The 55,814-nt window shown below is 72.4% G+C and carries 52 protein-coding genes (1 of these 52 running past the window's edge); 26 read left to right on the top strand and 26 right to left on the bottom strand.

Annotated elements, in window-relative coordinates:
* On the bottom strand, positions 1–93 hold the start of the coding sequence (locus ACIRQF_RS20020) for a peptidoglycan-binding protein (protein WP_404093723.1). Its footprint begins 786 nt before the window's first position; only the first 93 of its 879 coding nucleotides appear in the window; it begins with the start codon at positions 91–93; the stop codon falls past the left edge of the window.
* A 198-nt stretch (positions 94–291) separates the two neighbouring features.
* Here ACIRQF_RS20020 and ACIRQF_RS20015 point away from each other — a divergent pair, with 198 nt between their 5' ends.
* The 3 genes from ACIRQF_RS20015 to ACIRQF_RS20005 all read left to right on the top strand — a co-directional run bounded on the left by ACIRQF_RS20015 (position 292) and on the right by ACIRQF_RS20005 (position 3,613).
* Positions 292–1,872, top strand: a complete 1,581-nt coding sequence (locus tag ACIRQF_RS20015; RefSeq protein WP_376635640.1) for a methylmalonyl-CoA mutase — start codon at positions 292–294, stop codon at positions 1,870–1,872.
* 214 nt (positions 1,873–2,086) lie between these two features.
* Positions 2,087–2,746, top strand: a complete 660-nt coding sequence (leuE, locus tag ACIRQF_RS20010) for a leucine efflux protein LeuE (RefSeq protein ID WP_376635642.1) — start codon at positions 2,087–2,089, stop codon at positions 2,744–2,746.
* Positions 2,747–2,791: 45 nt separating this feature from the next.
* Positions 2,792–3,613 (top strand): MerR family transcriptional regulator, encoded by an 822-nt coding sequence (locus ACIRQF_RS20005; protein ID WP_404093718.1) that lies wholly within the window; start codon positions 2,792–2,794, stop codon positions 3,611–3,613.
* Between the two features lie 18 nt (positions 3,614–3,631).
* Here ACIRQF_RS20005 and ACIRQF_RS20000 read toward each other — a convergent pair whose 3' ends face one another.
* Positions 3,632–4,954 (bottom strand): alpha-2,8-polysialyltransferase family protein, encoded by a 1,323-nt coding sequence (locus ACIRQF_RS20000; RefSeq protein ID WP_404093715.1) that lies wholly within the window; start codon positions 4,952–4,954, stop codon positions 3,632–3,634.
* Complete coding sequence (locus ACIRQF_RS19995) at positions 4,951–6,009, bottom strand: glycosyltransferase family 2 protein (RefSeq protein WP_404093712.1); 1,059 nt, start codon at positions 6,007–6,009, stop codon at positions 4,951–4,953. Before ACIRQF_RS19995 ends, ACIRQF_RS20000 begins: the two co-directional genes overlap by 4 nt.
* A 199-nt stretch (positions 6,010–6,208) precedes the next feature.
* Here ACIRQF_RS19995 and ACIRQF_RS19990 point away from each other — a divergent pair, with 199 nt between their 5' ends.
* From ACIRQF_RS19990 to ACIRQF_RS19935, 12 genes are all read left to right on the top strand, one after another.
* Positions 6,209–7,507 carry a DUF6716 putative glycosyltransferase gene (locus ACIRQF_RS19990; protein ID WP_404093710.1) on the top strand — a complete coding sequence of 433 codons (1,299 nt, stop codon included), beginning with the start codon at positions 6,209–6,211 and terminating at the stop codon, positions 7,505–7,507.
* Positions 7,507–8,706: a cytidylyltransferase domain-containing protein gene (locus ACIRQF_RS19985; protein WP_404093707.1), complete on the top strand. Its 1,200-nt coding sequence runs from the start codon at positions 7,507–7,509 to the stop codon at positions 8,704–8,706. Before ACIRQF_RS19990 ends, ACIRQF_RS19985 begins: the two co-directional genes overlap by 1 nt.
* A gap of 12 nt (positions 8,707–8,718) precedes the next feature.
* Positions 8,719–9,612, top strand: a complete 894-nt coding sequence (locus ACIRQF_RS19980) for an N-acetylneuraminate synthase family protein (protein WP_376635653.1) — start codon at positions 8,719–8,721, stop codon at positions 9,610–9,612.
* Positions 9,609–10,712, top strand: coding sequence for a hypothetical protein (locus ACIRQF_RS19975; RefSeq protein ID WP_404093704.1), 1,104 nt, complete (start codon positions 9,609–9,611; stop codon positions 10,710–10,712). Before ACIRQF_RS19980 ends, ACIRQF_RS19975 begins: the two co-directional genes overlap by 4 nt.
* Before the next feature lie 116 nt (positions 10,713–10,828).
* Positions 10,829–12,061 (top strand): amidohydrolase, encoded by a 1,233-nt coding sequence (locus tag ACIRQF_RS19970; RefSeq protein ID WP_404093701.1) that lies wholly within the window; start codon positions 10,829–10,831, stop codon positions 12,059–12,061.
* Positions 12,062–12,396: 335 nt separating this feature from the next.
* Entirely contained in the window at positions 12,397–13,458 is a 1,062-nt protein-coding gene (locus ACIRQF_RS19965) for a BMP family protein (protein WP_389759069.1), read from the top strand.
* A gap of 117 nt (positions 13,459–13,575) precedes the next feature.
* Complete coding sequence (locus tag ACIRQF_RS19960) at positions 13,576–15,288, top strand: ABC transporter ATP-binding protein (RefSeq protein ID WP_376635661.1); 1,713 nt, start codon at positions 13,576–13,578, stop codon at positions 15,286–15,288.
* A complete protein-coding gene (locus tag ACIRQF_RS19955) occupies positions 15,285–16,403 on the top strand; it encodes an ABC transporter permease (protein ID WP_376635663.1) in 1,119 nt (372 codons plus the stop codon). Before ACIRQF_RS19960 ends, ACIRQF_RS19955 begins: the two co-directional genes overlap by 4 nt.
* Entirely contained in the window at positions 16,400–17,665 is a 1,266-nt protein-coding gene (locus ACIRQF_RS19950) for an ABC transporter permease (protein ID WP_376635664.1), read from the top strand. The genes ACIRQF_RS19955 and ACIRQF_RS19950 overlap by 4 nt, the downstream gene beginning before the upstream one ends.
* Complete coding sequence (locus ACIRQF_RS19945; protein WP_403520200.1) at positions 17,662–18,066, top strand: cytidine deaminase; 405 nt, start codon at positions 17,662–17,664, stop codon at positions 18,064–18,066. Before ACIRQF_RS19950 ends, ACIRQF_RS19945 begins: the two co-directional genes overlap by 4 nt.
* 94 nt (positions 18,067–18,160) lie before the next feature.
* Positions 18,161–19,438 carry a thymidine phosphorylase gene (locus tag ACIRQF_RS19940; protein WP_376635668.1) on the top strand — a complete coding sequence of 426 codons (1,278 nt, stop codon included), beginning with the start codon at positions 18,161–18,163 and terminating at the stop codon, positions 19,436–19,438.
* Between the two features lie 116 nt (positions 19,439–19,554).
* On the top strand, positions 19,555–20,133 hold the full coding sequence (locus tag ACIRQF_RS19935; protein ID WP_404093696.1) for a Uma2 family endonuclease: 579 nt from the start codon (positions 19,555–19,557) through the stop codon (positions 20,131–20,133).
* Here ACIRQF_RS19935 and ACIRQF_RS19930 read toward each other — a convergent pair.
* The gene (locus ACIRQF_RS19930; protein WP_404093693.1) at positions 20,126–20,788 is read right to left on the bottom strand and encodes an HAD family hydrolase; all 663 of its coding nucleotides are present in this window, start codon (positions 20,786–20,788) and stop codon (positions 20,126–20,128) included. The two genes, ACIRQF_RS19935 and ACIRQF_RS19930, sit on opposite strands and share 8 nt — an antisense overlap.
* A 53-nt stretch (positions 20,789–20,841) precedes the next feature.
* On the opposite strand from ACIRQF_RS19930, the gene ACIRQF_RS19925 reads away from it, so the two are divergent.
* On the top strand, positions 20,842–21,111 hold the full coding sequence (locus ACIRQF_RS19925; RefSeq protein ID WP_376635674.1) for an STAS domain-containing protein: 270 nt from the start codon (positions 20,842–20,844) through the stop codon (positions 21,109–21,111).
* Between the two features lie 3 nt (positions 21,112–21,114).
* Here ACIRQF_RS19925 and ACIRQF_RS19920 read toward each other — a convergent pair whose 3' ends face one another.
* The 3 genes from ACIRQF_RS19920 to ACIRQF_RS19910 all read right to left on the bottom strand — a co-directional run bounded on the left by ACIRQF_RS19920 (position 21,115) and on the right by ACIRQF_RS19910 (position 24,207).
* Positions 21,115–22,065, bottom strand: a complete 951-nt coding sequence (locus ACIRQF_RS19920; protein WP_376635753.1) for a sigma-70 family RNA polymerase sigma factor — start codon at positions 22,063–22,065, stop codon at positions 21,115–21,117.
* Positions 22,066–22,167: 102 nt separating this feature from the next.
* Positions 22,168–22,863, bottom strand: coding sequence for a L,D-transpeptidase (locus tag ACIRQF_RS19915; RefSeq protein ID WP_376635676.1), 696 nt, complete (start codon positions 22,861–22,863; stop codon positions 22,168–22,170).
* 66 nt (positions 22,864–22,929) lie between these two features.
* Complete coding sequence (locus ACIRQF_RS19910) at positions 22,930–24,207, bottom strand: MFS transporter (protein ID WP_403520213.1); 1,278 nt, start codon at positions 24,205–24,207, stop codon at positions 22,930–22,932.
* A 62-nt stretch (positions 24,208–24,269) separates the two neighbouring features.
* Here ACIRQF_RS19910 and ACIRQF_RS19905 point away from each other — a divergent pair, with 62 nt between their 5' ends.
* The gene (locus ACIRQF_RS19905) at positions 24,270–25,223 is read left to right on the top strand and encodes a LysR family transcriptional regulator (RefSeq protein WP_376635680.1); all 954 of its coding nucleotides are present in this window, start codon (positions 24,270–24,272) and stop codon (positions 25,221–25,223) included.
* A gap of 42 nt (positions 25,224–25,265) precedes the next feature.
* Here ACIRQF_RS19905 and ACIRQF_RS19900 read toward each other — a convergent pair whose 3' ends face one another.
* Both ACIRQF_RS19900 and ACIRQF_RS19895 read right to left on the bottom strand, forming a co-directional pair.
* Entirely contained in the window at positions 25,266–26,039 is a 774-nt protein-coding gene (locus ACIRQF_RS19900) for an alpha/beta hydrolase (RefSeq protein ID WP_404093688.1), read from the bottom strand.
* A gap of 122 nt (positions 26,040–26,161) precedes the next feature.
* A complete protein-coding gene (locus ACIRQF_RS19895) occupies positions 26,162–26,947 on the bottom strand; it encodes a GNAT family N-acetyltransferase (RefSeq protein ID WP_404093685.1) in 786 nt (261 codons plus the stop codon).
* 105 nt (positions 26,948–27,052) lie between these two features.
* Here ACIRQF_RS19895 and ACIRQF_RS19890 point away from each other — a divergent pair, with 105 nt between their 5' ends.
* Together ACIRQF_RS19890 and ACIRQF_RS19885 are read left to right on the top strand one after the other, a co-directional pair.
* Positions 27,053–28,207 (top strand): adenosine deaminase, encoded by a 1,155-nt coding sequence (locus ACIRQF_RS19890; RefSeq protein WP_403520221.1) that lies wholly within the window; start codon positions 27,053–27,055, stop codon positions 28,205–28,207.
* A 185-nt stretch (positions 28,208–28,392) separates the two neighbouring features.
* Positions 28,393–28,812: a hypothetical protein gene (locus ACIRQF_RS19885; protein ID WP_404093682.1), complete on the top strand. Its 420-nt coding sequence runs from the start codon at positions 28,393–28,395 to the stop codon at positions 28,810–28,812.
* Between the two features lie 199 nt (positions 28,813–29,011).
* Here ACIRQF_RS19885 and ACIRQF_RS19880 read toward each other — a convergent pair whose 3' ends face one another.
* From ACIRQF_RS19880 to afsQ1, 5 genes are all read right to left on the bottom strand, one after another.
* On the bottom strand, positions 29,012–29,212 hold the full coding sequence (locus ACIRQF_RS19880; protein ID WP_376635690.1) for a PspC domain-containing protein: 201 nt from the start codon (positions 29,210–29,212) through the stop codon (positions 29,012–29,014).
* A gap of 89 nt (positions 29,213–29,301) precedes the next feature.
* Positions 29,302–30,000, bottom strand: coding sequence for a VanZ family protein (locus ACIRQF_RS19875; protein WP_404093679.1), 699 nt, complete (start codon positions 29,998–30,000; stop codon positions 29,302–29,304).
* 140 nt (positions 30,001–30,140) lie between these two features.
* Positions 30,141–30,758, bottom strand: coding sequence for a hypothetical protein (locus ACIRQF_RS19870; RefSeq protein ID WP_382485387.1), 618 nt, complete (start codon positions 30,756–30,758; stop codon positions 30,141–30,143).
* The gene (locus ACIRQF_RS19865; protein WP_382485389.1) at positions 30,755–32,314 is read right to left on the bottom strand and encodes an ATP-binding protein; all 1,560 of its coding nucleotides are present in this window, start codon (positions 32,312–32,314) and stop codon (positions 30,755–30,757) included. The genes ACIRQF_RS19870 and ACIRQF_RS19865 overlap by 4 nt, the downstream gene beginning before the upstream one ends.
* A complete protein-coding gene (gene afsQ1, locus ACIRQF_RS19860; RefSeq protein ID WP_181019089.1) occupies positions 32,311–32,988 on the bottom strand; it encodes a two-component system response regulator AfsQ1 in 678 nt (225 codons plus the stop codon). Before afsQ1 ends, ACIRQF_RS19865 begins: the two co-directional genes overlap by 4 nt.
* 194 nt (positions 32,989–33,182) lie before the next feature.
* On the opposite strand from afsQ1, the gene ACIRQF_RS19855 reads away from it, so the two are divergent.
* Positions 33,183–33,902 (top strand): SigE family RNA polymerase sigma factor, encoded by a 720-nt coding sequence (locus tag ACIRQF_RS19855; protein WP_376635698.1) that lies wholly within the window; start codon positions 33,183–33,185, stop codon positions 33,900–33,902.
* Between the two features lie 216 nt (positions 33,903–34,118).
* On the opposite strand, the gene ACIRQF_RS19850 is transcribed toward ACIRQF_RS19855, so the two are convergent.
* Positions 34,119–34,814, bottom strand: coding sequence for a uridine kinase (locus tag ACIRQF_RS19850; RefSeq protein WP_376635700.1), 696 nt, complete (start codon positions 34,812–34,814; stop codon positions 34,119–34,121).
* A 61-nt stretch (positions 34,815–34,875) separates the two neighbouring features.
* On the opposite strand from ACIRQF_RS19850, the gene ACIRQF_RS19845 reads away from it, so the two are divergent.
* Positions 34,876–35,268 carry a hypothetical protein gene (locus tag ACIRQF_RS19845; RefSeq protein WP_376635701.1) on the top strand — a complete coding sequence of 131 codons (393 nt, stop codon included), beginning with the start codon at positions 34,876–34,878 and terminating at the stop codon, positions 35,266–35,268.
* A 77-nt stretch (positions 35,269–35,345) separates the two neighbouring features.
* On the opposite strand, the gene ACIRQF_RS19840 is transcribed toward ACIRQF_RS19845, so the two are convergent.
* The 4 genes from ACIRQF_RS19840 to deoC all read right to left on the bottom strand — a co-directional run bounded on the left by ACIRQF_RS19840 (position 35,346) and on the right by deoC (position 40,142).
* Positions 35,346–36,536, bottom strand: coding sequence for a TerD family protein (locus ACIRQF_RS19840; protein ID WP_404093674.1), 1,191 nt, complete (start codon positions 36,534–36,536; stop codon positions 35,346–35,348).
* Positions 36,537–36,854: 318 nt separating this feature from the next.
* Positions 36,855–37,748: an aldehyde dehydrogenase family protein gene (locus ACIRQF_RS19835; protein ID WP_376635705.1), complete on the bottom strand. Its 894-nt coding sequence runs from the start codon at positions 37,746–37,748 to the stop codon at positions 36,855–36,857.
* The gene (locus ACIRQF_RS19830) at positions 37,741–39,177 is read right to left on the bottom strand and encodes an aldehyde dehydrogenase family protein (RefSeq protein WP_376635707.1); all 1,437 of its coding nucleotides are present in this window, start codon (positions 39,175–39,177) and stop codon (positions 37,741–37,743) included. Before ACIRQF_RS19830 ends, ACIRQF_RS19835 begins: the two co-directional genes overlap by 8 nt.
* 5 nt (positions 39,178–39,182) lie before the next feature.
* A complete protein-coding gene (deoC, locus tag ACIRQF_RS19825) occupies positions 39,183–40,142 on the bottom strand; it encodes a deoxyribose-phosphate aldolase (RefSeq protein ID WP_404093671.1) in 960 nt (319 codons plus the stop codon).
* 263 nt (positions 40,143–40,405) lie between these two features.
* Between deoC and ACIRQF_RS19820 the strand changes: the two genes are divergently transcribed.
* From ACIRQF_RS19820 to ACIRQF_RS19810, 3 genes are all read left to right on the top strand, one after another.
* Positions 40,406–41,587 (top strand): hypothetical protein, encoded by a 1,182-nt coding sequence (locus ACIRQF_RS19820; RefSeq protein WP_404093668.1) that lies wholly within the window; start codon positions 40,406–40,408, stop codon positions 41,585–41,587.
* Between the two features lie 140 nt (positions 41,588–41,727).
* Positions 41,728–42,366, top strand: a complete 639-nt coding sequence (locus tag ACIRQF_RS19815; RefSeq protein ID WP_404093665.1) for a class F sortase — start codon at positions 41,728–41,730, stop codon at positions 42,364–42,366.
* An 83-nt stretch (positions 42,367–42,449) separates the two neighbouring features.
* On the top strand, positions 42,450–43,097 hold the full coding sequence (locus tag ACIRQF_RS19810; RefSeq protein WP_376635715.1) for a PH domain-containing protein: 648 nt from the start codon (positions 42,450–42,452) through the stop codon (positions 43,095–43,097).
* An 80-nt stretch (positions 43,098–43,177) separates the two neighbouring features.
* On the opposite strand, the gene ACIRQF_RS19805 is transcribed toward ACIRQF_RS19810, so the two are convergent.
* The 5 genes from ACIRQF_RS19805 to ACIRQF_RS19785 form a co-directional block, all read right to left on the bottom strand.
* Positions 43,178–46,600 (bottom strand): FlgD immunoglobulin-like domain containing protein, encoded by a 3,423-nt coding sequence (locus ACIRQF_RS19805; RefSeq protein WP_404093662.1) that lies wholly within the window; start codon positions 46,598–46,600, stop codon positions 43,178–43,180.
* Between the two features lie 130 nt (positions 46,601–46,730).
* Positions 46,731–47,894 (bottom strand): mannosyltransferase family protein, encoded by a 1,164-nt coding sequence (locus ACIRQF_RS19800; protein ID WP_376635755.1) that lies wholly within the window; start codon positions 47,892–47,894, stop codon positions 46,731–46,733.
* A gap of 260 nt (positions 47,895–48,154) precedes the next feature.
* Complete coding sequence (locus tag ACIRQF_RS19795) at positions 48,155–49,807, bottom strand: phospho-sugar mutase (RefSeq protein ID WP_382485402.1); 1,653 nt, start codon at positions 49,805–49,807, stop codon at positions 48,155–48,157.
* Positions 49,808–50,486: 679 nt separating this feature from the next.
* The gene (locus ACIRQF_RS19790; RefSeq protein ID WP_376635720.1) at positions 50,487–51,290 is read right to left on the bottom strand and encodes a purine-nucleoside phosphorylase; all 804 of its coding nucleotides are present in this window, start codon (positions 51,288–51,290) and stop codon (positions 50,487–50,489) included.
* 205 nt (positions 51,291–51,495) lie between these two features.
* Positions 51,496–51,933, bottom strand: coding sequence for a gamma-glutamylcyclotransferase (locus ACIRQF_RS19785; protein ID WP_376635722.1), 438 nt, complete (start codon positions 51,931–51,933; stop codon positions 51,496–51,498).
* Between the two features lie 239 nt (positions 51,934–52,172).
* On the opposite strand from ACIRQF_RS19785, the gene ACIRQF_RS19780 reads away from it, so the two are divergent.
* Both ACIRQF_RS19780 and ACIRQF_RS19775 read left to right on the top strand, forming a co-directional pair.
* Positions 52,173–53,612 carry an NAD(P)H-quinone dehydrogenase gene (locus tag ACIRQF_RS19780; protein ID WP_376635724.1) on the top strand — a complete coding sequence of 480 codons (1,440 nt, stop codon included), beginning with the start codon at positions 52,173–52,175 and terminating at the stop codon, positions 53,610–53,612.
* A 236-nt stretch (positions 53,613–53,848) separates the two neighbouring features.
* On the top strand, positions 53,849–54,778 hold the full coding sequence (locus tag ACIRQF_RS19775; RefSeq protein ID WP_404094519.1) for a DeoR/GlpR family DNA-binding transcription regulator: 930 nt from the start codon (positions 53,849–53,851) through the stop codon (positions 54,776–54,778).
* A 66-nt stretch (positions 54,779–54,844) separates the two neighbouring features.
* Here the strand turns inward: ACIRQF_RS19775 and ACIRQF_RS19770 are convergent, their stop codons facing one another.
* Positions 54,845–55,390 (bottom strand): TetR/AcrR family transcriptional regulator, encoded by a 546-nt coding sequence (locus tag ACIRQF_RS19770; protein WP_376635726.1) that lies wholly within the window; start codon positions 55,388–55,390, stop codon positions 54,845–54,847.
* Positions 55,391–55,490: 100 nt separating this feature from the next.
* Positions 55,491–55,814 (bottom strand): acetyl-CoA carboxylase biotin carboxyl carrier protein subunit (locus tag ACIRQF_RS19765; RefSeq protein WP_404093658.1); only part of this gene is annotated, 324 nt, incomplete at its 5' end.

Below are 55,814 nucleotides of genomic sequence, written 5' to 3'. Positions count from 1 at the left end.
CTGGGCCGTACAGCCGGCGGCCAGGGCCACGGCCGTGGCGACCAGAACGGCCCTGCGTACGACGGCTCTGCGTATGACGGACGAACTCTTCATCGGTGCCCCCCGGGAACGACGTGTGTACCCATGGGATGTCCGCGCGTGCCCGGGTGGTTGCGCACGTGACCGAAAAGAGACGTGCATGCTGTGAGGAAGGTCCCAGCGGGCTGCCCTCCTCCGCGTCGTACGGGCGCCACTACAGTCCGTCGCGGGGGTCGCTACCGCTCAAGAGCAGGTCTTCACGGGAGGCACACCATGGCGCGCGAGTCGGAGTCCGGACTGCCCATCGAGCCCGTCTACGGGCCGGCGGCCCTGGAGGGCTGGGATCCGGCGGAGAAGCTGGGCGAGCCGGGTGCGTACCCCTTCACGCGCGGTGTGTACCCGTCGATGTACACCGGACGCCCGTGGACCATGCGGCAGTACGCCGGTTTCGGCACCGCCGTGGAGTCCAACGCCCGCTACAAGCAGCTGATCGACAACGGCACCATGGGCCTGTCGGTGGCCTTCGACCTGCCGACCCAGATGGGCCACGACTCCGACGCGCCGATCGCGCACGGCGAGGTCGGCAAGGTCGGTGTCGCCATCGACTCCCTCGACGACATGCGGGTCCTCTTCGACGGCATCCCGCTGGACAAGGTCTCCACGTCGATGACGATCAACGCCCCCGCGGCGCTGCTGCTGGTGCTCTACCAGCTCGTCGGCGAGGAGCAGGGCGTCCCGGCGGACAAGCTGACCGGCACGATCCAGAACGACGTGCTGAAGGAGTACATCGCCCGCGGCACGTACATCTTCCCGCCCAAGCCCTCGCTGCGGCTGATCGCCGACATCTTCAAGTACTGCAAGGCCGAGATCCCGAAGTGGAACACGATCTCGATCTCCGGCTACCACATGGCCGAGGCCGGCGCCTCGCCCGCGCAGGAGATCGCGTTCACCCTGGCCGACGGCATCGAGTACGTCCGCACCGCCGTCGCCGCGGGCATGGACGTGGACGACTTCGCGCCGCGCCTCTCCTTCTTCTTCGTGGCCCGGACGACGATCCTGGAGGAGGTCGCCAAGTTCCGCGCCGCGCGCCGGATCTGGGCGCGGGTGATGAAGGAGGAGTTCGGGGCCAGGAACCCGAAGTCGCTGATGCTCCGCTTCCACACCCAGACCGCCGGCGTGCAGCTGACGGCGCAGCAGCCCGAGGTCAACCTGGTCCGCGTGGCCGTCCAGGGGCTCGCCGCCGTCCTCGGCGGCACGCAGTCGCTGCACACCAACTCCTTCGACGAGGCCATCGCGCTGCCGACGGACAAGTCCGCCCGCCTGGCCTTGCGCACCCAGCAGGTCCTCGCCTACGAGACCGACGTCACCGCCACCGTCGACCCCTTCGCGGGCTCCTACGTCGTCGAGAAGATGACCGACGACGTCGAGGCCGCCGCCCTGGAGCTCATGACGAAGGTCGAGGAGCTGGGCGGTGCGGTCAACGCGATCGAGCGCGGCTTCCAGAAGGGCGAGATCGAGCGCTCCGCCTACCGGATCGCGCAGGAGACCGACTCCGGCGAGCGGGTCGTCGTCGGCGTCAACCGCTACACGATCGACGTCGAGGAGCCGTACGAGCCGCTGCGCGTCGACCCGGCCATCGAGGCCCAGCAGGCCGACCGCCTCGCCAAGCTGCGCGCCGAGCGGGACTCGGCGGCCGTCGAGGCGGCGCTCGCGGAGCTGAAGAAGGCCGCCGAGGGCACCGACAACGTCCTCTACCCGATGAAGGCCGCGCTGAAGGCGCGCGCCACGGTCGGCGAGGTCTGCAACGCGCTGCGCGAGGTCTGGGGCACGTACGTCCCCACCGACGCGTTCTGACGCCGCCCGACGCCTGGGGCACGTACGTCCCCACCGACGCGTTCTGACGCCGCCCGACGTTTTCTGACGCCGCCCGACGCTCGGAGGCCGCCCGACGCCGCCCCATGCCGTACGACGCCGGTCGGCGGCTTTCCGGCGGCGGCCCGCGCGGCCGGTCCTCCGCGATGCGAAACACCGGAGCGGAGTGTCGTACCCACGTGCGACACTCCGCTCCATGCTGGGTGTCATCGATCTGCCGACCTATCTCGCGGGCCTCGTCCTCATCATTCTGCTGCCGGGACCGAACTCGCTGTACGTGCTGTCCGTCGCCGCCCGCAAGGGCACACGCACGGGCTACAAGGCCGCGGCCGGGGTGTTCACCGGCGACACGGTCCTCATGACCCTCGCCGCGCTCGGCGCGGCCTCGCTGCTGCAGACCACCCCGGTGCTCTTCATGATCGTGAAGTACGCCGGCGCGGGCTACCTGGCCTGGATGGCCTACGGGATGCTGCGCGCGGCCCTGGGCATGTGGCGCTCTCGCGGACAGGCCGTGCTCGACGGGCCCGCGGCCGCCGAGGAGACCGGGCCGGTGGAGCGTCCGTACCGCCGGGCGCTGATCATCAGCCTCTTCAACCCCAAGGCGATCCTCTTCCTGATCTCCTTCTTCGTGCAGTTCGTGGACCCGTCCTACGCCTACCCGGCGCTGTCCTTCCTGGTCCTCGGCGCCCTGCTGCAGTTCGGCAGCTTCCTCTACCTGACGACCCTCATATTCGGCGGCACCCGCCTGGCCGCCGCCTTCCGCCGCCGCAAGCGCCTCTCGGCGGGCGCCACCTCGGCCGCCGGCGCGCTCTTCCTCGGCTTCGCGGTGAAGCTCTCGCTGAGCAGCGCCGCCTGACCGGTTGACCCTCACACCGTGTGAGGCCGTTGCGTAGGGGGCGTCATGTTCACCATCGGAGACTTCGCCCGGCACGGGCGGGTGTCGGTCCGCATGCTGCGTCATTACGACGCCATCGGACTGCTGCGCCCGGCCCACGTCGACCCGCACAGCGGCTACCGCTTCTACTCCGCGGACCAGCTCGCCCGGCTCAACCGCGTCATCGCGCTCAAGGACCTCGGCTTCACCCTCGAACAGGTGGGGTCGATCCTCGACGAGCAGGTGGGCCCGGAGCAGCTGCGCGGGATGCTGCGGCTGCGGCAGGCCGAGCTGGAGACGGCCGCCGCGGAGGCGGCGGCCCGGCTCGCCCGGGTCGGTGCGCGGCTCCGAGCCATCGAGAGCGAGGGACGCATGTCCACCCAGGACGTCGTCGTCAAGAAGATCCCCGCCGTCCGGATCGCCGAGCTGAGCGGTGTCGCGGCGAGTTTCGGACCGGCCGACATCACCCCGGTCATCAGCCCGCTGTACGACGAGCTGTGCGCCCGCCTGGAGGGCGCCGGGCTCAGGGAGTTCGGGCCCGGCATCGCCTACTACGAGGACGCCGGTCGCGGCGACGGCTCGGTCGTCGTGCACGCCGGCATGACCGTTCCCGAGGGGACGCGGGTCGAAGGCGTCGACGTCCTCGTGCTGCCCGGCGTCGAGGAGGCGGCCACCGTCGTCCACCGCGGGTCGATGGACGAGATCCTGCCGACCGCCCAGACCCTGGCGAGCTGGATCGACGCCAACGGCTACACCTCCGCCGGGTACGCCCGTGAGCTGTACCTGGAGGTGCCGGAGGACCGCGCCGGCTGGGTGACCGAGCTCCAGGAGCCGGTCACCCGCGGCTGACCGGAGCCGTCCGCGCGGTCACCTGCCGCCCAGTGCCCGCCGCTTCAGCTTCAGCGCGCGGCGGGCCAGGCGGCGCAGACCCGGGTGCCGGGGGACCGGCAGGCCGCCCGGCAGGCCGAGCGAGGTGAGCCGGCGGCGCGTGAAGTGGTGCCGGGTGGGAGCCGCGAGCGGGCCGGACAGATGCCGTACGGCCGCGTCCCGAAGGTCCGGACGGATCTTCGGCTGCATCGCGAAGCCGACCGCGGTGACCAGGCTCTCCAGCTGCGGCAGCGCCATCGGCCCCTGGCCGGGCTCCTCCAGGTCGGGGACCAGCGCGTCCACGAGAACCACCGGCAGCCGGTTGCTGTTCTGGTACGGCGAGAGCCGGGTGAGCAGCGGCCGGGTGCCGACCCGGGCCACCTCGATCCCGTAGAAGGTGCTCGCGGTGAACAGGGCGGTGGAGAAGCAGCCCACCACGAGCGCGGGCCGCAGCTCCCGGTAGAGCACCTCGGCGAGCACCGGCCGGTCGAGCACGGTCAGTTCGGCGCCGAGCGCCTCGGCCTCCCGGACCAGGGCCTTCGACCAGGCGTCGGGGGCCGTCGGATGGGGCTTGAAGACGAGCCGGCGGTGGCCGCGGGCGACCGCGCCGCGGACCATGCGCAGATGCAGTTCGCCCTCCTCCTCGGGGGTGAGGAGGGCGAGCGCCGCCAGATACTGGCCGAGCAGCAGGGCGGGGCCCGGCTCGGCAGCGGGCTCGGCGGCCGTCGGACCGGCGAGCTCCTCGACGACCTTGGTGAAGGACTCCGTCGGCACGGTCTCGGCGACCGCCCCGAACTCGGCCAGCAGCAGCGGCGCGAGCCCCGGCACCAGGTCCAGGTGCAGCAGCCGGCGCACCCGCTCGCCGACCAGCGGGTCGATCTTGTTGCGGGTGGGGCCGTAGCTCATCAGCCCGTCCGCGTACACGTCGATCGGCGCGTCCGGGAAGAGCTGGGCGATCGTGAGGGCGGGCGCCACCTGCAGGGATTCCACGACGAGTTCGACCCGGTCGGTGCCGAGCGCCCAGAGCCGCCGGAGGTGCCGCTGGAGCAGCGGCAGGTCGTCCGGGCGGGGCGTCCAGCCGCCGGGGTGGAGCGGCTCGATGGTCTCGTTCCAGTCCAGCACCTCGTCGAAGCGGCCGCGCAGCCGCTCGAAACCGGGCATCCGGTCCAGCGGGGTGGTCGTCTCGGGCACGGCCGCGTTGGTGGAGACGAGCAGCACGCGCCGGTCTGCCGGGCGGAAGCAGCCGCTGTCGATCGCGGCGGCCAGGGTGGTCGCCCCGTAGAGAGTGGAGGCGTAGAAGATCTGCGTGGTGCCGCCGTTCATGCCGCCGTCACCCCCGAGGAGCCGGTGGCCGCGGCCGCAGCGGTGTCCGGGGCGGCGGCCGGCGCCGGCCGCACGTCCGGGGCGACCGGCGGCGGTGCCGGGCGGCGGCGCTTCAGCCGGCGCAGCGGGGCGGCGCGGTCCTGGCCCATCGCCGTCAGTGCCTCCGCGAGGACGTCCTGCGGCATCCGCCGCAGCGCCCCCGCGCTCATCGCCCGCAATTTCCGGCCCACTTCCGGTTCGAATTTCGCCATGTTCCCGATGTGGTGGGAAATCACCGCGCAATACGTGCGCACGGCCTTGGGCAGCAATCGGTCCGCATCCGGATCCTTCTTCGTTTCCTCGATCACCTGGTCGAAAGCCCGAATGAAATCGAGCTGCCGTACGTCCCTGATCTGGGTGAGCGAGGTGGCGACCCCGCGCCGGTAGAAGATTCCGAGATCACCGGTGACCGCGAAGGATTCCGCCTCGCGGTGCAGCCGCCAGATCCACGGCCGGTCCTCGGCCGTGCGCAGGCCGTGCGGGAAGTGCAGCAGGCCCCGGTCGAGCAGCCGCCGGTGGTACATCCCGGCCCAGGCGTACGGATAGTCCACCGAGGTGGTCCGGTCGGCCGGCAGGATCGCGTCCCGCGGTCGCAGCAGCTCGTTCCGGCGTCCGACCGGCGCCCGCCGCACCGACCTGTTCCGGCCGGTCACCCGGACGTGGTCGGTGCGCAGGAAGTCGCAGCCCAGCTCGTCCATGGTCGCGACCAGGCCCGCGTAGAAACCGGGGGAGAGCCAGTCGTCCCCGTCGAGAAAGGCCAGGTAGCTGCCGCGGGCCGCGTCGAGACCGGTGTTGCGGGCAGTGGCGAGTCCCTCGTTGCGCGGGTGCCGGATCAGCCTGGCTCCCGGGAGCTCGCGCTCCGCCCGTGCCAGGAGCTCCGGGGTCCCGTCCGTCGAACAGTCGTCGACCAGCAGGAACTCGAAGTCCTCACGGGCGTTCGCACGCAGGCTTCTGAGGGCGTCGGGGGCGTATGTCTGCACGTTGTAGAACGGCACGACGACGGAGAGCTTGACCACGCGACCGACGCTAGGCGCCGCCCCGGCATTCGTCCTGACCGACAAGGGGATGCCCGGTGAACACGAAGCGGCGGGCCCCTTAACCACCCCGGATCGGCACCCCTTTCTGTCCGTTTCCCGCAATGCGTCATGGTGCTGTTAACCATTTGTTGTGGCCCAGTTGGGCCGCGAATCCCCCGGTCCTCCTAGCGTCCTCGACGTGCCATCACGTACCGAACGAGCGGCGCGAGTCGCCGTACTCGCCGATTCCGACACCCGGTGGAAATGGGGTGTGCTCACCGCACGCAGAATCACCGCGGAATCCGCCGCGAACGAAGATCCCCGGGGATTCGTGCTGCGCGGCCGCGCCACCCCCACCACCCGCCAGCTCGCCGAGACCGCGGTGTCCGACACCGCCCCGTGCGAGGTGACGGGAACGGAGTTCCTGCGCGAGGTCCGGGACGCGGCGACGCGCGGCGAGGGATACGACGTCATCGTCCTCGCCCTGGTCGGCGGCACGGTCCGCGCCATGCTCCACGGACTCGCCGAACTCTCCCTGGAGCGGCGCCCGGTGCTGGTCACCGGCTACGTCGGCGTCGTCTACGAGAAGCTCGCCGACGGACTCCTGCTGCGCCACGGCGCCGACGTGGTGCTCGCCAACTCCCGCCACGACGCCGAGCGTTTCCGCGCCGTGTACGAGGGCGTCGGCGCCGACCCGGACGCCGTCGTCGAGGCCGCGCTGCCCTTCCTGGGCGGCGCCCCGTACGCCCCCGAGCCCGGCCGCGACACCCTCGTCTTCGCCGCCCAGCCCTCCGTGCCCGGCACCAAGGCCGAGCGCTCCTACGTGCTGCGCCGGCTGGTCGAGCACGCCCGGGCCCACCCGGACCGCGAGGTGCTGCTCAAGCTGCGCTCCCGGCCCGGCGAGCACACCACGCACCTGGAGGAGTTCCCGTACCAGAAGCTGGTGCGCGACCTCTCCGTCCCGCCCAACTTCCGTCTCGTGTACGGGCACATGGGCGAGGTTCTGGACCGCACCGACCTGCTGGTCACCGTCTCCTCCACGGCCGCCCTCGAAGCCCTGCACCGGCGGATTCCCACCGCGATCCTCACCGACCTGGGCGTCCGCGAGGCACTCGGCAACCACCACTTCATCGGCTCCGGCCTCCTCACCTCCTTCGACCGGATCGACCGGGGCGCCGTACCGGTGCCGGACGAGGAGTGGCTCGCCCGCCAGGGCGTCGGTGCCGACGGCGGGTACGAGAAGGCCTTCGACGCCGCCCGCGAGCGCGTCGCCGCACTCCTCGCGGGTCCCGCGCTGCCGCCGATCGCCCCGTACTACACGGCCGAGACCGCCGGGGGCTACCTGCCCGGCATCCTCGCCCGCCACCGCCTCGACGTCACGGCGCCCGAGCCCCGCGAGAGCGGGGTGCGTCGGGTCGTCCGCGAGGCCGCGCGCGGCGCCTACCGCCACGGAGTGCAGCGCGTCGCCCCCGTCATCCGCCGCCTGGGAGAACTGTGATGACCACCCCGACCGTGCTCGCCGTGATCCCCGCGCGGGGCGGCTCCAAGGGCGTCCCCGCCAAGAACACCGCCCCCGTGGCCGGCATCCCGCTGGTGGGCCGCGCCGTGCGCGCCTGCCTCGGGGCCCTACAGGTCACCGACGTCGTCGTCTCCACGGACGACCCGGGCATCGCGGCGGCCGCCCGCGCCTTCGGCGCGGAGGCGGTCCAGCGCCCCGCCGAGCTCTCCGGCGACACCGCCACCAGCGAGGCGGCCGTGCTGCACGCGATGGACGCCTTCGAGGCCACCCACGGCCGCGCCGTCGACGTGGTCCTCCTCGTCCAGTGCACCAGTCCCTTCCTGACTCCGGGCGAGGTCGGCGAGACCGCCGCGAAGGTCGTCTCGGACGAGGCCGACACGGCCTTCACCGCCGCGCCCAGCCACGGCTTCCTGTGGAAGGACACGGCGCAGGGCGCCACCGGGGTCAACCACGACAAGGCCCACCGGCCGCGCCGCCAGGACCGCGAGGCCGAGTACCTGGAGACCGGCGCCGTGTACGCGATGGCCGCCGAGGGCTTCCGCACGAGCCGGCACCGCTTCTTCGGCCGCACCGCGCTCGTCGTCACCGACCCGGCCCGCGTCCTGGAGATCGACGACCCGCACGACCTCGCCCGCGCCCGCGCCCTGGCGCCGCTGCTCGACACCCCGGCCACGCCGGCGCTCGCCGACGTCGACGCCGTGGTCCTCGACTTCGACGGCACGCAGACCGACGACCGCGTCCACATCGACGCCGACGGACGCGAGTTCGTCTCCGTGCACCGCGGCGACGGCCTCGGCATCGCCGCCCTGCGCAGGGCCGGCGTCCCGCTGCTGATCCTCTCCACCGAGCAGAACCCCGTCGTCGCCGCCCGCGCCCGCAAGCTCCGGATCCCGGTGCTGCACGGCGTGGACCGCAAGGACCTCGCCCTCAAGCAGTGGTGCGACGAGCAGGGCGTCGACCCGCAGCGGGTGCTCTACGCCGGCAACGACGTCAACGACCTGCCCTGCTTCCACCTCGTCGGCTGGCCCGTCGCGGTGGGCAGCGCCCACGACTCCGTACGGGCCGCCGCCCGCGCGGTCACCCGCACTCCCGGCGGCTCCGGAGCGATCCGCGAGATCGCCGCCTGGCTCCTCGGACCCGAGCTCGCCATCCCTGAGCCCCACACCCCCGACGCGTAAGGAACCACCATCATGAGCAACCGTCTTCGCGCCCTCGGCAGCAAGACCGCCGGCCCGGGCCGGCCCGTCTACATCACGGGTGAGATCGGCATCAACCACAACGGCGACCTGGACAACGCCTTCGCGCTCATCGACGTGGCCGCCGAGGCGGGCTGTGACGCCGTCAAGTTCCAGAAGCGCACCCCGGAGATCTGCACCCCGCGCGACCAGTGGGACATCGAGCGGGACACCCCCTGGGGCCGGATGACGTACATCGACTACCGCCACCGCGTCGAGTTCGGCGAGGACGACTACCGCGCCATCGACGAGCACTGCAAGAAGCGCGGCATCGACTGGTTCGCCTCCCCGTGGGACACCGAGGCCGTCGCCTTCCTGGAGAAGTTCGACCTCCCGGCCCACAAGGTGGCCTCCGCCTCCCTCACCGACGACGAGCTGCTGCGGGAGCTGCGTGCGACCGGCCGCACGGTGATCCTCTCCACCGGCATGTCCACCCCGAAGCAGATCCGCCACGCGGTCGAGGTCCTGGGCAGCGACAACATCCTGCTCTGCCACGCCACCTCCACCTACCCGGCGAAGGCCGAGGAGCTCAACCTGCGCGTGATCCAGACGCTGCAGGAGGAGTACCCGAACGTCCCGATCGGCTACTCCGGCCACGAGACCGGCCTGCAGACCACCCTCGCCGCCGTCGCCCTCGGCGCCGCCTTCGTCGAGCGCCACATCACCCTCGACCGCGCCATGTGGGGCTCCGACCAGGCCGCCTCCGTCGAGCCGCAGGGCCTGCAGCGCCTGGTCCGCGACATCCGCACGATCGAGGCGGCGCTCGGCGACGGCGTCAAGAAGGTCTACGAGTCGGAGCTCGGCCCGATGAAGAAGCTCCGCCGGGTCCCGGGACTCGTCGCCGCATGACCGGCCGGCTGGCGTTCGTCGAGAGTCCGGTCCAGCTCCTGAACGTCCTGGAATGGGCCCACGCCACGGCCCTGCGGGGCGCCCCGGCCCGCCTCGGCGCGGTCCCGCCCCAGCCGGACCGGCGCCACGACGCGGCCGCGCCCCCGCTCGCGCACTCCGGCCTCACCGTGGTCGTCCTCGCGCCGACCGACCCCATGTCCCGCGGCCAGCTGCGCCGGATGGCGCAGCTGGCCAGGGACGAGGGGATCACGGTGCGGTGGCAGGACGCGCGGCAGGGCAGGGGAGCCCTGGCGAAGACGCTCAGAGAGCTCTCGGGGCCGCTGCGGGCCGCCGAGCGCGTGATCGTCGGGGACCCCTTCTCGCGCTACGTCCAGCTGCTGCTCACCCTCTTCGGCCCCCGCCGGGTCACCGTCGTCGACGACGGCACGGCCACCATGGAGTTCGCCGCCCAACTGGCGCGCGGCGAACGCCTGGTGCGCTGGCACCGGCGGGGCGGCGGAGGCCCGCGCGAGCTGGTCCTCGCCCCGGTGACCTCGCTCGCCCGCCGCAAGCTCGCGCCCGGCCGGCACCGGACCGTGGAGATCTTCACCTCGCTGCCGGTCGAGCCGCCGCCGGGCACGACCGTCACGGCCAACGACTTCGCCTGGACCCGGTCCCGCTTCGGCCCGCCCCGGCTCACCCGCGGCGCCGACCTGGTCGGCACCTCCCTCGTGGAGACCGGGGTCGTGGACCCCGACGAGTACCTGCGGGCCGTCACCGTCCTCGCCCGCACCCACGGCGCCACCCGCTACTTCGCCCACCGCCGCGAGAGCGCGGAGAAGCTGCACCGCATCGCCGTCGAGACCGGGCTGGAGGTGGTCCGCCCCGATCTGCCGCTGGAGCTCATCGCCCGCCGCGGGCCCGTCGGGCGCACGATCGTGAGCTTCCCCTCGACGGTCGTGCACACCCTGCCCCTGGCCCTCGTCGGCACGGGCGTGAAGGTCGCCGTCTGCGAGATCGCCCCCGAGTGGCTCCGTGACAACGCCTCCCCGCGGGCGCAGGGCTTCCTGGCGGGGGTCGCGGGCACCGCGACTCTCACGGAAAGGCTCGAATTCGGGTAACCATACCCACAGAGGGTGACCATCATGCCCAGGGAACGAGATTTCTTTCCCCTATCGGGTTGAACTTTTCGTGATCAACGGGCAGTTGATCTCCCTGGGGGCCTACCCTTCAAAAGGTGAACCACTTGAAGTCCCGAGAGCCCGGCCCCGAGGCGGCGCCCGCAGCGCTGCCCGGAACGCTGTCCGAACCCCTGCGCGCCGAACTGATCGCGTTCCGCAGGGACTTGCACATGCATCCCGAGCTCGGCAACCAGGAGTTCCGTACCACCGCCGCGCTCAAGGCCCGTCTGGAGGCGGCCGGGCTGCACCCGAAGGTGCTCCCGGGGGGTACCGGGCTCATCTGTGACATCGGGACCTGGGACGGCGGGCGGCCGATGCTGGCGATCCGCGCCGACCTGGACGCGCTGCCCATCCCCGACGTCAAGACCGTCTCGTACCGGTCCACCGAGCAGAACCGCGCCCACGCCTGCGGCCACGACGTCCACACCACGGCCGTCCTGGGGGCCGGACTGGTGCTCGCCGACCTGGACCGCCAGGGCCGGCTGCCCGCGGCCGTACGACTGGTGTTCCAGCCCGCGGAGGAGGTACTTCCGGGCGGCGCCGCCGATGCCGTCGCGGCGGGCGTCCTGGACGGCGTCGGACGCATCATCGCGGTGCACTGCGACCCGAGGGTCGACGCAGGGAAGATCGGCCTGCGGGTCGGGCCCATCACCTCCGCCTGCGACCGCCTGGAGATCACGCTCGACGGCCCCGGCGGGCACACCGCCCGCCCGCACCTGACCACCGACCTGGTGACGGCCGCCGCCCGGGTCGCCGTCGACGTCCCCGCCGTGCTGGCCCGCCGGGTGGACGCCCGGTCCGGCCTCTCGGTCACGTGGGGCCGTATCGAGGCCGGTCACGCCCCGAACGTCATCCCGCAGCACGCCGAGCTCTCCGGCACCGTCCGCTGCCTCGACCTGCCCTCCTGGCGCGAGGCCCCCGACATGGTGCACGCGGCGATCGACGAGGTCGCCGCCCTCCACCGGGCCAAGTCGACCGTCGACTACGTCCGTGGCGTGCCGCCGGTCGTCAACGACCCGGTCATCGTGGAGCTGCTGCGCGACGCGATGACCGCCCGGCGCGGGCCGTACGCGATCGAGGACACCGAGCAGTCCCTGGGCGGCGAGGACTTCTCCTGGTACCTGGAGCACGTCCCCGGCGCGATGGCCCGGCTCGGCGTCCGTGCCCCCGGCGACACCCGGGTCCGCGACCTGCACGCGGGCGACTTCGACGTCGACGAGCGGTCCATCGGGGTGGCGGTCGAGCTCTTCACCGCGGCGGCGCTCATCGACGCCGAGCCGAAGCACTGACCCGGAAGAAGGTCCCCCTGGTCCGACGCGCCGATCCCGTGTTGGAGCAACCGCCAAAATCCGGACGTTAAGTACGACTTATAGGGTGGCCGGACTGCGTTCCTCCGTCCGGCCCACCCGTCGGCGTGTCGATTCGGGGCCCGGCCCGCGGGCCCGCACCAGCGTGTATGACGGGCCGTATCGGGCCGGACGCCGGGGGTGGCCCCCTGGCTGGTTCGCGTCGATCCGATAACGACTCATGAACGGGTCTTTAACTGACATCTACGCGCGTTACGATCGCCGCGAAACCAGCGCCGGAAGAGGCGCTTTCGGTCAGTCTTGAAGGGACCCTCCTCTTGCGCCGGATCACCAGGATCGCCACCGTGGGCATCGCCTCCGCGGCGCTCGCCCTGTCCGCCACCGCGTGTGGCAAGTCGTCGTCGGACGCCGGTTCGAGCTCCAGCAGCTCCAGCGCCGGTGCCACCAAGGCCGCCATCGCCTACGACATCGGCGGCCGCGGCGACCAGTCCTTCAACGATGCCGCCTACGAGGGCCTGAAGAAGGCCGAGGACGAGCTCGACGTCAAGGGCGCCGAGGCCGAGCCGTCCGCCGGAGAGGGCGACGCCGACAAGGTGCAGCGCCTCACCGCGCTGGCCCGCGCCGGCAACAACCCCGTCATCGGTGTCGGCTTCGCCTACGCCCCGGCCATCGAGAAGGTCGCCAAGGCCTACCCGAAGACCACCTTCGGCCTCATCGACGACACGTCGAAGACCGGCAAGAACATCGCCAACCTGGTCTTCAACGAGGAGCAGGGCTCCTACCTCGCCGGCGTCGCCGCCGCCAAGGCCACCAAGAGCAACAAGGTCGGCTTCATCGGCGGTGTCGAGGTTCCGCTGATCAAGAAGTTCGAGGCGGGCTTCACCCAGGGCGTCAAGGACACCAACCCCAAGGTCGAGGTGCTCACCCAGTACCTGACCCAGCCGCCGAACTTCGACGGCTTCTCGAAGCCCGACCTCGGCAAGGCCGCTGCGCAGGGCCAGCTCGACCAGGGCGCCGACGTGATCTACGCGGCCGCCGGTCTCGCCGGTTCCGGTGCGATCGAGGCCACCGCCAAGGCCGGCAAGTGGGCCATCGGCGTGGACTCGGACCAGTACAACCAGAAGGGTCTGGCCGCCTACAAGGACCACATCCTGACCTCGGTCACCAAGGACGTCTCGGACTCCGTCTACAACCTGATCAAGTCGGTCAAGGACGGCAAGCCGCAGACCGGTGAGATCCGCTACGGCCTCGCCACGGACGGCGTCGGCCTCGCCACGTCGAACCCGGCGTACTCCAGCATGACCGACATGGTCGCCGCCGTGGAGAAGGCGAAGCAGGCGATCGTCGACGGCAAGATCACCGTCAAGACCGCGCCGTAACGGCACCAGGTCAGATCCGAACCGAGGGCCCGGCGACGGTGGGACGCCCCCACCGGAACCGGGCCCCGGCCCCATTCCCGTACGGGTTTTCAATTTTCGGCAGTGCTACGCGTGTAGATGTCCCAGCGGCACGATAACTTCGCCCCGCCCTGCCCGTCCGCTCCCGCTCCTTCCGGCCAAGGAGAGTGCGCCATCAACGCGTCCAGCCCCCCTGCCGTAGAACTTCACGGCATCACCAAGCGATTCCCCGGCGTCGTCGCCAACAAGGACATCGCCATCACCGTCCGCAAGGGCACCGTGCATGCCCTCATCGGCGAGAACGGTGCCGGCAAGTCGACCCTGATGAAGATCCTCTACGGCATGCAGAAGCCGGACGAGGGCACCATCGCCATCGACGGGGAGCAGGTCACCTTCTCCAGCCCCGGCGACGCCATCGCGCGCGGCATCGGCATGGTGCACCAGCACTTCATGCTCGCCGACAACCTCACCGTCCTGGAGAACGTCGTCCTCGGCGGCGAGAAGCTCTACGGCATCGGTGCCAAGGCCCGCAGGAAGATCAAGGAGATCTCCGACGCGTACGGCCTGGGCGTCCGCCCCGACGCGCTGGTCGAGGACCTCGGCGTCGCCGACCGGCAGCGCGTGGAGATCCTCAAGGTCCTCTACCGCGGTGCCAAGATCCTCATCCTCGACGAGCCGACCGCCGTGCTCGTCCCGCAGGAGGTCGACGCGCTCTTCGACAACCTGCGCGAGCTCAAGGCCGAAGGCCTGACCGTCATCTTCATCTCGCACAAGCTGGGCGAGGTCCTGAAGGTCGCCGACGACATCACCGTCATCCGCCGCGGCACCACCGTCGGCACCGCCGACCCGAAGACGGCCACCACCAAGCAGCTCGCCGAGCTGATGGTCGGCACCGAGCTGCCGTCGCCGGAGACCCGCGAGTCGACCGTCACCGACGTGCCGATGCTCCAGGTCGAGAAGCTGACGCTCACCGAGGCCGGCGCCGCGTCCGCCGCCCCGCTCACCACCGCCGCCCCGCCGGACCCGTCCGGCGCGGTCGGCCTCCAGGAGGTCGGCGAGAGCCGCAAGCTCCTGGACGGCATCTCCCTGACCATCCACAAGGGCGAGATCCTGGGCATCGCCGGCGTCGAGGGCAACGGCCAGACCGAGCTCATCGAGGCCCTGATGGGCATGAACAGCCCCGACGCGGGCGTCATCACGCTCGACGGCGAGGACATCTCCACCGTCTCGGTGCGCAAGCGCCGCGAGGGCGGCATCGGCTACATCCCCGAGGACCGCCACCGCCACGGCCTGCTCCTCGAAGCCCCGCTCTGGGAGAACCGCATCCTCGGCCACGTGACCGAGGCGCCCAACTCCAAGCGCGGCATCCTCGACCCGAAGGCCGCCCGCAAGGACACCGAGCGGATCGTCCGCGAGTACGACGTGCGCACCCCGGGCATCGACGTCACCGCGGCCTCGCTGTCCGGCGGCAACCAGCAGAAGCTGATCGTCGGCCGCGAGATGAGCCACGGCCCGAAGTTCCTGATCGCCGCCCACCCCACCCGTGGTGTGGACGTCGGCGCGCAGGCGCAGATCTGGGACGCGATCCGCGACGCCCGCCGCGAGGGTCTGGCCGTGCTGCTGATCTCCGCCGACCTCGACGAGCTCATCGGCCTGTCCGACACCCTCAAGGTCATGTACCGCGGCAAGCTCGTCGCGGACGCCGACCCCGCCACCATCACGCCCGAGCAGCTGGGCTCCGCCATGACCGGCGCCGCCAGCGGCCAGCTCGAAGGCGCCGAAGAGCAGTCCGAAGACGGTGACGCCCGATGATGAAATTCGACAAGGACAAGCTGATCATCGGGGCCGCTGGCCCCGTGCTCGCCCTGGTCACCTCGTTCGTGCTCACCGTGCTGGTGCTGCTCGCGACCGGTCTCGACCCCATCGAGCCGATCCGGCTGATGGTCGAGAACGCCGGGTACTCGGACATCCAGGTCCTGATCGTCAACTACACCGGAATCCTCTACCTGGCGGCGCTCGCCGTCGCCATCGGCTTCCGGATGAACCTCTTCAACATCGGCGTCGACGGCCAGTACCGGCTCGCGGCGATGGTCTCCGCGCTGGTCGGTGCCTCGATCGAGCTGCCCGGTCCGCTGCACATCCTCGTGATCGTGCTGACCGCCATGCTCACCGGTGCCTTCTGGGCCGGCATCGCCGGCATCCTGAAGACCACCCGCGGTGTCTCCGAGGTCGTCTCGACGATCATGCTCAACGCCATCGCCACCTCACTGGTGGCCTGGCTGATCCTGCCGAAGAACTTCGGCGTCCAGCCCGAGGGCTCCAACAACCTCACCACCGGTGAGATCGCCGAGTCCGGCTGGTTCCCCGGCATCGACATGGGCGAGGGCAACGGCGAGATCTACGGCTTCACCTTCGTCGCGCTCGCACTCGGCGTCGTCTACTGGTTCGTGCTCAACCGCACCAAGTTCGGCTTCGACCTGCGCGCCACCGGCGCCAGCGAGTCCGCAGCCCAGGCGAGCGGTGTCGACGCCAAGAAGATGGTCCTCACCTCGATGCTGCTCTCCGGTGCCCTGGCCGGCCTGTCCGGCATGCCGACCCTGCTCGGCGAGACGCACACGTACAGCCTCGACTTCCCCGTCGGTGTCGGCTTCACCGCCATCACCGTCGCCCTGCTCGGCCGCAACAACCCGGTCGGCATCCTCTTCGCGGCTCTCCTCTTCGCCTTCCTGGAGAAGGCGTCCTCGTCGCTCGACGTCGAGGGCTATCCGAAGGAGATCACGCAGATCATGCAGGGCATCATCGTGATCGCCGTGGTCGTCTCCTACGAGCTCGTCCGCCGTTACGGCCTCCGCCGCCAGCAGCAGAAGGTCGGCGAGGAACTCGCCGCCGGCGGCGCCATCAAGACCGACAAGGAGGTTGCGGCATGAGCACCGGCACCGCCACCAAGCCGAGCGCCGCGCCCAAGAAGGCGGGCGGCCGCCGCAAGCTGACCTGGCCCTGGATCCTGCTGATCGTCGCGGCCGGTCTCGTCCTCTTCTCGCTGGTCCGGGTCATCTCCGGGGCCAACGACCTCACCTCGGTCGGCCAGGTCTCCGGCGCGCTCCAGCTCGCCGTGCCGATCGGCCTCGCCGGTCTCGGCGGTCTGTGGTCCGAGCGCGCGGGCGTCGTCAACATCGGTCTCGAGGGCATGATGGTCCTCGGCACCTGGTTCGGCGCCTGGGCCGGCTACCAGTGGGGCCCGTGGACCGGTGTCGTCGTCGGCATGCTCGGCGGCGCGCTGGGCGGCCTGCTCCACGCGATCATCACCGTCACGTTCAACGTGAACCACATCGTCTCCGGTGTCGCGATCAACATCCTCGCGGTGGGCTTCACCCAGTACCTGTCGAACTTCACGTTCGCCGAGGCCGAGGGCGGCTCCTCCAAGCAGTCCCCGCGCATCGACCAGATCACCGAGATCACCATCCCGGGGCTCTCCAGCGGTCTCGAGGACCTTCAGGGCAAGCACTGGTTCCTGATCTCCGACCTGGCCGGCATCCTCGGCGGCCTGGTGACCAACCTGTCGCTGCTCACCATCGTCGCGATCCTGCTGATCCCGGCCACCTGGTGGGTGCTGTGGCGGACCGCCTTCGGCCTGCGCCTGCGCTCCTGCGGTGAGAACCCGGTGGCCGCCGAGTCCCTCGGCGTCAACGTCTACAAGTACAAGTACATCGCCGTCGCGATCTCCGGCGCCCTCGCGGGCCTCGGCGGCGCCTTCCTGGCGATCGTGTCCACGGGCATCTACCAGGAGGGCCAGACCGGCGGCCGCGGTTACATCGGTCTCGCCGCGATGATCTTCGGCAACTGGATGCCGGGCGGCATGGCGATGGGCGCCGGCCTGTTCGGCTTCACCGACAGCCTCAAGCTGCGCGGTGGCGCCGAGAACGTCCACGCGCTGCTGCTGCTCGTCGCGCTGCTGCTGGTGATCGCCGCGCTGTGGCAGATGTACCGGAAGAAGTGGGTGGTCGCCGCGATCGGCGCCGTCTTCGCCGTCGGCTTCTTCTTCTGGTACGTGCTCACGGACGAGGTCCCGAGCCAGTTCGTCGACGCCGCCCCGTACGTCACCACGCTGCTCGTGCTGGCCCTGTCGGCGCAGCGGCTGCGGATGCCGAAGGCGGACGGTCTGCCGTACCGGAAGGGCCAGGGCAAGTGACCCCGGCCCCCGGCGAGCCGGACTGGGAGCTGCTGCGGAGGACGGCGCGCGAGGCGATGTCCCACGCGTACGCCCCCTACTCCGACTACCCGGTCGGCGCGGCGGCCCTCGTCGACGACGGGCGGGTGGTCTCCGGCTGCAACGTCGAGAACGCCTCGTTCGGACTCGGGCTGTGCGCCGAGTGCGGCCTGGTCTCGGAGCTCCAGGCGACCGGCGGCGGCCGGCTGACGCACTTCGTGTGCGTGGACGGCAGCGGCGGCCCGCTGGTGCCGTGCGGCCGGTGCCGGCAGCTGCTGTACGAGTTCGGGGGACCCGAGCTCGTCCTGGAGACGCCCGCCGGGCTGCTGACCCTGGCCGAGATGCTGCCGCAGGCCTTCGGCCCGGACCACCTGTCGAAGTAGCAGTGAGGAGCGGCCCCTCCGCCACCATGGAGGGGCCGCTCCTGTCTTCCTCCTCCCCGCACCACCCTCTATGCGCGTAGAAAGAGGCACCACCATGGACGTCATCTCCGTCATCCGCACCAAGCGCGACAAGGGCGAGCTGAGCCCGGAGCAGATCGACTGGGTCATCGACGCCTACACCCGCGGCGTGGTCGCCGACGAGCAGATGTCCGCCCTGGCCATGGCCATCCTGCTCAACGGCATGAACCGCGACGAGATCGCCCGCTGGACCGCCGCGATGATCGCGAGCGGCGAGCGCATGAACTTCGACGCGCTCTCCCGCCCCACCGCCGACAAGCACTCCACCGGCGGCGTCGGCGACAAGATCACCCTGCCGCTCGCCCCGCTGGTCGCCGCGTGCGGCGCGGCCGTCCCGCAGCTCTCCGGCCGCGGCCTCGGCCACACCGGCGGCACCCTCGACAAGCTGGAGTCGATCCCCGGCTGGCGCGCGCTGCTCTCCAACGAGGAGATGCTGAACGTCCTCGACACGACCGGCGCGGTCATCTGCGCGGCGGGCGACGGCCTGGCCCCGGCGGACAAGAAGCTCTACGCGCTCCGCGACGTCACGGGCACGGTCGAGGCCATCCCGCTGATCGCCTCGTCCATCATGTCGAAGAAGATCGCCGAGGGCACCGGCTCCCTGGTCCTGGACGTGAAGGTCGGCACCGGCGCCTTCATGAAGAACATCGAGGACGCCCGCGAACTCGCCTCCACCATGGTCGCGCTCGGCACCGACAGCGGCGTCCGGACGGTCGCCCTGCTCACCGACATGTCCACCCCGCTCGGCCTCACCGCCGGCAACGCGCTCGAGGTCCGCGAGTCGGTCGAGGTCCTCGCCGGCGGCGGCCCGGCGGACGTCGTCGAGCTGACCGTCGCCCTCGCCCGCGAGATGCTCGCGGCGGCCGGCATCAAGGACGCCGACCCGGCGAAGGCCCTCGCCGACGGCTCCGCGATGGACGTCTGGCGCCGCATGATCGCCGCGCAGGGCGGCGACCCGGACGCGACCCTCCCGGTGGCCCGCGAGCAGCACGTCGTGACGGCCCCGTCCTCCGGTGTCCTGACCCGCCTCGACGCCTACGACATCGGCATCGCCGCCTGGCGCCTCGGTGCCGGCCGCGCCCGCAAGGAGGACCCGGTGCAGGCCGGCGCGGGCGTCGAGCTCCACGCCAAGCCGGGCGACACGGTCACGGCGGGCCAGCCGCTCCTGACGCTCCACACGGACACCCCGGAGAAGTTCGACTACGCCCTGAAGTCCCTGGACTCGTCCTGGGACATCGCCCCCGCGGGCACGACCTTCACGCCGAACCCGATCGTGCTTGACCGCATCGCGTGACGCGGTGATCGCCTCTGGCATGTGCCGGTGACACCTTCGGGTGAACGGGGCCGATGGACGTCCATCGGCCCCGTTCGGCATGCTGGGATCGGTGACGACCGATTGAGGAGCACGCCATGAGCGCACTCGCCGTCGAGGCCGGACAGGGTTGGGACGATGTCGTCCGCCTCTGGCACGAGATGGAATGGCCCGAGGGCTGCAAGGTGGAGATCATCGAGGGGATCATCACCGTGGCGCCGTCACCCGCCAATCAGCACAACAGCATCGCCGAGCGGATCCAGCGCCGCCTGTACACGGTGGTTCCCGAGGGCTGGGGCATCTACCAGACCCAGGCGGTTGCCGTTCCGGCCCGGTCGGGCATGTTCATCCCAGACCTGCTCGTGGCGCCTGAGGCCGCTCTGAGGGAGCCCGGCCACTACATCCCGGCTACGACCGCCGAGCTCGTCGTGGAGATCACCTCGCAGTCGAACGCGAACCACGACCGCATCGCGAAGGCTGCCGGCTACGCGATGGCCGGAGTGCCGCTCTATCTGCTGGTCGACCGGTGGGCGCCGGGCGGTCCGACGGTGACCCTCTACGGTCAGCCGAAGGGGGGCGTCTACCGCGTCCTGAGCGCCGTCCCGTTCGGCGAGGAGATCCACCTCCCCGCCCCCTTCGGGCTCACCCTCGACACCGCCGACTTCCCCGTCAGCTGACCGCCCCCGCCCCCAGCAGCCCCGGCAGCTCCCGCATGTGGCCGAAGACCCGGGTGCCCGGGCCCTCCAGCCGGTCCGCCCTCGTCAGACCTCCGCAGTAGCCGAACGCGCGCATTCCGGCCGCGCGGGCCGCCCGGACCCCGTACGCGCTGTCCTCGACGACCGCGCAGCGCTCCGGCGGCACGCCCATCGACGCCGCCGCGTGCAGGAAGAGGTCCGGGGCCGGCTTGCCGCGGGCCACGTCGCGGGCGCTGAAGACGCGGCCCTCGAAACGGTCGAGGAGGCCCGCGCGGGTCAGGTTGCGGTGGATCGAGGCGTGGCTGCCGTTGGACGCCAGGCAGTACGGGACGGACAACGCGTCCAGGACCTCCGTGATGCCCTCGACCGCCGTGAGCTCCGCGTCCAGCGCCTGCTCGTACAGCGGACGGAAGGGCTCGTGCCAGTCCGCCGGGAGCGGGCGGCCGCGACGCTCCTCCACGAGCGCCGTCCAGATCTCGGTCGGGGAGCCCACGAAGTGCTCCACCAGCTCGGCCTCCGTGAACTCGGCGCCCAGCTCGGCGAAGACCTGCCGGTCCACCCGGCAGTAGATCCGCTCGCTGTCCACCAGGACGCCGTCACAGTCGAAGATCACCAGTTCGACGCGATCATGAGTCATGGCGGCGAGCCTACGGGGCGATGAGTTCCGGGCGCCCCGGAGGTCTGCCTGGTGTGGACTCCTCTCGCACTCTCGAACTGCGGCTCACCGGGCGCCCCGCCCCGGACGACGTCGGCCGCATCTGTGCCCTGCTCGACGCTGCCGAACCCTGCCTGGTCCGGTGCGAGATCGGCGGGCTGGGGCGGGCCGATCTCGCCGTCGTGGACGCGCTCGCGCGGGTGCGGCTCGCCGCGCGGCGGCGCGGGCACCGGCTGGAGTTCCGGGGCGCCGCGCCGGAGCTGCGCGGGGTGCTCGAACTCGTCGGGCTCGGCGAGCTGCTGTGAGCGTCAGGCGTCGAGGCGCTCCGGGAGGTCGAAGAGCGGGAACCAGCGCTTCGTGTCGAGGAAGAAGTCCATCCCGCCGATCTTCCCGTCGTTCAGCTGGAGGACGATCAGCGCCCACGGCGCGAAGCCGCCCTCCGGGTCCGGGTGGTAGTGCGCGAAGGCCGGCTGCCCGTTCGCCACGGTCGGCACCAGCTTCGAGCCGCGGCACACCTCGCCGACGCCGAGCATCCAGCCCACGATGTCCTCGTGGCCGCGCAGCCACAGGTCGTACGGCGGCATGGACATCGTCGCGTCCTCGTGCAGGAGGGTCGTCAACGCCTGCATGTCGTAGCCCTCGAAGGCCGCCACGTAGCGGTCCAGGAGCGCCTTCTGCTCCTCGTCCAGCGGGTTCGCCGTGTCCGAGGTGGCCGGGGCCTGCTCCGCGATGGTCGCCCGGGCCCGCTGCAGCGCGCTGTTGACCGAGGCGACGGTCAGACCGAGCAGCTCGGCGACCTCGCTCGCCTTCCACGCGAGGACCTCGCGCAGGATCAGCACCGCCCGCTGCTTCGGCGGCAGGTGCTGCAGCGCGGCCACGAACGCCAGCCGCACCGTCTCGCGCGAGACGGCGGTCTCCGCGGGGTCGGCCACCGAGGGCAGCACGCGACCGTCCGGCACCGGCTCCAGCCAGGTGATCTCCGGGCGCTCGTTGAGCCGGGCCCGGGCGACCGGGGTCGGGTCCGTCAGGTCCATCGGACGGGCGCGGCGATTGCCGGCGTTGAGGGAGTCGAGGCAGACGTTCGTGGCGATCCGGTACAGCCAGGAGCGCAGGGACGAGCGGCCCTCGAAGGAGTCGAGCGAGCGCCAGGCGCGGACCATCGTGTCCTGCACGGCGTCCTCCGCCTCGAAGGCGGAGCCCAGCATCCGGTAGCAGTAACCGGTGAGCTCCGTGCGGTACTTCTCCAGGTCCTCGGTCATCTGTGCAGCCACCGGTCCACCCCGCTCGCCCCTCATCGGCACCCGTTCGACGCCGATGAAGGGAAGCTATCGCAGGGCACCGACAACCGGGGCCGGTTCCGCTCAGGTGCCCAGCTTGCGGCCGTACACGTAGACGTCGTCACCGTTGCGGAGCATGCTCCAGTACGCCTTGGCGTCCTTCTGCGTCATGTTGACGCAGCCGGCCGAACCCGGCGGGTTCCACATGGACTTGGTGACCGAGTGGAAGGCCTGGCCGCCGTCGAAGAACTGCGCGTACGGCATCGACACGTTGTAGAGCGTCGACCAGTGGTTGATGTTGCGCCAGTAGATCTTCTTCAGGCCGGTGCGGGTCTCCGACCCGTCCCGTCCGGTGCGCACCGGCACCGGGCCGTACTTCAGCCGGGAGCCGTCCTGGATCCAGCTGAGCTGGCGGGTCAGGTCGACACAGGCGATCCGGCCCTTGTTGGTCGGGCACTTGCCGTCCCTGTTGGGATTGCTGCCGGCCTGCCGCTGGATCAGCATCGTGTACATCGTCCGCCAGGTCACCGTTCCGGCGTACCCCTGGGCCGGCGTGATGCCGTGCTTGGTCTGGAACGCCTGGATGGCCTTGCAGTCGGTGAGGGACTGCCGCCCGTCGACGGGCCGGCCGAGGAACTGCTCCACCTGCTTCTGGTACGGGCCGGTCGTGACGTTGCACGACGCGGCCTGCGCCGGGGCGGCGGCGAGCGCCACCGTCATGGGTACCACCAGAGACGTGACGGCGAGCCCGATGCCCGCGCGTCTGCGTATTCCGTTCATGATCGTCAACTCCCCCTAGAGTCCTGACCCGTTTGACGCTCGGGGGAGCCGAACAGTTGCAGTGCCTCAGGCAGCCGTGGCCAGTTCGTGACGCCGGGCCGCGACCCGCGCGCTGTGCGTCCCGTAGAGCGTGATCGACACGACCCCGAGCACCGCCACCAGACCGATCAGGACCGTCCCGGCCCAGCCGCCCGCGTGGAAGGCCATCGCGCCGAGCGTGCCGCCCGCGCTGCTGCCCAGGTAGTAGGCGGACTGGTAGAGCGCCGAGGCCTGCGCGCGGCCCGTCTTCGCCGTACGGCTCACCGAGGACGAGGCGACCGCGTGGCCCGCGAAGAAGCCGGCCGTGATGAGGACCAGGCCCGCGAGGACGGCGGGCAGCGCGTCGGCCAGCGAGAGCAGCAGCCCCGCGGTCGTCGTGGAGACGGCGAGGTAGAGCGCCCCGCGGCGGCCGAGCCGCCCGACCAGCCGGCCGGCCGCGGCCGAGGAGACCGTGCCGACCAGGTAGACCAGGAAGATCGAGCCCACCACGCCCTGCGGCAGCGAGAACGGCGCCTCGACCAGTCGGTAGCCGATCACCGTGTACACCGCGCCGAACACCGTCATGAACAGCGCGCCGATCGCGTACAGGCGCAGCAGCAGCGGATCCGCGAGGTGCCCGCGGACGGCCTTCGCCAGCGCCCTCGGGTCGAGCGGCCCGGGCGTGAAGTGCCGCGCCTTCGGCAGCAGGGCGCGGAAGGCGAGCGCGCACACCGCTGCCAGGACGCCGACGGCCGCCAGGCCGGCCCGCCAGCCCCACATCTGGGCCACCCAGCCGGTGACGATCCGGCCGCTCATGCCGCCGATGGAGTTGCCCGCCACGAACAGGCCGATCGCCGCGATCAGCGCCCTCGGCCGCACCTCCTCGGCCAGGAACGCCATGGCCGAGGCCGGTACGCCGGCGAGGGCGGCGCCCTGCACCGCGCGCAGCGCGACCAGGCTCTCCAGGTTCGGGGCCAGCGGCACGAGCAGACCGACGGCGACGGCGACGGCGAGCGAGGCGGTCATCATCGAGCGGCGGCCGACGCGCTCGGACAGCGCGCTGAGGGGGAGGACGCACAGGGCGAGCGCGCCGGTCGCGGCGGAGACCGTCCAGGAGGCGGCCGACGCGGTGGCGCCGAACTCGGCCGAGACGGCGGGCAGGAGCGCCTGCGTGGAGTAGAGGAGGGCGAAGGCGGCCACTCCGGCGGCGAACAGCGCGAGGCTCATCCGGCGGTAGCCGGGGGCGCCGGGGGCGAGTCGGGAATCGGCGGAGCTGGAGTCGGCGACCGTGCTGGTGGCGGCCGCCTTGGTACTGGCGTCAGGCATGCCTCGAACGTAGGCCGCCCCGTCTCATGCGTCCAATGCACGGAACTGCTGTAATCGTTCCCATGGTGCATGAGTACAGGTCACAGCCTCGCCTGTCACCGAACAGTAACGAAGAAGACATGGGACTGCTGCTCGCGCCCCGGCTCGCGTACTTCGCCGCCGTCGCCCGGCACGAGCACGTGACCCGCGCCGCGGCCGAGATGGGCGTGCCGCAGTCGACCCTCTCCCGGGCCATGGTCCGGCTCGAAGAGGACCTCGGCGTCGCGCTGTTCGCCCGCCGCGGCCGCACGGTCTCCCTCACCCCGGCCGGGCGCCGCTTCCTGTCCTCCGCCGAACGCGCCCTCGCCGAGGTCGAGCGGGCCGCCGACTCCGTACGGGCGGACGCCGACCCCACCGCGGGCCGGGTCGCCTTCGGCTTCCTGCACACCATGGGCTCCGAGACCGTGCCCGGGCTCATCCGCGCCTTCCGGGTCGACCACCCCCGGGTCCGCTTCACCCTGGTGCAGAACTACGGCGAGGCGATGATCGAACGGCTCCGCGCCGGCGACCTCGACCTGTGCCTCACCTCGCCGGTGCCGGACGCCCCCGACCTGGTCGCGCGCCGCCTGGACGAGCAGCGCCTGCGGCTCGTGGTCCCCGACGACCACCGCCTCGCCTCGCGCAAGCGCATCCGCCTGGCCGAGGCCGCCGACGAGACCTTCGTGACCCTGGAACCCGGCTACGGGCTCCGCCGCATCACCGACGACCTGTGCGCCCAGGCCGGCTTCAAGCCCCGCATCGCCTTCGAGGGCGAGGAGGCGGAGACGCTGCGCGGACTGGTCGCCGCCGGCCTCGGTGTCGCCCTCCTGCCGCCCCCGGCGGTCGCCCGGCCCGGCGTCGTCGAACTCGGGGTGACCTCGCCGCGCGCGGCCCGTGAGATCGGCGTCGCCTGGCTCGACGGCCACCCGGACACCCCGCCCGTCGCGGCCTTCAAGAGGTTCCTGCTGAGCAAGCGGGGCAGCCTGCTGCCGGAGTGACCCGGGCCGACGTCCCCGCGCGCCGGAGGGCGGGGACGCGGGTCAGCGCAGCGACCGCCCGAAACCCGCCGCCAGCGGCATCCGCAGACCCAGCGGCGGCGGCGCGGCCATCGCGTCCGCGAGCGGCCGGCTGGGCACGCGCCCGAACAGCGTCGACAGCACGAAGTCGGCCGCCAGGGCGTGGACCTCCTCGTGGTACTGGCGCAGCGCGTGCCCGTCCGCGTGCACCTCGAAGCGGCACGTGTCGCGGTTCGCCTTCTTGGCCCGCTCGGCGAAGCGGTAGGACAACTCGGGGTCGGTCCGGGCGTCGTTGGTCCCGTGCACGATCAGCACCCGCCGGCCGACCAGCTGCCGCACCGGCTCCGGCTCGGCCGCCCGGTCGTCCTCCGGCAGCCACGGGGCGACCGCCAGGACCGCCGCCACCGCCGCGTCCCCGCCCGCCCGCAGGGCCGCCCGGGCCCCCATGCCGCGCCCCACGAGACACACCGGCACGTCCCCGTACCGCCGCACCGCCTCCGCCACCGCCCAGGACGCGTCCGCCGCCAACTGGGCGTCCGTGCCGTTCCATCCGCGCCCCCGGTAGCGGACGACGTGCGCGACCAGCCCGTCCCCCCGGCCGGCCCGCACCAGCTGCCGCCCCAGGGGCAGCGCCGTCGCGTGCGCCCGCACGGAGGCCCGTCGCCCCGACACCGGCTCGCCGTCGGGGAGGAGGAGGACCACCCCACCCGCTTCGGTCACCGGGGTCGAGGCTCCGACGGGCCGACCGAGCCGGGGTGTCCGGGTGTCGGCCGGTCCCACGAGTGCGAAGTACGCCATGGCAGAACAGTCTCAGAAGCCGAGGTGTACGCAGCCCGTACGCGCGGTCTCTGTTACGTATCGTCCGCTGAGCGAACGCCGCCGGCCCGAGGGGGCGGCCTGCCGGTCAGGCACGACATTCCCTAGAACCGTTCGAAGCAGTGCACTTCGCCGACCGGTGCGAACCCCCGGCGCTCGTACCAGTGGCGCGGCCAGTCGTCGGCGAGGGCGCTGAGGAAGACCGTGGTGCAGCCGGCGGCGTAGGACAGGCGCAGGGCGGTGTCCAGGACGACCCCGGCGTGGCCCTGGCCGAGGTGGGCCGCGGCGGTGACGAGGTCCTCGATCTGGGCCACGCCGGTGGCCGGGTCGACGTAGAGGTCGGCCCAGGAGGCGACCTCGCCGTACGCGTCGTGGGAGGCGAGGAAGCGCACGTCGTCGGCCCCGCGGCGGCGGGCGGCACGACGTTCCACCAGCGCGTGGACCACGTCCGCCCCGGCGTCCGGCAGGAAGCGCCGCCAGCTCTCGGCCACGGGGCCGCGCAGGGCGGGCAGGTCCACCTCACGCGCGCCGCCGCGCTCCGGGACCGGACCGCCGTGGCGCATGAGGAGGACGATGGAGCGCCGGTAGCCGGCCTCGGTGAGGGGGCCGGCGCACGCCTCGGCGACCGCCGCGTCCGGGATGTAAACGCTGCGGTGCGCCAGATGGGACAGGGCCCCGTCGACCACGGCGGGCAGGGCCTCGGGGTCTGGCGTGCCGTCCACCAGGACGTGGTTGTTCCCGTGGGACAGTGCGAAGGTGTCGTCGAGCGCGGCGAAGCCGCCGGGGAAGTCCACCGTCCGCTCGGCCTGCCGACGGGTGAACGCGGCCAGGAAGGCGCGGATCCGGCGCAGTTCGGGGTCGGCGGGCGGGGCGTCCGGTGGAATGGTCATACGGGCAGGCTAGGCGCCCGCCGCGGGTGTCCGCACCGGAAATCCGGGCTGCGCTGTACGGCGCAGAGGGGCGCGCTCTACGCGCGTAGGGGCTAGAGTGCGGCAATGACGAGCCAGATCCCCAGCACCCCCTCGGCGGACCAGATCCGCCGTGCCCCGAAGGTCCTGCTGCACGACCACCTCGACGGCGGTCTGCGCCCCGGCACGATCATCGAACTCGCCCGTGCGCAGGGCTACGAGAGCCTCCCCGAGACCGAGCCCGACAAGCTCGGCATCTGGTTCCGCGAGGCCGCCGACTCCGGCTCGCTGGAGCGCTATCTGGAGACCTTCGCGCACACCTGCGCCGTCATGCAGACCCGCGAGGCCCTCGTCCGCGTCGCCGCCGAGTGCGCCGTCGACCTCGCCGAGGACGGCGTCGTCTACGCCGAGGTCCGTTACGCCCCCGAGCAGCACCTGGAGGGCGGCCTCACCCTCGAAGAGGTCGTCGAGGCCGTCAACGAGGGCTTCCGCGAGGGCGAGCGGCAGGCCCGTGCCAACGGGCACCGCATCCGGGTCGGCGCCCTGCTCACCGCGATGCGGCACGCCGCCCGCGCCCTGGAGATCGCCGAACTCGCCAACCGCTACCGCGACTCCGGGGTCGTCGGCTTCGACATCGCGGGCGCCGAGGCCGGCTTCCCGCCCACCCGTCACCTCGACGCCTTCGAGTACCTGAAGCGGGAGAACAACCACTTCACCATCCACGCCGGCGAGGCCTTCGGTCTGCCGTCGATCTGGCAGGCCCTGCAGTGGTGCGGCGCCGACCGGCTCGGTCACGGCGTGCGGATCATCGACGACATCGAGGTCGCCGACGACGGCACCGTGGCCCTCGGCCGACTCGCCGCGTACGTCCGGGACAAGCGCATCCCGCTGGAGATGTGCCCCACCTCCAACCTGCAGACCGGTGCCGCGGCCTCGTACCAGGAGCACCCCATCGGACTGCTCCGCAAGCTGCACTTCCGGGCCACGGTCAACACGGACAACCGCCTGATGAGCGGCACGAGCATGAGCCGGGAATTCGAATTGCTGGTCGAGGCATTCGACTACACGCTCGACGACATGCAGTGGTTCACGGTCAATGCGATGAAATCAGCGTTCATTCCTTTCGATGAACGACTGGCGATGATCAACGACGTGATCAAGCCCGGATATGCCGAGCTGAAGTCCGAATGGCTGTTCCAGCAGACGGCCACCACCAGCGACTCTTCCCGTCAGGGCGGCTGACCGGCGGTCTCGGGACGGTGTGCGGAGCGGTCGGGCGTGCCACGCCCGGCCGCTTTTCGGTGATTGCGGTGCGCAACTTTGCTGGTTAGTTTGCGTAGCCACTCTGCATTCCCGCATTCCCCACGCTCTCCGGGCCTTCCCCCGATGCCCGAGAGGCACCCGAGATTCCTGAGGACGTTTTTCTGATGAAGCAGTCTGCTGCCAAGACGCTCGGTGTCGCCGCGCTCGGTGCCGCTTTCGCCGCTGCCGCCGCCGGAACGGCGACGGCCGCCCCGGCCTCGCTGCCGGCCGGCCCCGACGCGCTCGGCCTGGTCACCAGCACCGTGCCGCTGGGCGACGGTGTCACCGAGCTCCCGGACGGCGCGGGCGCGGCCCTCGGCGGCGGCGAGACCGCCCTCGGCTCCGGCGTCGAGCAGGGCGTGAACGCCCTGCCGGGTGCCATGGCGCAGGCCGACAACCTCCCGGGCGAGGTCCAGAAGCAGGCCCAGAGCCTTCCGCTCGGCGGGGCCCAGAGCGGCCTCGCCGCGACCCCGCTCGGCGCGGCCGGCGGTCTCCTCGGCGGCCTGCCGGTGGGCTCCGTCCTCGGTGGCGGCCTGCCCGTGTAAGGCATCGCCCACACGCCCGAGGGCGCCCCTTCCGTGTCCGGTAGGGGCGCCCTCGGCGTTTCCGCGTACGCGACCGTGGTGCGTGCCGGCAGCAGACCGCGTACGCGACCGTGGTGCGTGCCGGCAGCAGACCGTGGTTCCTGCCGGCAGCAGACCCCGGTTCGTGCCGGCGGCACACGTGCCGGTGTGCGTGCGGCGGCTACCAGGCCGTGCTCGGCGACTTTTCCGCCGGCAGCAGCACCCACAGCGCCAGGTAGAGCAGGAACTGCGGGCCGGGCAGCAGGCACGAGGCCAGGAAGATCACGCGCATCGTCCAGGCGGATATGCCGAAGCGCCGGGCCAGCGCCGCGCACACTCCGCCGATCACGCGTCCGTCACGGGGGCGGGTCAGTGCGGCCATGGTGGGCTCCTTCGGAGTCTCGCGGGGGCCGTCCGTCCGGCCCCCGATCTGTCTCCATCCTGGCCCCGGGCGCCGGACAAAACGTCGGTCTACGGGGCGATCCCGACCCTGGGAATCGTCGGGGTCGCCCCCTGAGAAGACCGCTCCTTCCTCCTCCTGCCGGAGGAGGACCCGCGGGAGGACCCGGCCGTGGCGCCCCGGGAGGACCCGGCCGTGGAGCCCTGGGCGGAGCCGGTCCCGGACCCCCGGGAGGAGCCGGTCCCGGAGAGGCGGGAGGAGTCCGGTGCGGATCGCCGGGAGGAGCCAGGCCGTCCGCCCCGGGAGGGCCCCGAGGCGGAACTCCGCGAGGCGTCCGCCCGCGGGCCGCGGCGCAGGCGGGCCCGCGCGGCCGGGACGATCAGGGCGTGCGCCAGCGCCACGCCCGCCGTGTTCAGGAGCACCGAGTCCACGTCCACGACCTGCCCGGGCACCGCCGTCTGCAAGAGCTCGACCGCGAGCGACACCAGCGCGCCCGCCGCCGTCGTACGGGCCAGGGAGGCCCACGGCGAGACGGAGAGCCGGCCGTCGGCCATCGGGAGCAGCACCCCGAGCGGGGCCAGGAGCAGCAGCCCGCCGCCGATCCGCCGGACGGCCTCGGCCGGGCCGAGCGCCAAGTCGACCCTGATCCCGGCCAGCGGGGTCAGATTGGGCGCGGTCACCCACGCCACGTCGCGTGGGCGGAGCGTCACCCAGGCGACGAGCAGCAGATGCGCGAGGAGAAGGAGGAACCCCGCCACGCGTACGACCATGGCGACACTGTCGCCGGAACCGCCCGAACCGCCCGAACCTTGACGCTGCACGCCCCCCAAGACGCGAGCTCCGGCGGAATCGGTTCCGCCGGAGGCCCGAACGGGTTCCCGACGGGCGGAGAAGGAGGTTTACGGCAAGCTCAGGAAGCCGTGGCCGGGGCCGACGGGACCGCGGACTCCGGACGCTCCTTCAGCTCCCGCGGGCAGCTGTAGCGGCGCGGCTCGTACGTCCCGGGGCCGCCCAGGACGACCGAGTCGCCACCGGTGCCGGACGCGCCGGCCGCGCTCTCCGCGAAGGTGCACACGATCTGCGCGAGCGCCGTCGGCGGCAGGTCCTCCGGCTGGCGGCTCAGCCGCAGCGTGCCCGCCGGGTCGCCCTTGTGGCCGGCCGTCACCACCAGCGGGCCCTTCACCGCGGTGCTGAACCCGGCCTGCCGCTCCTCGTCCGACGGCTCACTCTCCAGCTGGGCGAGCAGTGCCGAGGCGGTGCGCAGCGGATCGCCGGAGACCTTCTCCTCAGGCAGCGGCGCCCTGCGGTCCACCGCCTCCAGCTGGGCCCCGCACAGGAGGTACACCCGCAGCGGCACCCCCTGGGCGGCGGACACGTCCGCGCTGCCGCGGACGCTGCACGGTACCCGCGAGGGCGCCGCGCCGGCGTCCACCGGCACCGAGGTCGTCCTGATGCCGCAGCCGGTGACCAGTCCGGCGGCCAGGGTCGCGCCCAGGGCGAGCAGGGCACCCGTACGCCGACGTCTCAACTCTCCTCCACCTCGCCCTGGCTGCTGCGGGTCTGCAGCTCCCGCGCGATCCCCGAGGCGTCCCGGGGCAGTCGCAGCACGAACACGGCGCCGTCCACCCGGCCCTTCTCGTCCGTCGAGTTGGCGGCCGTGATCGAACCGCCGTGGATCAGCGCGTTCTCCATGGCGATCGACAGACCCAGACCGCTGCCGTCCGACCGTGGCCGGGAGGCGCTGGCCTTGTAGAAGCGGTCGAAGACGTGCGGCAGGACCTCCGCGGGAATGCCGGGCCCGTGGTCGCGCACCGCGATCACCAGGTCCTCCGTGGTCTCCCCGCTCTCCGCGTCCTCGGTCCGCTCGGTCCGCACCGCGACCCGCACCGGCGAGCCGCCGTGCTTGAGCGCGTTGCCGATCAGATTGGCGAGGATCACGTCGAGGCGGCGCGGGTCGAGCCGGGACACGATGCCGCGCTCGGCGTCCAGGTCCACCGCGTCCAGCCAGGCCCGCGCGTCGATGCACGCGGTGATCTGGTCGGCGATGTCGACGTCGTCGAGGACCAGCCGGGCGGTGCCCGCGTCGAAGCGGGTCACCTCCATCAGGTTCTCCACCAGGTCGTTGAGGCGCCGCGTCTCGCTGACCACCAGCGCCACGGCCGGGGCGATCATCGGGTCGAGCGCGTCCTGCTCGTCCTCCAGGACCTCCGTCACGGCGGTCAGCGCGGTCAGCGGGGTGCGCAGCTCGTGCGACATGTCGGCGACGAAGCGGGCGCTCGCCTCCTCCCGCGCGCTCATGTCCGCGACCTTCTTCTGCAGGGACTCGGCGGCGCTGTTGAACGTACGGGAGAGGTCGGCCAGTTCGTCGTTGCCGGAGACGCGCAGGCGGGTGTCCAGCTTCCCCTCGCCGAGCTGCCGGGCCGCCTCGCCGAGCCGGTGCACGGGCCGCAGCACCGTCGTCGCCGCGACCTGTGCGAGCAGCACGGAGCCGATCACGGCGAGGCCGGTGGCGATGCCCAGGGACCAGGACAGCGAGTTCAGGTCGGCCTTCTCGGCGGCGAGCGACTTGAACATGTAGCCGGTCGGCCCGCCGCCGTCGATCCTCGTCCCGCCGACCAGGTACGGGGTCGAGCCGCGCTGGGTCCGCTGCCAGAAGAGGTGGTAGGGGTAGGCGTTGTTCTCCGACACCGGCCGTTCGGTCCCGACCGCCGTCTGCAGCGAACGCGGCACATCGGTGAGCGTGAACCTGTCAGGGTCGGAGGCGCCGACGATGGGCTTGCCCGCGTCCCGCTCGCCGATCAGCAGCACGCTGTAGCCGGCGCTGCCGCTCGCCATCTGCTCGGCCGTGCGCCGCAGCTCGTCCTCGGTGGGCCGCAGCGGCAGCGACGCCGCCCGGTTCTGCATCTCCTGGCGGAAGTCGTTGAGCGCGCTGTCCTGGGTGCGCTTGAGCACCGCCTCGCGGTTCAGCCAGTACGCGATGCCGGAGGCCGACACGGCCGCGGTGAGCGCGACCAGGGCGAAGACGATGACGAGCCGGAGGCGCAGGCTGGTGAACCTGAGCACCGAGATGATCCCTTTGCTCACGCAGGGACGTCCAGCCGGTAGCCCACACCTCGTACGGTACGGATCAGGGTCGGCGAGGACGGCACGTCCTCCACCTTGGCGCGCAGCCGCTGCACACAGGCGTCGACGAGCCGCGAGTCGCCCAGGTAGTCGTGCTCCCACACGAGCCGCAGCAACTGCTGGCGCGACAGGGCCTGTCCGGGCCGCCGGCTCAGTTCGAGGAGCAGCCGCAGCTCGGTCGGCGTGAGCTGCAGGTCCTCGCCGTTCTTCGTCACGGTCATCGCCGAGCGGTCGATCACCAGCGAGCCGAAGGTGGCCGAGTCGGTGGACTCCCGCTCGCCGCGGCGCAGCACGGCACGGATCCGGGCGTCGAGCACCCGGCCCTGGACCGGCTTCACCACGTAGTCGTCCGCACCCGACTCCAGGCCCACGACGACGTCGATGTCGTCACTGCGGGCCGTGAGCAGGATGATCGGCAACTGGTCCGTGCGCCGGATGCGGCGGCACACCTCGAAACCGTCGATGCCGGGCAGCATCACGTCCAGAACGACCAGGTCGGGCCGCTGTTCCTTCAGCAGCTTCAGGCCGTCCTCTCCCGTCGCCGCGGTGGCCACACGGTGGCCCTGGCGGGACAGCGAGAGTTCGAGGGCCGTGCGGATGGCGTCGTCGTCCTCGATCAGCAACAGGAAAGGCACGGCCTCATTCTGTCGCATGCGGCCGTCCGAGTTCGACCGTCCGGTCAGTCCTCCGTTTCCGAACCCGTCCGGTTCCCCGTTCGACCCCCCGCCTGTGACACGCCTGTGACAGTCGGCGGACACCGCCATGAAGTGGGCCGGGCAGGCTTTTCGACATCAAGGACCTACGGACTCCAACCGACGGGGGGCGCGAGATGAACGCACTGCACAGCACCACCTCAAGCGCAGTTGTCACGCGCCTCCACGACGTCGCACGGAGCACCGAGAAGTCCGGCGCGGTGAACGGGCGGGGGTGCGTTCGCAGCGTCGGGCGTCAGCACAAGGCGCCGTACATGGTCGCCGTGGCTGACGGGGGAGCGGCGTACGGGGAGGTCACGGGGGAGCGTTCCTGCTCGGAGGCCGAGTTCACGGCCTACGTCCAGGAGCGCCGGGCCTCCCTGTACGCCACCGCCTACCACCTGACCGGTGACCGTTTCGAGGCCGAGGACCTGCTCCAGAGCGCGCTGTTCTCCACGTACCGCGCCTGGGACCGGATCAGCGACAAGGCCGCGGTCGGCGGCTACCTGCGCCGCACGATGACGAACCTGCACATCAGCGCGTGGCGGCGGCGCAAGCTCAACGAGTACCCGACCGAGGAGCTCCCGGAGACGGTGGGCGAGACGGACGCGATGCGCGGCACCGAACTGCGCGCGGTCCTCTGGCAGGCGCTGGCCCGTCTGCCCGAGCTCCAGCGCACGATGCTGGTCCTGCGCTACTACGAGGGCCGGACCGACCCGGAGATCGCGGAGATCCTGGACATCAGTGTCGGCACGGTGAAGTCGAGCATCTGGCGCTCGCTGCGGCGACTGCGCGAGGACGAGGTGCTGAGCTTCGGCCGTGACGAGGAGGAGTCCTTCGGCGAGCTGGTGGCCTGAAGGCGAGGGGGGAACACGGGGGATCCCACGGGGGAACGGGGATCTCACGGGGGAGACACGGGGGCCGTACGGGGGTACGGGTGAACCGGCGAGGGCCGGACAGGATCGGGGGATCCTGTCCGGCCCTCGGCGTGTCCGGGGTCGGCGGCCGCGGTCCCTGGGTCCTGTCGTCGAACTCCCGTCGTTGCCCGGAGGGCGGGAGTTCGACGACAGGGCCTAGCGCGCGGCCGGGGTGCGGCGGCGGCCCGCCGCGGCGGCGGCCAGGCGGCCCAGGGCCTCGTCCTTGGCGCAGGGGTGGGCGCCCAGCGCGGTCTGGCGGGCGACGATCGAGCGTTCGGCACGCATCAGCCGCCAGCCGCGGCGCAGCAGGAACGGCACCGACTTGCGGCCTTCCCTGAGGTCGCGCAGCAGTCGGCGGCGGAAGGTCGTCGAGGGGCGGCCGCGCAGGCATAGCGCGTCGGCGAGGACACCGAGTTCACGGCAGCGCTCCACGATGTCGGCGGCGAAGATGCCCTCCGCCACGAACAGCGGGGTCCGCTCGATGTCCAGCGTCTCGCGGTCCACGCGGGAGCTGGTGGCGATGTCGTACACGGGCACGAGGGTCCGTCCCGTACGGCACAGCTCGGTGATGGCGGCGACGGCGGCGTCCGCGTCCCAGGAGAGCGGGGAGTCCCAGTCGATGTCCGAACTGCCCTCCACACTGGGCAGGGAGGGGTCGTCGCACTCCTTGTAGAAGTCGTCGAGGCGCAGGACCGGCAGGCCGGTGCGGGCGGCGAGGGACGACTTGCCGGAGCCGGAGGGGCCCGCGAGCAGGACGACCCGGGTCGGGATCGGTAGGGAACTCACGGGACACCAGTGTGAACCATTACCCCGTAAAGGGGACCCCCGAGGTGACCCGTTGGTATCGAGCATCACACCTCCGCTACCGTCTGTGGCCGCCCTGTCACCCCGCGAAGCCGTTGGAAGGATCTCCATGGCGCGTCACGTACAGCCCCGCAACTCCCGCCGCAGCACCCTGCTCAAGGCCGGGCTCACCGTCACGGCGGCCGGTGCCGCCCTGCTCGGAGCGGGCGCAGCCGCCCAGGCCGCCGGCGGGGCGGGGCTGCCGCTGCCGGTGGACTCGCTGACCCGGACGGACGGCACCGCCGCGCTCGAGGGCGTCGGCCACGGCGTGGCGCCGCTGACCCGGCTCCAGATCGACCCGCTGGCCAACACGGGGGTGGACCCGCTCGACAACGGGCTCGGCACGCAGGTCGCCGACTTCAAGCCGGTGGGGACGAACCTCGTGACCGACCACGTCACGAAGGGCGGCGCACTGGCCGACCTGCCGGTGGCCGGACCGCTGACGCAGGGGCTGCTGCCGTAGGACGGCGACCCGGCGGGCGCGGGTTCGGCGTCTGCCCCGCCGTGGTCGGGTCCCTGCCGCTCGGCGGGTGCGGGGGTTCAGCGCCTGCCCCGCCGGAGCCGGCCCTGTGCCCCGCGGGGCTCGGACACCTTCGCGACCCCGCCGCCGTGCGGTCGGCCGCTGTGGGGCCGCAGGTCCTTCAGGCGGGCGCGCCACGGCCCGTCGGCCCTCTGCAGATGGACGATGAGCGGGCCCTCGGGCAGCGGCACGGTCTCCCGGCGCCTGCCGATCTCGTTGACGGCGGAGCGCCCGCGGTCGGGGAGGCTCGTGGGATCGTCGTGCTCCGCCAGCTCGTAGAGGTGGATGATGAAGTTGTCGGTGCCCCGGTAGTGGAAGGCGGCATCGGCCGTGCCGCCGGTGTGCAGCAGGACGTCCGGGCCCTCGCACTCCAGCCGGTCCTCGGTCAGGCGCCGGGCGGCCGCCAGCGGCAGCACCCGCATCTGCCAGGGGCCGTCCGCCCGCAGCTTCAGCCGCAGGCGGCCGTTCCCGGGCACGAGGGTCAGCACGCGGCCCCGGAAGTTCCGCTGCGTGCTGTTGACGAGGCTGGACCCCTCCTTGTTGAACCGGTTGAGCGGCCACAGACCCGTGTACCCGTCGCTGTCGACGGCGAGTTCGACCACGACCGGTCCGGGCGGGAGGCCCTCCACGGTGATGACGTCGTTGCCCGGGCCACTGCGCGTGTGCGGCTCGAAGACGGCGCCGAACGTCCAGTCCGGAACGGGAGGCGGGGCCGGGATCGGGGCGTCGGGCGCGGCCGGGACAGAGGCCTGGACAGGGGGCTGGAAGGGGACGGGGGCCGGTGCCGGCTGTGCCGCGGGCGGCGGCTGGACCGGAATCCGGGCCGGCGCCGGGACCGCCGTGTCGAGCGGCGCGGCCGCCGGGGTGTGCTCCGGCGCCGGCGGCCCGGCCGCCACGTCCACCCCGTGGTCCGTCGCCAGGCCTTCCAGACCGTCCAGATAGCCCTGACCCACCGCGCGGAACTTCCAGCCACCCGCGCGCCGGTACAGCTCCGCGAGCACCATCGCCGTCTCGCCGCCGGCGTCGGTCATGTCGTAGCGCGCGACCGAGGTGCCGTCCGGCGCGAACGCCTCCACGGACAGCCCGGTCACGTCGCGCAGCGCGCCCTCCTCGACCGAGGCGACCACGAGGACTCGGGAGATCTCCTCCTCGGCCGCCGTGAGGCCGGTCTCCAGCCATGCCGTGCCGTCCTCGCCCTCGACGAGCCGCACGGCTCCCGAAGCGTGGACCGGGGCGCCGTGGAACACGATGTCCGCGTCCCCCGGACCCGGCCCCGCTCCGTCAGCAGCAGCGCCGCGACGTCCACGCCGCCGCGCACGGCGACGCGCAGCGGCACCGTCGGGACGAAGGCGTTGCCTCCCTTGATCAGCGTTCCCATGACGTACCGACCCCTCCGGTCATGTCCCCTCCAAGATCGATCACCACCGGATCCTGCTGCGACCGGGAGGGCGGGGCAAGACCTCGCGAGGAAGGGCCGGAAACGGCGAACGGCCCCCGGGCGCACCCGGGGGCCGTTCGCTGCGCCGCGCCTAGTACGAGGAGCCGCTCGCGCCCAGCGAACCCGTCGGGTGCCAGACGGTCTTCGTCTCCAGGAACGCGGTCATCCGGTCCGTGCCCGGGGACTGGGCGAAGTCCTCGGCACGCGGGCGCAGGACGCGCTTCAGGTTGTCCGCCGCGGCGATCTCCAGGTCGCGGGCCAGGTCGGCGTCCGCGCCGGTCAGGTCGATCGCGTTGACGTCGAGGTGGGCCGCCAGGTGCGGGCCCATCTCGGCGGCCTTGCCGGACAGGATGTTGACCACGCCGCCGGGCAGGTCGGAGGTGGCGAGCACCTCGCCGAGGGAGAGGGCCGGGAGCGGGGACTTCTCGCTCGCGATGACGACGGCGGTGTTGCCGGTCGCGATGACCGGGGCGATCACCGAGACCAGGCCCAGGAAGGACGAGTCCTGCGGGGCCACGACCGTGACGACACCGGTCGGCTCCGGGGTCGACAGGTTGAAGTACGGGCCGGCGACCGGGTTGGCGCCGCCGACGACCTGGGCGATCTTGTCGGTCCAGCCCGCGTACCAGACCCAACGGTCGATCGCCGCGTCGACGACCGCCGCCGCCTTCGACTTCGACAGGCCCTCGGCCTCGCCGACCTCGCGGACGAACTGGTCCCGGCGGCCCTCCAGCATCTCGGCGACGCGGTAGAGGATCTGGCCGCGGTTGTACGCGGTCGCGCCCGCCCAGCCGCCGAAGGCCTTGCGGGCGGCGACGACCGCGTCACGGGCGTCCTTGCGGGAGGAGAGCGGCACGTTCGCCAGCCACTTGCCCTTCGAGTCCGTCACCTCGTACACCCGGCCGCTCTCGGAGCGGGGGAACTTGCCCCCGACGTACAGCTTGTAGGTCTTGAGGACGCTCAGCCGCGTCGCCGACTCAGACATCGAGGTAGGCCTCCAGACCGTGACGGCCGCCCTCGCGGCCGAAGCCCGACTCCTTGTAGCCGCCGAAGGGCGAGGTCGGGTCGAACTTGTTGAACGTGTTGGCCCACACGACGCCCGCACGGAGCTTGTTGGCGACCGCGAGGATGCGGGAGCCCTTCTCCGTCCAGATGCCCGCCGACAGGCCGTACTGGCTGTTGTTGGCCTTGGCGACGGCCTCGTCCGGCGTGCGGAAGGTCAGCACGGACAGCACCGGGCCGAAGATCTCGTCGCGGGCGACGGTGTGCGCCTGGGTGACGTTCGTGAAGAGCGTCGGGGCGAACCAGTAGCCGGCGGTCGGGATCTCGCAGGCGGCCGACCAGCGCTCGGCGCCCTCGGCCTCGCCCTGCTCGACGAGGGAGGTGATCCGGGCCAGCTGCTCCTCGGAGTTGATGGCGCCGATGTCGGTGTTCTTGTCGAGCGGGTCGCCCAGGCGCAGGGTGCTCAGGCGCCGCTTGAGGGAGTCGAGCAGCTCCTCGTGGATCGACTCCTGCACCAGGAGGCGGGAGCCCGCGCAGCAGACCTGGCCCTGGTTGAAGAAGATGCCGTTGACGATGCCCTCGACGGCCTGGTCGATCGGCGCGTCGTCGAAGACGATGTTGGCGCCCTTGCCGCCCAGCTCCAGGGTCAGCTTCTTGTCCGTGCCCGCCACCGACTTGGCGATGGCCCGGCCGACCGCGGTCGAGCCGGTGAAGGCGACCTTGTTGACGTCCGGGTGCTCGACGAGGGCCGCGCCCGTGGCGCCGTAGCCGGGGAGGATGTTGACGACGCCCCTGGGCAGGCCCGCCTGGCGGCAGATGTCCGCGAAGAACAGGGCGGAGAGCGGGGTGGTCTCGGCCGGCTTCAGGACGACCGTGTTGCCGGTCGCGAGCGCCGGGGCGATCTTCCACGCCAGCATCAGCAGCGGGAAGTTCCAGGGGATGACCTGGCCGGCCACGCCCAGCGGGCGCGGGTTCGCGCCGTAGCCTGCGTGGTCGAGCTTGTCGGCCCAGCCCGCGTAGTAGAAGAAGTGGGCGGCGACCAGCGGGAGGTCCGCGTCGCGGGTCTCCTTGATCGGCTTGCCGTTGTCCAGGGTCTCCAGGACGGCCAGTTCGCGGCTGCGCTCCTGGATGATCCGGGCGATCCGGAAGAGGTACTTGGCGCGCTCGGAACCGGGCAGCGCCGACCACTTCTCGAAGGCCTTGCGGGCCGCCTTGACCGCGCGGTCCACGTCCTCGGTGCCCGCCTGGGCGATCTCGGCGAGCACCTCCTCGGTGGACGGGGAGACGGTCTTGAAGACCTTGCCGTCGGCCGCCTCGACGAACTCGCCGTCGATGAACAGGCCGTAGGAGGGCGCGATGTCGACGACGGACCGGGACTCGGGCGCCGGTGCGTACTCGAATGCAGATGCCATGTTGATCAGTCCACCGTCACGTAATCGGGGCCGGAGTAGTGGCCGGTCGCCAGCTTCTGACGCTGCATCAGCAGGTCGTTCAGCAGGCTGGAGGCACCGAAGCGGAACCAGTGGTTGTCCAGCCAGTCCTCGCCCACGGTCTCGTTGACCAGGACCAGGAACTTGATGGCTTCCTTCGTGTTGCGGATGCCGCCGGCCGGCTTCACGCCGATCTGGACGCCGGTCTGGGCGCGGAAGTCGCGCACGGCCTCCAGCATCAGGAGCGTGTTGGCGGGGGTGGCGTTGACCGCGACCTTGCCGGTCGAGGTCTTGATGAAGTCCGCGCCGGCCATCATGCCGAGCCAGGAGGCGCGGCGGATGTTGTCGTACGTGGACAGTTCGCCCGTCTCGAAGATCACCTTCAGGCGGGCGCGGTCGCCGCACTCGACCTTGACGGCGGCGATCTGCTCGTACACCTCCAGGTAGCGGCCGGCGAGGAAGGCGCCACGGTCGATGACCATGTCGATCTCGTCGGCGCCGGCGGCGATGGCGTCGGCCGTGTCGGCGATCTTCACCGGCAGGGCGGCGCGCCCGGCGGGGAAGGCGGTGGCGACGGAGGCGACCTTGACGCCGGAGCCCTGCACGGCGGCCTTGGCGGTGGCCACCATGTCGGGGTAGACGCAGACGGCGGCGGTCGTCGGGGTCGAGCGGTCGGTGGGATCGGGATTGACGGCCTTGGCGGCGAGCGCCCGGACCTTGCCCGGGGTGTCCGCGCCTTCGAGCGTCGTCAGGTCGATCATCGAGATGGCCAGGTCGATGGCGTAGGCCTTGGCCGTGGTCTTGATCGATCGCGTACCGAGGGACGCGGCGCGCGCCTCCAGGCCGACGGCGTCGACGCCGGGCAGCCCGTGGAGGAAGCGGCGCAGCGTGCTGTCGGACGCGGTTACGTCGGCGAAAGCAGTTGCTGCGTGTGCAGTGGTGGGCATGGTCACCAGTCGAGCATATCTACGCGCGTAGCGGCGTGTACAGGGGGCCGCTCGTCCGTGCGTGCGAAAGCGCAGGTGAGTCCGTGGGTGGAGGAGGGCGGGTGAGTCCCGTCACACGCCTGTGACACGGAGTGGACAAGTCCCCTACGCAAGATCAGTAACGTTTCTTCTGCAGCCAGCCAGAACTCACCGGCCCCGCCCGTACGAGATGTCAGCGGCATGCGGCTCTCCCGTCCACCACCTGACTGTCTTCAGGAGTCGTTATGCGCACCGCCCTTCGCACCGCCGTCGCCACCGCCCTCCTCGCGGGCCTCGCGATCACCCCGGTCGCCGCCACCGGCTCCGCCTTCGCGGCGGACGGCCCGGCGGCCGGCGCGGAGAACCCGACGGCCGGCACCCTCGTTCGGACCGAGACCCTCTCGGACGGCACCGTCGTCAAGATCTACCAGCTGGGCCCGACCTGGTACCGCGCCGACGCCTTCGCGAACGGCGCGCCGATCGGCTCCGTCGAGGCGAACGGGCGGCCGCGCGCGGCCAACAACAACGGCATGTTCCTCGTCCTCTTCGAGGACGGCCGCACGCTCTCGTGGGCGGGCAACGTCGTCTACGAGACCAAGCTCGGCCTGTACCGGCTGGCCGACGGCACCGTTCTGGAGCTCGGCAAGAACCCGAAGGACGGCCGTGTGGGCCTCCAGCTGATCGAGAACGGCAAGGGACGCGGCTTCACCTACACGAACGACCCCGTCCGCACGGTGTGGACGTTCGGGAAGGCCGTCGTCACCCTGGCGACCGGCGGCGGCGAGTTCGCCGCGTACGTCCCCGGCTCGGCCAAGCAGGCCGCCCCGGTCTACCTCGGGACCAAGCCGGAGCCGAAGCCCCAGGACCAGCCGCCGGCCGAGATCCTCAGCGGCCCGACCGTCACCTCCATCTGCACCGTCAAGGAAGAGGTCCGCTCCTCGTTCGGCGAGGGCTGGGTCGTGACCCTCACCAACGACTCGACCAAGGGACCCGAGGCCGTCCTCCGGAACCGGGGCACCGTCGTGGCCACGGCCGACCGCGCACACCCGCTCGACTCCGTCCACGGTCTGAAGATCGAGCGCGCCGACACCCTCACCCCGCGCTTCGGGCAGCGCACGCAGGGCGGTGACACGCCGTACCGCTGGAACGACTTCCCGAAGCTCCCCAAGGGCTGCCTGCAGCCGACCCCCGCGAAGCCGACCACCCCGGCCACGACCGCCCCGGCCACGACCGCCCCGCAGACCGGCACCCAGGGCGGCCAGACCAGCGTCGTCCCCAAGGGCGGCGTCGCCGCCGGTGCCGAGTTCGGCACCGTCGAGCAGGGCAACGACGCCGCGCTGCTCGCCTCCTCCGCGGGCGCCGTCGCGGTCGTCGCCGCCGGCCTCGGCTTCACCGCCCTGCGCCGCCGTGCCGCCGGCCGCGGCTGACCCGGGCATCCGACCCGCGGCTCACCCGGGCTCCTGAGTCCCTCCCGCACGGCGCACACCCCTCACAGCGCCGCCGACCCCCTCCGGCGGGCCGCCCTCCTCCTCGGCGGCCCGCCGCACCCGTTCCCCGGAGCACGCCCATGACCCGCCGCCCCCTCCTCCTCGCCCTCGTCGGCGCCACCGCCGCCCTCGCTCTCTCCGGCTGCGCCGCGTCCGCCGACCCCGCGGCCGCGCCCGCGCGCCCGACGGTCCCGGCCCCGCGCGTCGCGACGACGGCCGCGCCCGCCCCGGCCGGACAGCTCGCGACCGCGCCGCTCACCCGCTCCGAACCCGTCCGGGTCCGGATCCCCGCCGCCGGCGTCGACACCGGCCCGGTCCTGCGGCTCGGTCTGAACCGGGACGGCAGCGTCCAGGTGCCGTCCGTCGCCCAGGCCGACCGGATCGGCTGGTACGACAAGGGCGTCACGCCCGGCGAGACCGGTCCCGCCGTCCTCATCGGCCACTACGACACCGCGGACGGCCCCGCCGTCCTGCGCGACGTCGGCCGCATCCACGTCGGCGACCGTGTCACCGTCACGCGCGCCGACGGCACGGACGCGGTGTTCCGCGTGCGCGAGCTGGAGCAGGTCGACAAGAAGGCCTTCCCGACCGAGAAGGTCTACGGCGACACCGAGCGCCCCGAGCTCCGTCTCATCACGTGCGGCGGCGAGCTGGTGAACGGGCACCGCCCGGACAACGTCGTGGTGTACGCGGACCTGATGGCGGCTCCCGCGGCCTGAGCGGGGCGAGGGCGGCCGGGGACGGGCAGGACGCCGCCGAGCCCCCTACGCCACCGCCGCGCGCCTGAGGCAGAATCGGGCGCATGACGCCCCCCGAGCCGCCCGCCGCACAGCCCTCCGAGCCCGCCCAGGAGGACCGCGCCTACCGGTCGCCCCTCGGCATCGCGGGTGGGGTCTTCCTGCTCCTCCTCGCCGTCGTCCTGGGCGGGGACTCGATCATCCGCGGAGAGGGCCGCACCCCCTGGCTGGCGCTCGCCTCGCTGATCCTCGTCATCCCGCTGATCGTGGCCTTCACCATCCGGCCCGTCGTCTACGTGAACGACCGGCGGCTGCGCATCCGCAACCCGTTCCGCACCATCGTGCTGCCGTGGGGGTCGGTCGCCGACCTCCGGGCCGGCTACTCCAGCGAGGTCTTCACGCAGGACGGCGCCAAGTACCAGCTGTGGGCCGTCCCCGTCTCGCTGCGCCAGCGCAAGCGCGCCGCCCGCCAGGCCGCCAAGGCCGCGCAGGACGACCCGCACGGGCGTACCTCGGCCACCGCCGACGTCCGGGACAGCAAGGCCCGTACCGCTCCCGCCGACCAGACCGTCGCCGACCTGCGCGAGATGGCCGAGCGCCGCGCCGGGGCCCCCGAGGCGCAGGGCGAGCCGCGGATCCGCTGGGCGTACGAGATCATCGCGCCCGCGGTCGCCGGTCTGGTGCTGCTGATCGTGCTCACCGCGACCGGCTGAGACGTCCGTCCGAACGCCCGAGGGCCGGGTGCGCACCACGCGGTGTGCACCCGGCCCTCGGGGTTTGCGGTCCTTCGGCCTCAGGGGCCGTAGAACCCGGCGACGTCGGCGATGAGGTCGAGTGAGCCGTTGCGGTTGTAGAAGGTGACCTTGCCGTCCTTGACGGGGACGACGACGAGGTTGGGGACGGTCTGTCCGGCGACCACGTTGAGGTTGGACGCGCTGGTGCGGGTGGTGCCGTACGGGTAGGCAGAGACGAAGGTCGCCGCCGTCGGGTTGGTGGCGGTGACGTTCAGGACGACGGCGGTGACGCCGTCGGCGGGGACGCCGCCCTTGCCCGTGACGGTCAGGGTGACGGTCTTGTCCGCGCCGAGCTTGGCCTTGGGGACGCCGGTGCCGGAGCGGGTGTCCATGAGGCGGGCCGGGGTCACCGGCTCGTACAGCGATCCTGACGTTCCGCTGGTGAAGTAGCCGGCGACGTCGGCGATGAGGTCGAGTGAGCCGTTGCGGTTGTAGAAGGTGACCTTGCCGTCCTTGACGGGGACGACGACGAGGTTGGGGACGGTCTGTCCGGCGACCACGTTGAGGTTGGACGCGCTGGTGCGGGTGGTGCCGTACGGGTAGGCAGAGACGAAGGTCGCCGCCGTCGGGTTGGTGGCGGTGACGTTCAGGACGACGGCGGTGACGCCGTCGGCGGGGACGCCGCCCTTGCCCGTGACGGTCAGGGTGACGGTCTTGTCCGCGCCGAGCTTGGCCTTGGGGACGCCGGTGCCGGAGCGGGTGTCCATGAGGCGGGCCGGGGTCACCGGCTCGTAGAGCGAACCCTTGCCCGAGAGCGTGTAGTAGCCGGCGACGTCGGCGATGAGGTCGAGCGAGCCGTTGCGGTTGTAGAAGGTGACCTTGCCGTCCTTGACGGGGACGACGACGAGGTTGGGGACGGTCCGGCCGGCGACCACGTTCAGGTTCGACGCGCTCGTGCGCGTCGTCCCGTACGGGTAGGCCGAGACGAACGTCGCCGCCGTCGCGTTCGTCGCCGTGACGTTGAGGACCACGGCCGAGACCCCCTTCGCGGGGACGCCGCCCTTGCCCGTGACGGTCAGGGTGACGGTCCCGTCCGCGCCGAGCTTGGCCTTGGGGACGCCGGTGCCGGAGCGGGTGTCCATCAGGCGCGTCGGCGTCACCGGCTCGTACCGCCCGGTGGCCAGCGTGGACTGCCCGCGCACGAGCGCCACGTCGCCGGAACGGGTGAGCGCCGGGCCCACGCCGTCCGCGGGGGCGGCCGACAGGGTCCAGTCGTACAGCCCGTCCGGCAGCGCGTTCCCCGCCGCGTCCTTCCCGTCCCAGTCCGGCTTCACGAGACCGCGGGCCTCGCCGCCCTCAAGGGTGCGCACGACCGTGCCCGCGCTGTCCCGGACGTCGATCTTCCAGGAGGCGGCGGGCTTGCTCAGCCACCACTTCGCGGCCCACGTCGGCTTCGCCGCCCTGCGGTCCACGGTCGTGGTCTCCTCGGCGTCCAGGAGACGCAGCGGCGAGGCCGGGACGCCCGTCGGCACGACGTGGATGTTCTGGTCCGCGTCCACCAGGCCCACGTGGCCGCCGAAGCGGTCGACGGTCCAGCCGTAGTCCGGCCGGGAGTCGGCCACGGTGCCGACGGCCCGGGTCGCGCCGCCGCCGCGCAGCGGCGTGACGGAGACCGTGCCGCCCTTCTCGTGGGCCAGGTAGCCGTCGCCGAGCAGCGCGCCGGTGTGCGCCGGCAGGGAGACGTTCGCCAGGGTGTCGAGGTTCTTCACGCCGGAGCCCGACGCGCACTTCCAGTACGCGAAGGAGCCCACGACCTGCAGCCCGGTGAGGTCGCAGCCGGCCAGCTTCACGGTGCGCCTCGCCGTGCCGGTGCGCACGTCGATCGCGTCCACGGTGCCCGTGACGGTGGACTCGGTCCACAGGGTGGCGCCGTGGAGGGAGGTCTGGCGGGTGCCGAGGTCGCGACGGAACACGACCTTCTTCGCGTCGAGGTCGTAGACCTCGTTCACGAGGCCGGGGCTGGGGTACGAGCTCGCCCGGTACGCCGCGTAGCGGCCCTCGGCCTGGTAACCGCTGGGATAGTCGACGTCGGTGTCGGTCCACACGGCGTCGTCCATGCCCTGGCCCTCGTCGGCCACGTGCAGGTTGCCCGGGTACGCGTAGAAGACCAGCCGTCCGTCACCGGTGGGGATCACCGGGACGCACTCGGGGGAGCAGCGGCCCGGAGTGGGGCTCTCGTGCTCGTACCCCCGGTCGGTCTTCGGGCCCGCGGCGAGCTCGCCGCTGACGGTGAGCTCGCGGGTGGTCACCCGGCCGTAGAGGTCGTTGTAGCCGCCCGCGTCGAGGCCGGAGTGCTCGGAGGCGTTCAGCACGCCCTGGGCGATGGCGAACCGCCGGGTCTGGGCGACCGTGTCGGGGGTCTCGTAGACCTGGGTGAGGACCGGGGCCGAGCCGTTCTCCGGGAAGGTGACCTTGTGCACGGCGGGCTGCCCCTCCGCGCCCGTGACGGTGGCGAGCACGCCGCCGTCGGGGGTGGGGACCACCTCCGCCGCGTCGAAGGCCGGGCGGGGCGCGCCGCCCGCGAGCGGGTACAGCGCGTACGGGTCGTCGCCCCTCTGGTCCTTCACCCGCGTCAGGAACTCCTGGCCCACCAGGGCCGCGCCCTCGGGCGGGGCCTCGGGCAGCGTGATCTCCGCCGTGGGCGCGGAGAGGTCACCGGTCAGGTCCCAGACGCTCAGCCGCTTGGCCGGGGCGTCCCAGGTGAAGGCCCGCGACCCGTTCACCGACGGGGCGTAGCCGGTGACGTCGTAGGGCATCCCGGTCGGCCGGAGCGCCCCGTCGGCGAGGCGGACCCAGCCGAGGTGGGTCTTGCCGTTCAGCGAGTACGCGACGAAGAAGCCCTGTCCGTTGCCCTGCCGCCCGCGGTGCTCCGAGACGGTGGAGATCCAGGCGGCGCCGCTCGGGGCGGGCACCTTGACGTCCTTCTGCACGCCGTTCTCGACCGACAGGAGGTGGACGGCCTTGTCCTCGCCGTTGGTGAGGACCTTGCCGCCCTGGACGCTCGCGAAGTACTGCGCCCGCGGGATCGTCACGGTCCGCTCGGGGCCGTTCGGCCCGTCCTGGAGGACGACCCGGTCGTTGTACTGGCGCGCGATGACGTCGCCGCCGCCGCCGTGCAGCGCGTACGCGCCCTCGGGGCCGAAGCGGGTCGGCTGCCCACCCGCATAGGGCACCCAGGCGAAGCCGCGGGAGTCCTCGTGCAGGAAGCCGGTGTCGCCGGCGAAGCGGAACCTGCCCGTACTGGGCGAGTGTTCCGGCGCGATGGTCAGCGGTGCCTGTGCCGTGGGCGCCTCCGCCGCGACCGCCGTCCCCCCGGAGAGCGGTGCGAGCGAGGCGACGGCCGCCGCGACGGCGACAGCGGTCGCCGTCAGACGTCTGCCTCCGCCGGTCCTCCGGTAGCCGCCTGATCGTGTGTCACGCAACGTGTCCCCCCTCAGAGTCACTAGTGGTTCACGTGTCAACCTCCCGAGGTTAGACCCTGTCCTTCCGTTCGAACTCGCGATCGGTCGTCACAACCTCGTCCCAGTTCGTCACGGTTCCGTGACAGGGGCCTCACGGCGGCCCCGGCCACACCAGCAGCATGTAGCCGCCCAGCCACGCCGAGGACAGCGCCGCGCCTCCCAGCACCAGGGCCGCGGCCGGGACCCGGGCACGGGCCACGGCCAGGGCCACGGGCAGCAGCAGGGGGAAGCCCGGGACGAGGAAGCGGGCGCGCGGGAAGTACACGCCGCCGCTGCCCAGGACGACCAGCAGCAGCACCCCGGTGAAGACCAGGAGCGGCAGCGGCTGGCGGTCCGCCACGGACAGCACGTACAGGGCCGTGAAGAGGAGCAGCACGGCGGAGACCGCCACCAGGAACAGCTGCGGATGGCGGGAGTAGACCAGGAGGTCGCGCAGGACGCGCAGGGTGCCCGCACCGCCGTCCCACGCGTTCTCCCAGGTCCGCTGGACGGCGAAGTAGCCGTCCCAGCGGCCGAGCCGCAGCCCCACCCAGCCCACGAAGCCGAGCCAGCCCAGCGGGGCCGCGACGGCGGCCGCGAGGGCACGGCGCTCGCCGCGCCGGGCCGCGAGCAGCGCCGTCACCGACACGGCGGCGGCGACCGCGATCCCCGTCGGGCGGGTCAGCCCGGCGGCCACGGCCAGGGCCGCCGCCCCCGCCCAGCGGCCGCTCAGGACCGCGTACAGCGCCCCGGCCGCGAGCGCCGTGAACAGCGACTCCGTGTAGCCCATCCACTGCACGACCGCCGCCGGCGACGCGCCCCACAGCACCGCGAGGACCGTGCCCGTGCGGCGCCCGTGCAGCCGCTCGCCCACGGCGAAGACCCCCAGGGCGGCGACCAGCGAGCAGACCCCGGCGAGGACCAGGGCGACGGAGGCGCGGGAGCCGGGGGTGACGGCGGCGACGGCCTTGATCATGGCCGGGTAGAGGGGGAAGAACGCCAGGTTGTTGTGGTTGGTGCGAGTGCCGAGCTCGTGGTCGTAACCGTGGTCGGCGATCCCCAGGTACCAGCCCGAGTCCCACGAGGTGGCGATCGTCGGCCACACGCCGTGGCCCTTGAGGTGCGCCCAGCGGGCCAATACCAGCAGTCCCAGCAGCCGGACGAGCAGGTAGCCGAGGAGGGCGGGGGCGGCCCGCCGGAGCAGCCCGGGATCCGGTCGGGGAGCGGGCCTGCGCGCGGCGGGTACGGAGGGACGCGGGGTCAGCACCGGCGACACGGGGGGCACGGGGGACACGGTGGCCCGGTGCGCCCGGGCACGGAGGGCGCGTTACGGCGCCTGCCGTAGCGAATTCACTCGGACGGGAAGCCCGGAGGGCCCGTACGGAATCGTCTCCGTACGGGCCCTCCGGCCGCTTCGGCGCCCCGGGGCCCGGGTGTCCCGGGCTTCGGGGGGGGGCCTGAGCTCCGGGGTGTTGCCCGGCCCCAGGGATCGCGTGCGCTCGCGTGCGCCTGCCTGGTCCGTAGCTCCGGAGCGGATCAGAGACCGGCGGCCTCCGCCAGGTCCTTCTTGATCGCATCGAGGACCCGGGCGCCCGTCGCGCGGGCCGTCGCCAGCTCGCTCGCGTCGGCGACTGGCACCACGACCTCCAGGTAGCACTTGAGCTTCGGCTCGGTGCCGCTCGGACGGACGATCACGCGGGCCCTGTAGTCGCCCTCCAGGTGGTAGCGCAGACCGTCGGTCGGGGGCAGCGACTCCGTGCCCTTCGTCAGGTCCTCCGCCGAGACGACGGTCAGACCGGCCAGGCTGACCGGCGGCTTCCCGCGCAGCGCGGACATCGCGTCGGCGATGACGCTCAGGTCCTCGACGCGCACCGAAAGCTGGTCCGTGGCGTGCAGGCCGTGCGCGACCGCCAGGTCGTCCAGCAGGTCGGTGAGCGTGCGGTCGCGCTCCTTCAGCTCCGAGGCCAGCTCGGCGACGAGCAGCGCCGCCGTGATGCCGTCCTTGTCACGGACGCCCTCGGGATCGACGCAGTAGCCGAGCGCCTCCTCGTAGCCGTAGCGCAGGCCCTCGACGCGGGCGATCCACTTGAAACCGGTGAGGGTCTCCTCGTAGCCGACCCCGGCCGCCTCGGCGATGCGGCCGAGCAGCGAGGATGACACGATCGACTCGGCGAACACGCCCCGGGCGCCCTTGTGCACCAGGTGCGCGGCGAGCAGCGCGCCCACCTCGTCGCCGCGGAGCATCCGCCAGCCGCCGTCGACGGAGGCGTCCGGGACGGCGACGGCGCAGCGGTCGGCGTCCGGGTCGTTGGCGATGACGATGTCCGGGTCCACGGCGCGGGCCGCCTCGAAGGCGAGGTCCATGGCGCCGGGCTCCTCCGGATTGGGGAACGCGACGGTCGGGAACGCCGGGTCGGGGTCCGCCTGCTCGGCGACGAGCGCGGGAGGCGGGAAGCCGTGCCGGGCGAAGGCGGCCGTGAGGACCTCCTTGCCGACGCCGTGCATGGCCGTGTAGACGGTCCGGACCGTGCGGGGGGAGCCGGGGGACAGGATGGCGTCGGTACGGGCCAGGTAGGCCTCCAGGACCTCGTCGCCCAGCACCTCCCAGCCGGTCTCCGGGCGCGGCACGTCCGCGAGCGCGCGCACGGCGGCGATCTCGGCGGCGATCTCTGCGTCGGCGGGCGGGACGATCTGCGAGCCGTCGCCCAGGTACACCTTGTAGCCGTTGTCGCGCGGCGGGTTGTGGCTTGCGGTCACCTCGACGCCGGCGACGGCACCCAGGTGCCTTATGGCGTACGCCAGGACGGGCGTCGGCAGCGGGCGGGGCAGCAGCGCGGCGCGCAGGCCGGCGCCGATCATCACCGCGGCCGTGTCGCGGGCGAAGTCCGCGGACTTGTAGCGGGCGTCGTAACCGATGACGACGAGGCCGTCGGACCGCCCCTTCGCCTTCAGGTACGCGGCGAGGCCGGCGGCGGCGCGGATGACCACGGAGCGGTTCATGCGCATGGGGCCCGCCCCCAGCTCGCCGCGGAGCCCGGCGGTGCCGAACTGCAGCGTGCCGGCGAAGCGGGCGGCGAGCTCGACGGTGGCCCCGCGGTCGAGGAGCGCGCCGAGCTCCTCACGGGTCTCCTGATCGGGGTCCTCGGCGAGCCACGCCTGGGCCCGGGCGAGGAGGTCGTCCTGCGTCACGGTGGTGTGCCTTTCGGAGTGTGTGCGGGCGGAGCGTAAACGTGCGGGCGTTTCGAGCGGGGCTGTTCTTCTCCCCGCCCCGCCCCTTCCCGTAACCGGGGGCTCCGCTCCCCGACCCCCGTGGCCGGGGGCTTCCCGGCGCCCCCGGTGGGGGCCGGCGCCTCATGGGCCGAACGGACGGCCTGATCGCGGACCGCGTCCCCTGGGCGTCGCCCGCGCCACGGACCGCGTCCTCCGGGGACGCCCCGGGCGGGGCCACGTCCGCTGGACGTCGCCCGGAGCGCGGGCCACGTCCCCCGGGCGTCGCCCGCGACACGGACCACGCCCCCTGGGACGTCCCCCGGGCGCGGACCCGCCATCGGGCGGCTCGACCGGTCCCGGGCCGCGCGCCGAGGGCACCGTCCGTCGCGGACCGCGCCCCGCGGGTTCCGCCTCAACCGGGGGCGGCCTCCGGCCGGGCGAGGCTCGGGGCGGCGCCCCGACCCGCGGGGGTTCGCCCGGTGGTCTCCGGGGCCGGGGCCCTCAAGGGGTCCAGGACCCGGCCGCCACCGCGCGTCCCGCGAGGAGGCGCGGTTCCGTTCGAAGGGGGACGGGCGCCCACGCGGGGCGGGCGCTGCCCCGGTTCCGGGAAGGGGCGGGGTGCGGGAGGGAGTCCCGCGCAGCGAACCGCGCGGGAGGATCAGATGCGGTCGAGGACGCGGGTCAGGAGTTCGCCCATGCGCGCCGCCGAGTCGCGGCCCGCCTGGAGGACCTCCTCGTGGTTCAGCGGCTCGCCCGACAGGCCCGCCGCCAGGTTCGTCACGAGGGAGATGCCCAGGACCTCGGCGCCGGCCTCGCGGGCCGCGATGGCCTCCAGGACGGTGGACATGCCGACCAGGTCGCCGCCCATGACACGGACCATGTTGATCTCGGCCGGGGTCTCGTAGTGCGGGCCGGGGAACTGGACGTACACGCCCTCCTCCAGCGTCTCGTCGACCTCCTTGCACAGCGCGCGCAGCCGCGGCGAGTACAGGTCGGTGAGGTCCACGAAGTTCGCGCCGACGATCGGCGAGGCGCCCGTCAGGTTGAGGTGGTCGCTGATGAGGACCGGCTGGCCGGGGCGCATGCCCTCGCGCAGGCCGCCGCAGCCGTTGGTCAGGACGATCGTCTTGCAGCCCGCGGCGACGGCGGTGCGGACGCCGTGCGCGACGGACGCGACGCCACGGCCCTCGTAGTAGTGCGTGCGGCCGAGGAAGACCAGCGCGCGCTTCTCGCCGATCTTGTACGAGCGGATCTTGCCGCCGTGGCCCTCGACGGCCGGCGGCGGGAAGCCGGGCAGTTCGGTGACCGGGAACTCGGCCTCGGGCGCGCCGAGCGCGTCCACGGCGGGGGCCCAGCCGGAGCCCATGACCAGGGCGACGTCGTGGTTCTCGACTCCGGTCAGCTCGCGAAGGCGCGCGGCGGCGGCCTCGGCGGCCTCGTACGGGGTGGCAGTAGCGTTCACTGACTCTCTCGCCTCGGGGAGGGGGGTCCGAGGGGAGCCCCGGACGGATTTGATACGCGAAGCAGCCTAGCCCGAGAATCCCTACGCGCGTAGATGACTCCGCGCACGGACCTGCGATCGTTGTCTTGTCGTTTCCGACGAAGAGATCGGTGAACCGTTCCTCGCGGACTCCGCCGTGGGCGCGACGGCGTCCTCGCCGACTCCGTCAGCAGGGGCGCTTGCGCAGCTCCATCACGTAGTCGTGCGGTGCGCCCGCCGACTCCGCGGCGTCGGCGACCTCGCCCAGGTAGCGGGCGGACGGCAGGCCGCCCTCGTACGCGTTGAGCACGTACACCCAGGCCGCCTCCTCGCCGTCGAGGGTGTGCACCCGGACCCGCATGCGGCGGTAGATGTCGAGACCGACGCCCTCCCAGCGGTCCATGGAGTCCTCGTCCATGGGTGCGATGTCGTAGAGCGCGACGAAGACCTGGGAACGGGGCGCCTCCACGATGGTGGCCAGCGCGCCCTCCCACCCCATCTGCTCCCCGCCGAAGGTCAGCCGCCAGCCGTTCAGCCAGCCGGTGCCGCGCAACGGGGAGTGCGGTGCGCGGCGCGTCATGAGCCGCGCGTCGAGGTTGCCGGCGTACGCGGCGTAGAGCGACATGGGGTCGAGGGTACGGGAGGGGGCGGGGTGGTTGACGAAGACCGTGGTCGGCGGCCTCCTGGCCGGATTCCGACGGTGCCGGCGGGGCCGTCCCACCCGCCGGTGAGGCCCCGGCGCGTGGTCCGGCCGCGCGTACGGGAGAATGGAGCACGCACTTGAAGCGTGCGGGACAATGGCGTACGCACTGCAGCCCAGCGGGGGACCCCCCGGCAGAACGAGAGCGCGAGGCGTAGATCCCAGTGACCCGGATCGTGATCATCGGCGGCGGACCCGGCGGATACGAGGCGGCCCTGGTGGGCGCCCAACTCGGCGCGGAGGTGACCGTCGTCGACTGCGACGGTCTCGGCGGCGCGTCCGTCCTGACCGACTGCGTCCCCTCCAAGACCCTGATCGCCACGGCCGAGGTGATGACCACCTTCGACTCCTCCTACGAGGAGCTGGGCATCATCGTCGCGGACGACACCCCGCACATCGAGCAGGCGGCCCGCGTCGTCGGCGTGGACCTGGGCAAGGTCAACCGCCGTGTGAAGCGGCTCGCCCTCGCCCAGTCGCACGACATCACCGCCTCCGTCACCCGGGCCGGCGCCCGCGTCCTGCGCGGCCGCGGCCGGCTCGACGGCCGGCAGGCGATGGACGGCTCCCGCCAGGTGATCGTCACCGCCGCCGACGGCAGCGAGGAGACGCTGACCGCCGACGCCGTGCTGATCGCGACCGGCGGACACCCGCGCGAGCTGCCGGACGCCAAGCCGGACGGCGAGCGGATCCTCAACTGGACCCAGGTCTACGACCTCAAGGAGCTCCCCGAGGAGCTCATCGTGGTCGGTTCCGGTGTCACCGGTGCCGAGTTCGCCGGCGCCTACCAGGCGCTCGGGTCCCGGGTCACCCTCGTGTCCAGCCGCGACCGCGTGCTGCCCGGCGAGGACCCGGACGCCGCCGCCGTGCTCGAGGACGTCTTCCGGCGGCGCGGCATGAACGTCATGGCCCGCTCCCGCGCCGAGTCCGCGAAGCGGGTCGGCGACCGCGTCGAGGTCGCCCTCTCCGACGGCCGCGTCATCTCCGGAACCCACTGCCTCATGGCCGTCGGCGCCATCCCGAACACGGCCGGAATGGGGCTGGAGGAGGCCGGCGTCCGCCTGAAGGACTCCGGGCACATCTGGACCGACAAGGTCTCCCGCACCTCCGCCCCCGGCGTGTACGCCGCCGGTGACGTCACCGGCGTCTTCGCGCTCGCCTCCGTCGCCGCCATGCAGGGCCGGATCGCGATGTACCACTTCCTGGGCGACGCCGTGGCGCCGCTCAACCTGAAGACCGTGTCGTCGAACGTCTTCACCGACCCCGAGATCGCCACCGTCGGCTACACCCAGGCCGACGTCGACGCCGGCAAGATCGACGCCCGCGTCGTCAAGCTGCCGCTGCTGCGCAACCCGCGCGCCAAGATGCAGGGCATCCGGGACGGCTTCGTGAAGATCTTCTGCCGTCCGGGCACCGGGATCGTCGTCGGCGGCTGTGTCGTCGCCCCGCGCGCGAGCGAGCTGATCCACCCGATCTCGATCGCGGTCGACAACAATCTGACGGTCGAACAGATCGCAAATGCTTTCACCGTGTACCCCTCCCTGTCGGGCTCGATCGCGGAAGTGGCACGGCAGTTGCACACCCGAAAGATCGCCGGCGAGGCCTGAGTCCTCCGGCTGTCGCCGACCGGCCACCGTTCCCGCCTGCGGGAACGGTTCACCGACTCGGACAACCCCCGGCAAGCCGGGGCATAGAACGATCAACGACGGGGTCCCCCATACCACTTGGGGACCCCGCTTGTGCGCATCTTCTGCAATTCGGCGCATACTGCTGAAAAGTATCGGCCGGTCACGTTACTGTCAGTTTCGTGTTCGCTGCAGAACGTCGCCAGTTGATCCTCGAAATGGTGCGCGCCAATGGAGCCGTGTCGCTCCGCGAGCTCGCCCGCGTCGTCCAGACCTCAGAAGTGACCGTACGGAGGGACGTACGGGCCCTGGAGGCAGAAGGACTCCTCGACCGCCGGCACGGCGGTGCGGTACTGCCGGGCGGGTTCACCCGAGAATCCGGTTTCCCGCAGAAATCCCATCTCGCGACCGCCGAGAAGACGGCCATCGCCGACGTCGCCGCGAGCCTCGTCGAAGAGGGCGAGGCCATCGTCCTCGGCGCGGGTACCACCACGCAGGAGCTGGCCCGCAGGCTCGCCCGGGTGCCCGGGCTCACGGTCGTCACCAACTCGCTGCTCGTCGCCCAGGCCCTCGCCCACGCCAACCGGGTCGAGGTCGTCATGACCGGCGGCACCCTGCGCGGCTCCAACTACGCCCTCGTGGGCAGCGGGGCCGAGCAGTCGCTGCAGGGCCTGCGGGTCTCCCGCGCCTTCCTCTCGGGCAGCGGTCTGACCGCCGAGCGCGGCCTCTCCACGTCCAACATGCTCTCCGCGAGCGTGGACCGGGCCCTGGTACAGGCGGCGGCGGAGGTCGTGGTCCTCGCCGACCACACCAAGCTCGGCACCGACACCATGTTCCAGACGGTGCCCACGGACGTGATCACGCGCCTGGTGACGGACGAGCCGCCCGCTCACGACGAGCGCGCCGCCACCGAGCTCCAGGCCCTGGCCGACCAGGGCGTGCAGATCGCGGTGGCCGGTACGGGCGCCGGAGGACACGGGGGCGAGCAGCACCCCCCGGGCGGCCGTCCGCGCCGTGACCTTCCGCTGCCGGGACAGCGCGGCCGGATGCCGGGCGGACAGTTCCGCGGTGGCCCGGGCGGCCCCCTCACGAACGAGGTCCTCGCCCCGGAACGCGCCGTCCGCGTCGCGGACATGCGGCGCCGCTGAGTCGTCGTCGAGACGCCGTCGGAGCCGTCGCGGCGGTTCGCGCCGGGCCCCGGAGTCGGTGCGGCCTCACGCTCGCAGGCCGCGCACCGTCAGATCCAGCAGTCGGTCCGCCAACTCCGGGTCCTCCGGGGACCGTTCGGCGGCCAGGGCGATGCCGTTGGTGAGCTTCATCAGGTCGGCGATCGACACGTCCGCGCGGACCCGCCCGGCCTCCTGGGCGCGGGCGAGGAGGCGCATGCCGGCCGCGCGCAGCGGCTCGCTGCACTCGGCGAGCGCCGAACTCCGCCCGTACGAGACGGACATGAGGGCCACCGAAAGCCCCCGGTACTCGCCGGCGTGGGCGATCAGGGTGCGCAGCCACGCGACGAGCGCGGCGCACGGGTCGGAGGCCTCGGCGAGGTCCGCCGAGCGGTCGAGCAGGGCGGCGAGGGCGTCCTGGAAGACGGCGCCGAGCAGGGCCTCGCGGCTGGGGAAGTGCCGGTAGAGGGTGCCGATGCCGACTCCGGCGCGGCGCGCGATGTCCTCCAGGGACGCGTCCGTGCCGTGCGCGGCGAAGGCGGCGCGGGCCTCGGCGAGCAGTCGCTCGTGGTTGCGACGCGCGTCGGCGCGCATACGGCGTCCTCCCTCGAACGGTGTCCCCTGCGGCGAAGGGCCCGCCGGCGGTGACGCCTGCGGGCCCTTCGTACCGTACCCCGGTGCTCCGGGGCCGGGTTCAGTCCTTGATCTCGCAGATCGCGGCGCCGGAGGTGAGGGAGGCGCCGACCTCGGCGTTGAGGCCCTTGACGGTGCCCGAGCGGTGGGCGTTGAGGGGCTGCTCCATCTTCATGGCCTCCAGGACCACGATGAGGTCGCCCTCGTTGACCTCCTGGCCCTCTTCGACGGCGACCTTGACGATGGTGCCCTGCATCGGGGAGGCGAGGGTGTCGCCGGAGGCGGTGGGGCCGGACTTCTTGGCGGCGCGGCGCTTGGGCTTGGCGCCGGCGGCGAGGCCGGTGCGGGCCAGGGTCATGCCCAGGGACGACGGGAGGGAGACCTC

Source organism: Streptomyces sp. NPDC101191, assembly GCF_044767915.1.
In the GTDB taxonomy this organism is placed as follows: Bacteria; Actinomycetota; Actinomycetes; order Streptomycetales; family Streptomycetaceae; genus Streptomyces.
This window is presented reverse-complemented; position numbering and strand designations above follow the sequence as displayed.

What these genes read in the sequence shown, in the direction of transcription:
- ACIRQF_RS19850 (WP_376635700.1), bottom strand. Translation starts at nt 34,814, where the DNA reads ATGCTCGATACCAACGGGTCACCTCGGGGGTCCCCTTTACGGGGTAAT.
- ACIRQF_RS19950 (WP_376635664.1), top strand. Translation starts at nt 16,400, where the DNA reads ATGAGCACCGGCACCGCCACCAAGCCGAGCGCCGCGCCCAAGAAGGCG.
- ACIRQF_RS19835 (WP_376635705.1), bottom strand. Translation starts at nt 37,748, where the DNA reads ATGTCTGAGTCGGCGACGCGGCTGAGCGTCCTCAAGACCTACAAGCTG.
- ACIRQF_RS19770 (WP_376635726.1), bottom strand. Translation starts at nt 55,390, where the DNA reads ATGCGCGCCGACGCGCGTCGCAACCACGAGCGACTGCTCGCCGAGGCC.
- ACIRQF_RS19855 (WP_376635698.1), top strand. Translation starts at nt 33,183, where the DNA reads ATGAACGCACTGCACAGCACCACCTCAAGCGCAGTTGTCACGCGCCTC.
- ACIRQF_RS19980 (WP_376635653.1), top strand. Translation starts at nt 8,719, where the DNA reads ATGAGCAACCGTCTTCGCGCCCTCGGCAGCAAGACCGCCGGCCCGGGC.
- ACIRQF_RS19900 (WP_404093688.1), bottom strand. Translation starts at nt 26,039, where the DNA reads ATGGCGTACTTCGCACTCGTGGGACCGGCCGACACCCGGACACCCCGG.
- ACIRQF_RS19845 (WP_376635701.1), top strand. Translation starts at nt 34,876, where the DNA reads ATGGCGCGTCACGTACAGCCCCGCAACTCCCGCCGCAGCACCCTGCTC.
- ACIRQF_RS19915 (WP_376635676.1), bottom strand. Translation starts at nt 22,863, where the DNA reads ATGAACGGAATACGCAGACGCGCGGGCATCGGGCTCGCCGTCACGTCT.
- ACIRQF_RS19985 (WP_404093707.1), top strand. Translation starts at nt 7,507, where the DNA reads ATGACCACCCCGACCGTGCTCGCCGTGATCCCCGCGCGGGGCGGCTCC.
- ACIRQF_RS19935 (WP_404093696.1), top strand. Translation starts at nt 19,555, where the DNA reads ATGAGCGCACTCGCCGTCGAGGCCGGACAGGGTTGGGACGATGTCGTC.
- ACIRQF_RS19920 (WP_376635753.1), bottom strand. Translation starts at nt 22,065, where the DNA reads ATGACCGAGGACCTGGAGAAGTACCGCACGGAGCTCACCGGTTACTGC.
- ACIRQF_RS19905 (WP_376635680.1), top strand. Translation starts at nt 24,270, where the DNA reads ATGGTGCATGAGTACAGGTCACAGCCTCGCCTGTCACCGAACAGTAAC.
- ACIRQF_RS19820 (WP_404093668.1), top strand. Translation starts at nt 40,406, where the DNA reads ATGCGCACCGCCCTTCGCACCGCCGTCGCCACCGCCCTCCTCGCGGGC.
- ACIRQF_RS19960 (WP_376635661.1), top strand. Translation starts at nt 13,576, where the DNA reads ATGTCCCAGCGGCACGATAACTTCGCCCCGCCCTGCCCGTCCGCTCCC.
- ACIRQF_RS19775 (WP_404094519.1), top strand. Translation starts at nt 53,849, where the DNA reads ATGGTGCGCGCCAATGGAGCCGTGTCGCTCCGCGAGCTCGCCCGCGTC.
- ACIRQF_RS20000 (WP_404093715.1), bottom strand. Translation starts at nt 4,954, where the DNA reads ATGAACGGCGGCACCACGCAGATCTTCTACGCCTCCACTCTCTACGGG.
- ACIRQF_RS19810 (WP_376635715.1), top strand. Translation starts at nt 42,450, where the DNA reads ATGACGCCCCCCGAGCCGCCCGCCGCACAGCCCTCCGAGCCCGCCCAG.
- ACIRQF_RS19785 (WP_376635722.1), bottom strand. Translation starts at nt 51,933, where the DNA reads ATGTCGCTCTACGCCGCGTACGCCGGCAACCTCGACGCGCGGCTCATG.
- ACIRQF_RS19890 (WP_403520221.1), top strand. Translation starts at nt 27,053, where the DNA reads ATGACGAGCCAGATCCCCAGCACCCCCTCGGCGGACCAGATCCGCCGT.
- ACIRQF_RS19930 (WP_404093693.1), bottom strand. Translation starts at nt 20,788, where the DNA reads ATGACTCATGATCGCGTCGAACTGGTGATCTTCGACTGTGACGGCGTC.
- ACIRQF_RS19880 (WP_376635690.1), bottom strand. Translation starts at nt 29,212, where the DNA reads ATGGCCGCACTGACCCGCCCCCGTGACGGACGCGTGATCGGCGGAGTG.
- ACIRQF_RS19885 (WP_404093682.1), top strand. Translation starts at nt 28,393, where the DNA reads ATGAAGCAGTCTGCTGCCAAGACGCTCGGTGTCGCCGCGCTCGGTGCC.
- ACIRQF_RS19830 (WP_376635707.1), bottom strand. Translation starts at nt 39,177, where the DNA reads ATGGCATCTGCATTCGAGTACGCACCGGCGCCCGAGTCCCGGTCCGTC.
- ACIRQF_RS19955 (WP_376635663.1), top strand. Translation starts at nt 15,285, where the DNA reads ATGATGAAATTCGACAAGGACAAGCTGATCATCGGGGCCGCTGGCCCC.
- leuE (WP_376635642.1), top strand. Translation starts at nt 2,087, where the DNA reads ATGCTGGGTGTCATCGATCTGCCGACCTATCTCGCGGGCCTCGTCCTC.
- ACIRQF_RS19875 (WP_404093679.1), bottom strand. Translation starts at nt 30,000, where the DNA reads ATGGTCGTACGCGTGGCGGGGTTCCTCCTTCTCCTCGCGCATCTGCTG.
- ACIRQF_RS19910 (WP_403520213.1), bottom strand. Translation starts at nt 24,207, where the DNA reads ATGCCTGACGCCAGTACCAAGGCGGCCGCCACCAGCACGGTCGCCGAC.
- ACIRQF_RS20005 (WP_404093718.1), top strand. Translation starts at nt 2,792, where the DNA reads ATGTTCACCATCGGAGACTTCGCCCGGCACGGGCGGGTGTCGGTCCGC.
- ACIRQF_RS19895 (WP_404093685.1), bottom strand. Translation starts at nt 26,947, where the DNA reads ATGACCATTCCACCGGACGCCCCGCCCGCCGACCCCGAACTGCGCCGG.
- ACIRQF_RS19975 (WP_404093704.1), top strand. Translation starts at nt 9,609, where the DNA reads ATGACCGGCCGGCTGGCGTTCGTCGAGAGTCCGGTCCAGCTCCTGAAC.
- deoC (WP_404093671.1), bottom strand. Translation starts at nt 40,142, where the DNA reads ATGCCCACCACTGCACACGCAGCAACTGCTTTCGCCGACGTAACCGCG.
- ACIRQF_RS19815 (WP_404093665.1), top strand. Translation starts at nt 41,728, where the DNA reads ATGACCCGCCGCCCCCTCCTCCTCGCCCTCGTCGGCGCCACCGCCGCC.
- ACIRQF_RS20015 (WP_376635640.1), top strand. Translation starts at nt 292, where the DNA reads ATGGCGCGCGAGTCGGAGTCCGGACTGCCCATCGAGCCCGTCTACGGG.
- ACIRQF_RS19940 (WP_376635668.1), top strand. Translation starts at nt 18,161, where the DNA reads ATGGACGTCATCTCCGTCATCCGCACCAAGCGCGACAAGGGCGAGCTG.